This window comes from Corynebacterium kalidii (assembly GCF_022869005.1).
In the GTDB taxonomy this organism is placed as follows: domain Bacteria; phylum Actinomycetota; class Actinomycetes; order Mycobacteriales; family Mycobacteriaceae; genus Corynebacterium; species Corynebacterium kalidii.
The window spans coordinates 402109-457779 of sequence record NZ_JALIEA010000011.1 but is presented as its reverse complement, the minus strand read 5'-3'; the positions used below and the strand labels follow the sequence as shown (position 1 = coordinate 457779).

Annotated in this window: 55 protein-coding genes and 1 riboswitch (1 of these 56 only partly in view); of the genes, 17 read left to right on the top strand and 38 right to left on the bottom strand. The window is 69.3% G+C overall.

Annotation, left to right across the window (positions count from 1 at the left end):
- Window positions 1–1162: 1162 nt before the first annotated feature.
- The 3 genes from MUN33_RS05245 to MUN33_RS05235 are packed head-to-tail and all read left to right on the top strand — an operon-like array spanning window position 1163 to window position 4645.
- Window positions 1163–2125 (top strand): ATP-binding cassette domain-containing protein, encoded by a 963-nt coding sequence (locus MUN33_RS05245; protein ID WP_244803831.1) that lies wholly within the window; start codon window positions 1163–1165, stop codon window positions 2123–2125.
- Window positions 2122–2916, top strand: a complete 795-nt coding sequence (locus tag MUN33_RS05240; protein WP_244803830.1) for an ABC transporter permease — start codon at window positions 2122–2124, stop codon at window positions 2914–2916. The genes MUN33_RS05245 and MUN33_RS05240 overlap by 4 nt, the downstream gene beginning before the upstream one ends.
- A 49-nt stretch (window positions 2917–2965) precedes the next feature.
- Window positions 2966–4645, top strand: a complete 1680-nt coding sequence (locus MUN33_RS05235) for a peptide chain release factor 3 (RefSeq protein ID WP_244803829.1) — start codon at window positions 2966–2968, stop codon at window positions 4643–4645.
- Between the two features lie 8 nt (window positions 4646–4653).
- Here MUN33_RS05235 and MUN33_RS05230 read toward each other — a convergent pair whose 3' ends face one another.
- Window positions 4654–5325, bottom strand: coding sequence for a sulfite exporter TauE/SafE family protein (locus tag MUN33_RS05230; RefSeq protein ID WP_244803828.1), 672 nt, complete (start codon window positions 5323–5325; stop codon window positions 4654–4656).
- A 112-nt stretch (window positions 5326–5437) separates the two neighbouring features.
- Between MUN33_RS05230 and MUN33_RS05225 the strand changes: the two genes are divergently transcribed.
- Both MUN33_RS05225 and MUN33_RS05220 read left to right on the top strand, forming a co-directional pair.
- A complete protein-coding gene (locus MUN33_RS05225; protein WP_244803827.1) occupies window positions 5438–7810 on the top strand; it encodes an MMPL family transporter in 2373 nt (790 codons plus the stop codon).
- Window positions 7800–8450, top strand: coding sequence for a TetR/AcrR family transcriptional regulator (locus tag MUN33_RS05220; protein ID WP_244803826.1), 651 nt, complete (start codon window positions 7800–7802; stop codon window positions 8448–8450). Before MUN33_RS05225 ends, MUN33_RS05220 begins: the two co-directional genes overlap by 11 nt.
- Before the next feature lie 32 nt (window positions 8451–8482).
- Here the strand turns inward: MUN33_RS05220 and MUN33_RS05215 are convergent, their stop codons facing one another.
- The gene (locus MUN33_RS05215) at window positions 8483–9250 is read right to left on the bottom strand and encodes a DUF1648 domain-containing protein (protein ID WP_244803825.1); all 768 of its coding nucleotides are present in this window, start codon (window positions 9248–9250) and stop codon (window positions 8483–8485) included.
- A 75-nt stretch (window positions 9251–9325) separates the two neighbouring features.
- A riboswitch (FMN riboswitch) is annotated at window positions 9326–9458 on the top strand.
- Between the two features lie 9 nt (window positions 9459–9467).
- Here MUN33_RS05215 and MUN33_RS05210 point away from each other — a divergent pair.
- On the top strand, window positions 9468–10217 hold the full coding sequence (locus MUN33_RS05210; protein ID WP_244803824.1) for a nicotinamide mononucleotide transporter family protein: 750 nt from the start codon (window positions 9468–9470) through the stop codon (window positions 10215–10217).
- Here the strand turns inward: MUN33_RS05210 and MUN33_RS05205 are convergent.
- Window positions 10144–11235 carry a 3-hydroxyisobutyryl-CoA hydrolase gene (locus MUN33_RS05205; protein ID WP_244803823.1) on the bottom strand — a complete coding sequence of 364 codons (1092 nt, stop codon included), beginning with the start codon at window positions 11233–11235 and terminating at the stop codon, window positions 10144–10146. The genes MUN33_RS05210 and MUN33_RS05205 overlap by 74 nt on opposite strands.
- A 159-nt stretch (window positions 11236–11394) precedes the next feature.
- Between MUN33_RS05205 and MUN33_RS05200 the strand changes: the two genes are divergently transcribed.
- Window positions 11395–13257 (top strand): AMP-dependent synthetase/ligase, encoded by a 1863-nt coding sequence (locus tag MUN33_RS05200; protein WP_244803822.1) that lies wholly within the window; start codon window positions 11395–11397, stop codon window positions 13255–13257.
- Window positions 13258–13269: 12 nt separating this feature from the next.
- On the opposite strand, the gene ppk2 is transcribed toward MUN33_RS05200, so the two are convergent.
- From ppk2 to rsmI, 15 genes are all read right to left on the bottom strand, one after another.
- Complete coding sequence (gene ppk2, locus MUN33_RS05195; RefSeq protein ID WP_244803821.1) at window positions 13270–14169, bottom strand: polyphosphate kinase 2; 900 nt, start codon at window positions 14167–14169, stop codon at window positions 13270–13272.
- A gap of 126 nt (window positions 14170–14295) precedes the next feature.
- The gene (locus tag MUN33_RS05190; protein WP_244803820.1) at window positions 14296–14481 is read right to left on the bottom strand and encodes a hypothetical protein; all 186 of its coding nucleotides are present in this window, start codon (window positions 14479–14481) and stop codon (window positions 14296–14298) included.
- A 177-nt stretch (window positions 14482–14658) separates the two neighbouring features.
- Entirely contained in the window at window positions 14659–14982 is a 324-nt protein-coding gene (locus tag MUN33_RS05185; protein ID WP_244803819.1) for a putative quinol monooxygenase, read from the bottom strand.
- Window positions 14983–15392: 410 nt separating this feature from the next.
- Window positions 15393–15593, bottom strand: coding sequence for a hypothetical protein (locus tag MUN33_RS05180; RefSeq protein ID WP_244803818.1), 201 nt, complete (start codon window positions 15591–15593; stop codon window positions 15393–15395).
- Window positions 15593–16123, bottom strand: a complete 531-nt coding sequence (locus tag MUN33_RS05175; RefSeq protein ID WP_244803817.1) for a hypothetical protein — start codon at window positions 16121–16123, stop codon at window positions 15593–15595. The genes MUN33_RS05180 and MUN33_RS05175 overlap by 1 nt, the downstream gene beginning before the upstream one ends.
- A gap of 466 nt (window positions 16124–16589) precedes the next feature.
- Window positions 16590–18440: an alpha/beta hydrolase gene (locus tag MUN33_RS05170; RefSeq protein WP_244803816.1), complete on the bottom strand. Its 1851-nt coding sequence runs from the start codon at window positions 18438–18440 to the stop codon at window positions 16590–16592.
- 22 nt (window positions 18441–18462) lie between these two features.
- Window positions 18463–20301, bottom strand: coding sequence for an ABC-F family ATP-binding cassette domain-containing protein (locus tag MUN33_RS05165; protein ID WP_244803815.1), 1839 nt, complete (start codon window positions 20299–20301; stop codon window positions 18463–18465).
- 63 nt (window positions 20302–20364) lie between these two features.
- Window positions 20365–21414, bottom strand: a complete 1050-nt coding sequence (locus MUN33_RS05160; RefSeq protein ID WP_244803814.1) for a 4-(cytidine 5'-diphospho)-2-C-methyl-D-erythritol kinase — start codon at window positions 21412–21414, stop codon at window positions 20365–20367.
- Entirely contained in the window at window positions 21411–22328 is a 918-nt protein-coding gene (gene rsmA, locus MUN33_RS05155; protein ID WP_244803813.1) for a 16S rRNA (adenine(1518)-N(6)/adenine(1519)-N(6))-dimethyltransferase RsmA, read from the bottom strand. Before rsmA ends, MUN33_RS05160 begins: the two co-directional genes overlap by 4 nt.
- A 62-nt stretch (window positions 22329–22390) precedes the next feature.
- A complete protein-coding gene (locus MUN33_RS05150) occupies window positions 22391–23542 on the bottom strand; it encodes a resuscitation-promoting factor (RefSeq protein ID WP_244803812.1) in 1152 nt (383 codons plus the stop codon).
- A 177-nt stretch (window positions 23543–23719) separates the two neighbouring features.
- The gene (locus tag MUN33_RS05145; protein WP_244803811.1) at window positions 23720–24550 is read right to left on the bottom strand and encodes a TatD family hydrolase; all 831 of its coding nucleotides are present in this window, start codon (window positions 24548–24550) and stop codon (window positions 23720–23722) included.
- Window positions 24551–24560: 10 nt separating this feature from the next.
- Window positions 24561–25241, bottom strand: coding sequence for a TenA family protein (locus MUN33_RS05140; RefSeq protein ID WP_244803810.1), 681 nt, complete (start codon window positions 25239–25241; stop codon window positions 24561–24563).
- 7 nt (window positions 25242–25248) lie between these two features.
- Window positions 25249–27078: a methionine--tRNA ligase gene (gene metG / locus MUN33_RS05135; RefSeq protein WP_244803809.1), complete on the bottom strand. Its 1830-nt coding sequence runs from the start codon at window positions 27076–27078 to the stop codon at window positions 25249–25251.
- 88 nt (window positions 27079–27166) lie between these two features.
- A complete protein-coding gene (locus MUN33_RS05130; protein WP_244803961.1) occupies window positions 27167–28855 on the bottom strand; it encodes a BCCT family transporter in 1689 nt (562 codons plus the stop codon).
- Between the two features lie 200 nt (window positions 28856–29055).
- Window positions 29056–29976 (bottom strand): 16S rRNA (cytidine(1402)-2'-O)-methyltransferase, encoded by a 921-nt coding sequence (gene rsmI, locus MUN33_RS05125; protein WP_244803808.1) that lies wholly within the window; start codon window positions 29974–29976, stop codon window positions 29056–29058.
- 57 nt (window positions 29977–30033) lie between these two features.
- On the opposite strand from rsmI, the gene MUN33_RS05120 reads away from it, so the two are divergent.
- On the top strand, window positions 30034–31635 hold the full coding sequence (locus tag MUN33_RS05120) for a dolichyl-phosphate-mannose--protein mannosyltransferase (RefSeq protein WP_439647834.1): 1602 nt from the start codon (window positions 30034–30036) through the stop codon (window positions 31633–31635).
- A gap of 3 nt (window positions 31636–31638) precedes the next feature.
- Here the strand turns inward: MUN33_RS05120 and MUN33_RS05115 are convergent, their stop codons facing one another.
- The 6 genes from MUN33_RS05115 to MUN33_RS05090 form a co-directional block, all read right to left on the bottom strand.
- Window positions 31639–32502, bottom strand: coding sequence for a zf-HC2 domain-containing protein (locus tag MUN33_RS05115; protein ID WP_244803806.1), 864 nt, complete (start codon window positions 32500–32502; stop codon window positions 31639–31641).
- A complete protein-coding gene (locus MUN33_RS05110; protein ID WP_244803805.1) occupies window positions 32499–32909 on the bottom strand; it encodes a DoxX family protein in 411 nt (136 codons plus the stop codon). The genes MUN33_RS05115 and MUN33_RS05110 overlap by 4 nt, the downstream gene beginning before the upstream one ends.
- 40 nt (window positions 32910–32949) lie before the next feature.
- Complete coding sequence (sepX, locus tag MUN33_RS05105; protein ID WP_244803804.1) at window positions 32950–34128, bottom strand: divisome protein SepX/GlpR; 1179 nt, start codon at window positions 34126–34128, stop codon at window positions 32950–32952.
- A gap of 137 nt (window positions 34129–34265) precedes the next feature.
- Complete coding sequence (locus MUN33_RS05100; protein WP_255806512.1) at window positions 34266–34865, bottom strand: GNAT family N-acetyltransferase; 600 nt, start codon at window positions 34863–34865, stop codon at window positions 34266–34268.
- A 13-nt stretch (window positions 34866–34878) separates the two neighbouring features.
- The gene (gene glp / locus MUN33_RS05095) at window positions 34879–36129 is read right to left on the bottom strand and encodes a molybdotransferase-like divisome protein Glp (protein WP_244803802.1); all 1251 of its coding nucleotides are present in this window, start codon (window positions 36127–36129) and stop codon (window positions 34879–34881) included.
- Window positions 36130–36295: 166 nt separating this feature from the next.
- Complete coding sequence (locus MUN33_RS05090) at window positions 36296–37252, bottom strand: UTP--glucose-1-phosphate uridylyltransferase (RefSeq protein WP_244803801.1); 957 nt, start codon at window positions 37250–37252, stop codon at window positions 36296–36298.
- Window positions 37253–37378: 126 nt separating this feature from the next.
- Between MUN33_RS05090 and MUN33_RS05085 the strand changes: the two genes are divergently transcribed.
- Together MUN33_RS05085 and mscL are read left to right on the top strand one after the other, a co-directional pair.
- Complete coding sequence (locus MUN33_RS05085; RefSeq protein ID WP_244803800.1) at window positions 37379–38080, top strand: 5-formyltetrahydrofolate cyclo-ligase; 702 nt, start codon at window positions 37379–37381, stop codon at window positions 38078–38080.
- 44 nt (window positions 38081–38124) lie between these two features.
- A complete protein-coding gene (gene mscL / locus MUN33_RS05080) occupies window positions 38125–38598 on the top strand; it encodes a large conductance mechanosensitive channel protein MscL (RefSeq protein WP_244803799.1) in 474 nt (157 codons plus the stop codon).
- A gap of 26 nt (window positions 38599–38624) precedes the next feature.
- Here the strand turns inward: mscL and MUN33_RS05075 are convergent, their stop codons facing one another.
- From MUN33_RS05075 to MUN33_RS05050, 6 genes are all read right to left on the bottom strand, one after another.
- The gene (locus MUN33_RS05075; protein WP_244803798.1) at window positions 38625–38810 is read right to left on the bottom strand and encodes a hypothetical protein; all 186 of its coding nucleotides are present in this window, start codon (window positions 38808–38810) and stop codon (window positions 38625–38627) included.
- Window positions 38807–39535 carry a MogA/MoaB family molybdenum cofactor biosynthesis protein gene (locus MUN33_RS05070; RefSeq protein ID WP_244803797.1) on the bottom strand — a complete coding sequence of 243 codons (729 nt, stop codon included), beginning with the start codon at window positions 39533–39535 and terminating at the stop codon, window positions 38807–38809. Before MUN33_RS05070 ends, MUN33_RS05075 begins: the two co-directional genes overlap by 4 nt.
- 66 nt (window positions 39536–39601) lie before the next feature.
- The gene (locus MUN33_RS05065) at window positions 39602–40933 is read right to left on the bottom strand and encodes a trypsin-like peptidase domain-containing protein (RefSeq protein WP_244803796.1); all 1332 of its coding nucleotides are present in this window, start codon (window positions 40931–40933) and stop codon (window positions 39602–39604) included.
- Window positions 40934–41130: 197 nt separating this feature from the next.
- Entirely contained in the window at window positions 41131–41826 is a 696-nt protein-coding gene (locus MUN33_RS05060) for a response regulator transcription factor (protein WP_244803795.1), read from the bottom strand.
- A gap of 214 nt (window positions 41827–42040) precedes the next feature.
- Window positions 42041–42208 (bottom strand): 50S ribosomal protein L32, encoded by a 168-nt coding sequence (gene rpmF, locus MUN33_RS05055; protein ID WP_244803794.1) that lies wholly within the window; start codon window positions 42206–42208, stop codon window positions 42041–42043.
- 5 nt (window positions 42209–42213) lie between these two features.
- The gene (locus MUN33_RS05050; protein ID WP_038546832.1) at window positions 42214–42489 is read right to left on the bottom strand and encodes a type B 50S ribosomal protein L31; all 276 of its coding nucleotides are present in this window, start codon (window positions 42487–42489) and stop codon (window positions 42214–42216) included.
- Window positions 42490–42938: 449 nt separating this feature from the next.
- Here MUN33_RS05050 and rpmB point away from each other — a divergent pair, with 449 nt between their 5' ends.
- The 7 genes from rpmB (at window position 42939) to MUN33_RS05015 (ending at window position 46659) form a co-directional block, all read left to right on the top strand.
- Window positions 42939–43175, top strand: a complete 237-nt coding sequence (gene rpmB, locus MUN33_RS05045) for a 50S ribosomal protein L28 (protein ID WP_244803793.1) — start codon at window positions 42939–42941, stop codon at window positions 43173–43175.
- The gene (gene rpmG / locus MUN33_RS05040; RefSeq protein WP_010187624.1) at window positions 43175–43339 is read left to right on the top strand and encodes a 50S ribosomal protein L33; all 165 of its coding nucleotides are present in this window, start codon (window positions 43175–43177) and stop codon (window positions 43337–43339) included. The genes rpmB and rpmG overlap by 1 nt, the downstream gene beginning before the upstream one ends.
- Before the next feature lie 3 nt (window positions 43340–43342).
- Window positions 43343–43648: a 30S ribosomal protein S14 gene (gene rpsN, locus MUN33_RS05035; protein ID WP_145943467.1), complete on the top strand. Its 306-nt coding sequence runs from the start codon at window positions 43343–43345 to the stop codon at window positions 43646–43648.
- 14 nt (window positions 43649–43662) lie between these two features.
- Window positions 43663–43911 carry a 30S ribosomal protein S18 gene (rpsR, locus tag MUN33_RS05030; protein WP_038546820.1) on the top strand — a complete coding sequence of 83 codons (249 nt, stop codon included), beginning with the start codon at window positions 43663–43665 and terminating at the stop codon, window positions 43909–43911.
- Between the two features lie 144 nt (window positions 43912–44055).
- Window positions 44056–44724, top strand: a complete 669-nt coding sequence (locus MUN33_RS05025) for an RDD family protein (RefSeq protein ID WP_244803792.1) — start codon at window positions 44056–44058, stop codon at window positions 44722–44724.
- A gap of 57 nt (window positions 44725–44781) precedes the next feature.
- Window positions 44782–45744, top strand: coding sequence for an AEC family transporter (locus tag MUN33_RS05020; RefSeq protein ID WP_244803791.1), 963 nt, complete (start codon window positions 44782–44784; stop codon window positions 45742–45744).
- 87 nt (window positions 45745–45831) lie between these two features.
- Window positions 45832–46659, top strand: a complete 828-nt coding sequence (locus MUN33_RS05015) for a TIGR03084 family metal-binding protein (protein WP_244803790.1) — start codon at window positions 45832–45834, stop codon at window positions 46657–46659.
- Here the strand turns inward: MUN33_RS05015 and MUN33_RS05010 are convergent, their stop codons facing one another.
- The 8 genes in view from MUN33_RS05010 to MUN33_RS04975 are tightly spaced (at most 17 nt apart) and all read right to left on the bottom strand, a layout consistent with a single transcriptional unit that may run on beyond the window.
- Window positions 46660–47292, bottom strand: coding sequence for a 3-oxoacid CoA-transferase subunit B (locus MUN33_RS05010; RefSeq protein ID WP_244803789.1), 633 nt, complete (start codon window positions 47290–47292; stop codon window positions 46660–46662). It lies immediately after the preceding gene.
- Window positions 47289–48038 carry a CoA transferase subunit A gene (locus tag MUN33_RS05005; protein WP_244803788.1) on the bottom strand — a complete coding sequence of 250 codons (750 nt, stop codon included), beginning with the start codon at window positions 48036–48038 and terminating at the stop codon, window positions 47289–47291. The genes MUN33_RS05010 and MUN33_RS05005 overlap by 4 nt, the downstream gene beginning before the upstream one ends.
- Window positions 48035–49750: an AMP-binding protein gene (locus tag MUN33_RS05000; RefSeq protein WP_244803787.1), complete on the bottom strand. Its 1716-nt coding sequence runs from the start codon at window positions 49748–49750 to the stop codon at window positions 48035–48037. Before MUN33_RS05000 ends, MUN33_RS05005 begins: the two co-directional genes overlap by 4 nt.
- Before the next feature lie 6 nt (window positions 49751–49756).
- Window positions 49757–50656, bottom strand: a complete 900-nt coding sequence (locus MUN33_RS04995; RefSeq protein ID WP_244803786.1) for an HpcH/HpaI aldolase/citrate lyase family protein — start codon at window positions 50654–50656, stop codon at window positions 49757–49759.
- Entirely contained in the window at window positions 50653–51171 is a 519-nt protein-coding gene (locus tag MUN33_RS04990) for a MaoC family dehydratase (protein ID WP_244803785.1), read from the bottom strand. The genes MUN33_RS04995 and MUN33_RS04990 overlap by 4 nt, the downstream gene beginning before the upstream one ends.
- Window positions 51171–52355: an acyl-CoA dehydrogenase family protein gene (locus tag MUN33_RS04985; RefSeq protein ID WP_244803784.1), complete on the bottom strand. Its 1185-nt coding sequence runs from the start codon at window positions 52353–52355 to the stop codon at window positions 51171–51173. The genes MUN33_RS04990 and MUN33_RS04985 overlap by 1 nt, the downstream gene beginning before the upstream one ends.
- A 17-nt stretch (window positions 52356–52372) precedes the next feature.
- Window positions 52373–54466, bottom strand: coding sequence for an acetyl/propionyl/methylcrotonyl-CoA carboxylase subunit alpha (locus MUN33_RS04980; protein WP_244803783.1), 2094 nt, complete (start codon window positions 54464–54466; stop codon window positions 52373–52375).
- A gap of 14 nt (window positions 54467–54480) precedes the next feature.
- On the bottom strand, window positions 54481–55671 hold the 3' portion of the coding sequence (locus tag MUN33_RS04975) for a carboxyl transferase domain-containing protein (RefSeq protein ID WP_244803782.1). Its footprint extends 435 nt past the window's final position; the window shows 1191 of its 1626 coding nt (coding positions 436–1626); its start codon lies beyond the right edge, outside the window; the stop codon is at window positions 54481–54483.

The window sequence follows — 55671 nt, the reverse complement described above, 5'->3', positions numbered from 1 at the left end:
TGGCCACCGAGTACTCCACGGGCATCAACGCCGCCGAGCTGAAACTCGTCGACTTCCTCACCGGGATCCCCCACGACGCCCGCCTGTCCACGGCTCTGGTACTGCGTCGCCGTACCACCAGCGAAGCCCACCGCTACGCCCACGCCGCCGACCTCGCCGCGCGGATGCCCGACCTGTTCGACCATTTCCGCTCCGACGGTCGTTTCTCCGTGGACCACCTCGACGCGATCTGGTCGCGGATCAACCGTCACAACCGCGCCCTCCGCGCCGCCGGCGCCGAGGTGCCCGACCTCCTCGACACCGCTGTCGCACGCCTGCTGACCCAGTGGATCAGGAACACCGGCAACACCATCCACACGGCCCTGGCCGACGTCACCGACGAGATCCTGTGCACCCTCGCCCCACTGGTCGCCGAAGCCACCGAGACCGACGAGGCGGCGGCGGTGTCACTGACCCGGCGCGGCACCCGCCTGACCCTGGACTGCGGCAGCGAGGTCACCGCCGACGCACTCTGGCAGGCCATCGGCACAGCGGCGCTGACCACCCGGCGTGAGATGACCGACGACGACCGGCCCGCGCCACCGATGTCCCGGTGCCGCGGTCAGGTCGCCCTCGGCGCGCTCGGCGGGCGTCGCGACCAGCTCACCGTCACCGTCAACGCCTACCGGCCCCACGGCGACGCACCGGCCTACGTCCTGGGTACCGGGTGGGTCTGCCCCACCACGGCCGCCGAGCTCACCGCCCTGGCCGCCCGCATCCGCGAGCTGCCCGACGCCGCCGAGGTCCCGCCGACCCCGTCCTACCGTTTCACCACCCTGCAACGCGCACTGATCGAGGGGCGTGACGGCCACTGCCGCTTCCCCGGCTGCAGCGTCCCCGCCGACCGGTGCGACCACGACCACCTGGTCAGCTCGCCGCACACCGACCCGGACAGCGACGGGGACACCTGCGTCACCAACGGCATCAGCCTGTGCCGCACCCACCACACCCTGAAGACGGCGCGGATCTGGACACCGACCAGCCTGGACGACGCGGTCACCCTGCACTGGACCGGCCCCGGCGGCGTGGCGGTGAGCACCGTCGCCGCCGGCCCGCTGTCCCCCACACGGGATCCGTTCACGGCCCTGTCCAGCACGGCCCCGGTGCAGTACCATCCGAGAGCATGCCCCTCATCGAGCTGCATGACGTCCGGAAAACCTACCAGTCCTCCTCCGGAGAGGTCCGGGCTCTCGACGGCCTCGACCTCTCCGTCGACGAAGGCACCGTCCGGGGACTCCTCGGCCCCAACGGTGCGGGGAAAACCACCACGGTCAAGGTCCTGACCACCCTCATCCGGCCCACGTCCGGCACCGCCACCGTCGCGGGGCTCGACGTGGTACGCCAGCCTGCCCGCGTCCGGGAGATCATCGGCGCCTCCGGCCAGTACGCCACCATCGACGAGGACCTCTCCGCGCGGGAGAACCTCATGCTCATCGGTCGCCTCTTCCACCTCGGCGACCGGACGGCGAAGAAGCGTGCGGACGAACTCCTCGAGCTGTTCAACCTCACCGACGCCGCCGACCGTCCCGTCAAAGGCTTCTCCGGAGGCATGCGACGACGGGCCGACCTGGCGTCCTCGCTGGTGAACAACCCGAGGATCCTCTTCCTCGACGAACCGACCACCGGTCTCGACCCCGCTGCCCGCCTCAGCCTGTGGGACGTGATCCGCGAACGCGTCGCCGCCGGCACCACACTGCTGTTGACCACCCAGTACCTGGAGGAGGCCGACCAGCTCGCCGACGAGATCAGCGTGATCGACAACGGGACCGTCATCGCCGAAGGCACCGCCGACGTCCTCAAGACGCAGGTCGGCGGCCAGCGGGTCACCGTGACCCTGGCGGACCCCGCAGACGTCGACACCGCGACCCTGCTCCTGCAGCCCCTGGCCCTCGGTGGCGAGAACGTCGTCCGGCAGGAACGCACCCTCACCCTCGCCGTCGACGACGGACCCGCCGCACTGGAACGCGCACTGCACGACATCCGCGCCCACGGCCTCGGGATCCACGACATCGGCCTGGCCCGCCCCACCCTCGACGACGTCTTCCTCTCCCTCACCGGAGACGACACCGGGAAGGACGCATCATGACCACCGTCAGCAACTGGTTCACCGACGTCCGCGCAGTGACACTGCGCAACCTCATCCACTTCCGCCGGACGCCGGACGTCCTGATGTGGGGCATGATCCAGCCGATCATGTTCGTGCTGCTGTTCAGCCAGGTGTTCGGCGGCGCCATCCAGGTGCCCGGGCAGAACTACACCGACTTCCTCATGGCCGGGATCTTCGTGCAGACGGTGGTCTTCGGCTCGACGTTCTCCGGGATGTTCATGTCCGAGGACCGGAAGAAGGGCCTGATCGACCGGTTCAAGACCCTGCCGATGGCGCCGTCCGCCGTCCTGGTGGCCCGGACCCTGGCCGACCTCGTCCTCAATTCCCTGACGCTGGTGGTGATGGTGCTGTCCGGCGTGGCCGTCGGGTGGCGGTTCGAGGACGGCGTCGGACGCTTCCTCGCCGGTATGGGGCTGCTCCTGCTGTTCTCCTGGGCGTTCTCCTGGGTGATGGTGCTGCTCGGCCAGGTCGTCCGCAGCCCCGAGGTGATGAACTCGGCGACGTTCATGGTCCTGTTCCCGCTGACCTTCCTGTCCAACGCCTTCGTCCCCTCCGAGACGATGCCGACCGCACTGCGCGTCTTCGCCGAGTGGAACCCGGTCTCCGCGCTGGTGCAGGCCACCCGCGAGCTCTTCGGTAACACCGGCGACGCCCCGGCGCCGGACATCTGGACGATGCAGAACCCCGTGCTCGCCGTCTTCGGCGCGGCGATCCTGCTGGTGCTGGTCTTCGCTCCCCTGTCGGTGCTCAGGTTCCGGCGGGCGGAGTAGACGGCACCTCGTTTCCGGAGTACCCCGCACGCAGGTAAGGTGTCCAGACGTGTCAGACACCGCAGCAGCATCCCCAGCCAGCACCTCCACCGTCGCCTCCGAAGCCCACCGTCGGCGTACCTTCGCCGTCATTGCCCACCCCGACGCCGGTAAGTCCACGCTGACCGAGGCGCTGGCGCTGCACGCCCACGTGATCAACGAGGCCGGTGCCGTCCACGGCAAGGCCGGCCGCAAATCCACCGTCTCCGACTGGATGGAGATGGAGAAGGACCGCGGCATCTCCGTCGCCTCCTCCGCCCTGCAGTTCGAGTACGCCCCGGAAGGCCACACCGGCGAGCCGTACATGATCAACCTGGTCGACACCCCCGGCCACGCCGACTTCTCCGAGGACACCTACCGGGTGCTCACCGCCGTCGACGCCGCGGTGATGCTGGTCGACGGTGCGAAGGGCCTGGAGCCGCAGACCCTGAAGCTCTTCCGGGTGTGCAAGGCCCGCGGCCTGCCGATCATCACCGTCATCAACAAGTGGGACCGGCCGGGTAAGGAACCCCTGGAGCTCGTCGACGAGATCGTCACCGAGATCGGCCTGCAGCCGACCCCGCTGTTCTGGCCCGTCGGCCCGGCCGGTGACTTCCGCGGGCTCGCCCGTCTGGACGGCGAGGGCGAGGTGCAGGAGTACATCCACTTCCTGCGCACTGCCGGCGGTTCCACCATCGCCCCGGAAGAGCACTACTCCCCCGAGGAGGCGTCCGCGAAGGAGGACGGCGCCTGGGACACCGCCGCCGAAGAGGCCGAACTGCTCGCCGCCGACGGTGCGGTCCACGACCAGGAGCTGTTCCTCGACTGCACCACCTCCCCGCTGATCTTCGCCTCGGCGATGCTGAACTTCGGCGTGCACCAGATCCTGGACACCCTCTGCGCCCTGGCGCCGCAGCCGTCGTCCCGCGACTCCGACCCCGCCGTCCTCGAGGCCGCGGCGTCCTCCGCCGGTGCGGCGATCGACACGGTCCGCGACGTCACCGACAACTTCGCCGGCGTGGTGTTCAAGGTGCAGGCCGGGATGGACACCAACCACCGCGACAAGCTCGCCTTCATGCGGGTCGTCTCCGGTGAATTCACCCGTGGCATGCAGGTCACCCACGCACAGTCGGGCCGCAGCTTCTCCACGAAGTACGCCCTCACCGTCTTCGGCCGCGACCGCAACACCGTGGAGTCTGCCTACCCCGGCGATATCGTGGGTCTGGTCAACGCCGGCACCCTCGCCCCCGGCGACACGATCTACGCGGGGCGCAAGGTCCAGTTCCGCCCGATGCCCCAGTTCGCCCCCGAGAACTTCCGCACACTGCGCGCCAAGACGCTGGGCAAGTACAAGCAGTTCCGCAAGGCCCTGGAGCAGCTCGATTCCGAGGGGGTCGTCCAGATCCTGAAGAACGACGCCCGCGGCGACGCGAGCCCGGTGATGGCCGCCGTCGGCCCGATGCAGTTCGAGGTCATGCAGGCCCGGATGCTCGCCGAGTACAACGTGGAGACCGTGACCGAACCGGTGCCCTACTCCGTGGCCCGACGCACCGACGCCGCCAGTGCACCCGAGCTCGGACGCCAGCGCGGCGTGGAGATCTTCACCCGCTCCGACGGGGCGCTCATCGCCCTGTTCGGTGACAAGTGGAAGCTCGCCTTCGTGGAGAAGGAGCACCCCGAGCTCACGATGGAGCCGCTGGTGGCCGACTAGCCACCGCGTCACAACATGTGCACGACGCCGAGCAGGACCAGGAAGACCGCGACGATGTAGCCGCCGATCTGGGCGACTGTGGCCTGGTTCTGGCGCATCCACCCGAAGCCGCGGCCCACGGCGCTGTAGGGCCGCATCCTGATGTAGCCGATCACCAGGGCACACAGGAACGGCAGGCTCAACGCGACCGACGCGTAGGCGACCATGCCGGTGTAGCGGACGACGGTGTCGAAGTCGCCGGCGCTCATCACCGCGATGCCGGCGAAGAAGGGGATGGAGGTCACCGACTGGGCGAGCCCCAGGACGACGCCCGTGCCGACGGTCGCCATGGACGGCGTCCTGAGCGGCTTCATGATGCGCCGGACCAGCCCGGGCTCACCGTCCCCGGTGCCCCGCCACGCCAGCACCGCGCTGACGAGGCCGGTGAGGATCAGCAGGACGCCGAACACCGGCGACTCCACCAATGCCGTGATCTTCCCGCCCAGGCCGTCGAAGACGACCATGGTGAGCAGGGCGAGCACCAGCACACCGAGCCAGTCGCCGAACACCAGGCGCGCCGCCACCGCGCCGTACCGTCCCCCCTTGTCCTTGAGCGGCTGGGCCACGCCCACGGCGACCAGGACGCCGATCAGCAGGAAATTGACCGTGTCCATCAGGGCGAAGCTCAGCACGTACAACACCCGGCTGATCCTACACGCTGCCGGGGACGACCCACCTCCACGAGCGTGATGCTAAACATATAGTTGTGCACTGGCGCTGCAATTTTGCGTGGGCAGTGCAATAATGTGCCCCATGGCTAAACTCCTCTACCGGATCGGACGATCCGCATACCTCTACCGGTGGCGTTTCATCGCCGTCTGGCTCCTGGTGCTCATCGGCGCGGGCACCCTCGCCGGCACCATGGCGAAATCGACCTCCATGACCTTCACCATCCCCGGGCTCGAGTCCGTCGAGACCCAGGAGAAGATGGGCGAGTACTTCCCCGGCGGAGGTGACGAGATGGAGGCCGCCACCGGCACCGTCGTCGTCCGCGCCCCCGAGGGCGGCTCCCTCACCGACCCCGCGACCCACGCCGACCTGGAGAAGCTCATCACCGAGCTCAAGAGCCAGGACGCGCTGACCGACACCGACAGCATCGTCGACCCCGTCACCGCGGCCGCCGGCATGGAACAGCAGCTCACCGAGGCCAAGGCCGGACAGGGCCTGCCGGAGGAGCAGATCCAGGCCGACATCCAGGCGCTGTCGCCGGTGAGCGAGAACGGCCGGACCGGCACGTTCACCGTCGCCTTCGACGCCGACACCGCGATGGACATCGCCCCCGAAGACACCGAGGCCGTCACCGGCGTGCTGGACGACGCCTCCACCGACAACCTCGAGGTCTCCTACAACGGCAACGCCTTCCAGATGGCCGAGATCGGCGGCACCGCCGAACTCGTCGGCATCGTCATCGCCGCCCTCGTGCTGATCATCACCTTCGGTTCCTTCGTCGCCGCCGGGCTCCCGCTGATCACCGCGATCGTGGGCGTCGGCACCGGGATCATGCTGATCATGGCGGCCACGGCGCTGACCGACACCATCAACAGCATGACCCCCACCCTGGCGTCGATGATCGGCCTGGCCGTCGGCATCGACTACGCGCTGTTCATCGTCTCCCGGTTCCGCAACGAGCTGGTCGCCTTCGCCGGCGGCAACAACATGACGCCGAAGGAACTCGCCCAGGCGATCAAGGGGACCAGCCACCGGCAACGCGCCCACCTGGCCGGGCTCGCCGTCGGCAAGGCCGGCTCCGCGGTCTGCTTCGCCGGCCTGACGGTGATCATCGCCCTGGCGGCGCTGTCGATCATCAACATCCCCTTCCTCACCGCCATGGCACTGGCCGCGGCGTTCACCGTCCTGATCGCCGTGGTCGTGGCGGTCACGCTGCTGCCCGCGATCCTCGGTGCCTTCGGCACGAAGTCCTTCGCCGGACGTGCCCCGGTGGTCAAGGCCCCGGACCCCGAGGACGATAAGCCCACCATGGGCCTGAAGTGGGTCCGCCAGATCCGCAAGCGCCCCGTGGTGTTCTCCGTCAGCGCCGTGCTGCTGCTCGTCCTGCTGGCGATCCCGGTGGGCGGACTGCAGCTCGCCATGCCCACCGACGACTCCGCCAAGCTCGGCAGCCCGCAGCGCACCGCCGCCGAGTGGATCAACGAGGACTTCGGCCCCGGCCGCAACGCCCCGATGATCGCCCTGGTGACCTCCGATGACCCGGAGACCGCGCCGGCCGCCTACGGTGCCGCCGTGGAGACCATCGGCGGCCAGGACGGCGTGGCCAACGCGCAGATCACCCAGATGGCCGAGGACGGGTCCGCGGCCCAGGTGCTGATCACCCCGACCACCGGCGCCAACGCCGAGGCCACGAACGACACCCTGCAGGCCCTCCGCGACGCCGAGGCGTCCTTCCACGACGCCACCGGCGCGGAGTACGCCGTCACCGGCGTCACCCCGATCTTCGAGGACATCTCCGACCGCCTGTCGGAGGTCCTGGTGCCGTACGTCGCCATCGTCGTGGTGCTGGCGTTCGTCCTGCTGATGGTCGTCTTCCGGTCCCTGTGGGTCCCGCTGATCGCCGCACTGGGCTTCGCCCTGTCGGTCGCCGCGACCTTCGGCCTGACCGTCGGGATCTGGCAGTGGGGCTGGCTCGGTATCACCGACGACCCGCAGCCGATCATCTCCTTCCTGCCGATCATGCTCATCGGCATCGTCTTCGGCCTCGCCATGGACTACCAGGTCTTCCTGGTGACCCGCATGCGCGAGGGCTACGTCCACGGCAAGACCGCCGGCAACGCCGTCTCGAACGGCTTCAAGCACGGGGCCCGTGTGGTCACCGCCGCCGCGCTGATCATGATCTCGGTGTTCGCCGCCTTCATCCTGATGGACGAACCGTTCATCGCCGTGATGGGCTCCGCCCTGGCCATGGCCGTGCTGATCGACGCCTTCGTCGTGCGCATGACCATCGTGCCCGCCGTCCTCTTCCTGCTCGGCGACCGCGCCTGGAAGCTCCCGGCGTGGCTCGACAAGATCATCCCCACCGTCGACGTCGAGGGCGAGGGACTGGTCGGCCTCGAGGCACCGGAGCACACCACCAACCCGTTCGACAAGAGCCCGACGACAGATGGCCGCTAACGACACACCCTCCCTCCGGGAGCAGAAGAAGGAGGAGACCCGCCGGGCACTCGCCCGCGCGTCGGCGGAACTCCTGCTCAGCGAAGGTAGTGACGGGATGACCGTCGCCGCCGTCGCCGAGCGGGCCGGGGTGTCCACCCGCACGTTCCACAACTACTTCCCGCGGCGGGAGGACGCACTGCTGTTCTTCATCGAGGAGACCATCGACGAACTCCGGCAGGACGTCGAGGACGCCCCCGAGGACGAGCACCCTCTCGACATCATGCAACGGCTGGTGACCAGCCGGGTCGACGAGGACGGCACCGTCTCCGACGACCCCGGCACCCTGCTGAACCTCCGCTCGATCGCCGACCACCTGAGCTACATCACCGGTCCGGATGACAAGGAGCGGGTCATGCACATCGCCGACGGGCTGCTCGACGCGCTCCACCAGCGGGCACGCGGGACGATGAGCCGCCAGGCCAGTGCCCTGATGATGGTGTCCTGCCTGACGGCGGGCGCCATCGCCGTCGAGTCGAAGGCCGCGGAGGACGGACGTGACTGCATGGTCATGTTCCCCAGTTGGGCGTCGACCGACCGCTCCCCCACCGAGGTCCTCGACGAAGGGTTCGCGCTGCTGCGCACCGGGTTCGGGGGCTGAGGGCGGCACCGGACGGTGGCGTCGTCAACCCCTCAGAACAACGCCGTCACCGCCGTCGCCAGGAGCATCAGCCCCGCCGCCGCAAGCACCACCAGCAGCACCACCGCGCCGATCCGGCCTCCCCGGGTGGCGACGTTGAAGGTGAAGTTCGAGCCTGTGCCGGTATCGACCATCACCCGGTCACTGCCCGGGATCTCGACGAAGATCAGCCACCGGCGCCGACGCCCGTCCTCGAACGGGAAACGTTCGGCGACGGCCTCGCCGCGCCGTGCCGTCGTCACCAGCAGCCAGGCCGTGCTCGCGACGATCCCGAGCATCGCCACTGCCTCGAGCCATCCGGACATCCCCTGGAGCCACTCCCACGGGCCGTTGAGCCCCAGCATCAGAAGGGTCAGCGACGTCGAGAGCAGCACGCAGTACACGCCCACCACCGGCTGCATCATCCGGAGCTCATGCCAGGTGCGCCGGGCGTCCGCCGGGGACCTCGCCCCGCCACGCTCGAACAGGGAGGCGGACAGGGTACGCATCATAAAGCCGGCGAAAGCCATGGCCAGCACACAGATCACCGGTCCGAGGAGCATCCCGAACAGCAGGGTGGACATCGACTTCGGGGCCCAGGCGTCCGGTTCCCCGGAGAAACCCCAGTGCGTCGGCATCGGATCCGGGACCGCGTCGTAGGACGCGACCACCGCCACCGCCGACGCCAGCGGCGGCACCAGCGCCAGCAGGTAGAGGTAGCCCGGCATCGTCACCGGCGGGTGGTTCTCGCTACGGGGTTCCGCATCCGGGTGCACCGTCATATTCCCCGACAGTAGCAGCCGGGCGGGACGAAACAGCCCCCTCCACCGGATGGCCGGTGTACCCTGACCATCTGTAAGCATTCTCAGGGCGGGGTGGAATTCCCCACCGGCGGTGAAAGCCCGCGAGCGCCACCTCCACCAGGTGGGTCAAGCAGATCCGGTGAGATTCCGGAGCCGACGGTCACAGTCCGGACGGGAGAGAAAGGCTGGACACCTCATGTCCGGAATCCTGGCGTCGGTAGGCGACGCCCTCACGACATTCCTCAACGCGCAGTGGTCGATCGGCGACTCGGCGATCCTCTGGCGGGAGGTCATCGGCAACGGCTTCGGCATCGCCTCGGCCGTCGGCGGCATGCGGCGGGTCGTGTGGGCCTGGCCGGTGGGGATCGTCGGAAACGTCCTGCTGTTCACCGTGTTCCTCGGCGGCGTGTTCCACACCCCGCAGGACCTCGACCTCTACGGCCAGGCAGGACGCCAGGTGATGTTCTTCACCGTCAGCCTCTACGGCTGGTGGCAGTGGCACCGGGCCCGGACCGCGGGCATGCGGGAACCGGTCGACACCGACCCGTCGCGGTCCATCCTCTCCGAACCGGCGGACACCTACGAGGCGGTGCAACCCCGCTGGGCGACCCCGCGTGAGCGGCTCTTCATGCTCGCCGTCGCGGTGGTCGGGACCTGCGGTTTCGCCTGGGTCTTCAGCGCCCTGGGCTCGTGGGGTCCCTGGGCGGACGCCTGGATCTTCACCGGGTCCCTCCTGGCGACCTTCGGCATGGCCAAGGGGTGGACGGAGTTCTGGCTGATTTGGATCGCCGTGGACGTCGTGGGCGTCCCGCTGCTCTTCACGGCGGGCTACTACCCCAGCGCGGCCCTCTACCTCGTCTACGGCGCGTTCGTCACCTGGGGTTTCGTGGTGTGGCTGCGGGTCCAGCGACGGTCCGCCGGATCTCCTCACGCTGCTCCGGCGTGACCTCCGCGACGGTCGCCGGGGAGAACGTCGCCTGCCGGTCCTTGTCCACCAGGACCGCACGGACACCCTCGGGGAAGTTCGGCTGCCTGCGGAGCAGGCACCCCAGGGCGAACTCCGCGTCCAGGGCACGGCGCAGCGAGACGTGGGCGGAGTAGTTCAGCAGCTCCGTGGCACCCACCAGCGACAGCGGGTTCGCCGGGGCGAGCATCGCCCGGACCTCGTCGGCGAAGTCCCCCTCGGCCGCGTCGACCCGTCGCTGAATCTCCGACCAGTCGTCGCCGTCGAAGGTGGCGGTGATCCAGTCCAGGTTACGGGCCAGCGTCGACTCACCGGCGGCGTCGCGGCCCACGGTCCGCGCCAACGCCGCATCCAACCCGTCCGACACCAGGGCCTCCCGGAACGCGGCGGTGTCCCCGTCCTGCAGCAGGTGCGTCGCCAGTCCACTCCACAGCAGGTCGTCGACGGTCAGCCGGTAGGCGGTGGTCGCCAGGAACACCCCGAGCGCGACACGCGAGTTCTCCGGGACGTGCGGCAGGTGGGTGAACACGTGGGAGATGCCGACGTCGGTGATGAAGCCGATCGCCATCTCCGGCATCGACTGCCACGTCCTCCCGGTGACGACGCGGACGCCGGCGTGGGCGGAGACACCGAGGCCGCCGCCCATGGCGATGCCGTCGACGAGCGCCACCGTCGGCGTCGGGAACGTCGCCAGCGCGTGGTTCATGTCGTACTCGTCGCGGAAGAGGTCGTCGCCCGGGGTGTAGTCCCCGGTGAGGTCGGAGTCACGCACCGACCGGACGTCGCCGCCGGCGCAGTAGGCCTTCTCCCCCGCCGAGCACAGCAGGACCCGGTCCACCGCGTCGTCGTCGCGGAAACTGTCGAGTGCGGCGGCGATGGCGTTGATCATCCCGTGGTCCAACGCATTCAGCGCCTTCGGGCGGTCGAGTGTGATCACGCCGGCGCCGTCGAGTTTCTCGACGCGGACATCGGCTGACTGGGAGGTGGGTGTGGTGTTCATGACTGCCATGGTGGCACGAAACCACCGGCGGCGGCACGGGGGCACCTCTATGAGCCAGGTGAATACCATGAACCTGTGACCTGAGACACGCATCATTGCTATCGTGACAGAAAGAATGGTCGCTCAGACGACACATCACCGTCCGGATGGAGAGAAGACATGACAACCGCCGTTCCGATCGACCCCGCCATCCAGTCCGTGGGCCACATGCTGCGCAACCGGATCAGGCAGACCCCCGACCGCAGGGCGTACAGTTACCCGGTCGTCGCAGGCGACGGGACGGAGACCTGGACCGCCGTGACCTGGTCGGAACTGGGCACACAGGCCGCGGAGGTCGCCGGGGGACTGATGTCGATGGGCATCGAGGCCGAGGAACGCGTCGCCATCGCCAGCTCCACCCGCTACGAGTGGGCGCTGGCCAACTACGGCATCATGTACGCCTCCGCGGCGACGGTGACGGTCTACCCCACCACCGTCGCCGACGACGTCTCGTTCATCCTCGCCGACTCAGGGTCCCGCGTGGTCTTCGCCGAGGACCGCGAGCAGGTGGACAAGCTCCTCGCACTCCGGGACGAGATCCCCGACGTGCAGTCGGTCGTCCTGTTCAGCGGGGACGTCCCCGAGGAGCTCGACACCGAGGCACCGGGGTGGGTGGTCACCCTGGACGACCTGCGCGAGCGTGGACGGGCCTACCTGGCCGACAACCCCACGGCCGTCGACGACCGTATCGACGCGACCCGTCTCGAGCACCTGTCCACCCTGATCTACACCTCGGGCACCACCGGCCGCCCCAAGGGCGTCCGGCTGCCCCACCGGGTGTGGGTGTTCGAGGCGCACTCGGCCGAGGCCACGGCCAGGTCCGGCCCCGAGGAGTTCCTCACCATCGACGACAAGCAGTTCCTCTGGCTGCCGTTGGCCCACGTGATGGGCAAGCTGCTGCTCGTGCTGCCCGTCCACATCGGGTTCGAGACCGCGATCGACGGTCGTATCGACAAGATCATCGGCAACCTCGCCGTCGTCAAACCCACCTTCATGGGGTCCGCGCCGCGTATCTTCGAGAAGGCCTACAACGGCGTGGCCACGATGATGGCCTCGGAGGGCGGAGTGAAGGAGAAGCTCTTCCACTGGGCCAGCCGGACCGGTGTCCAGGTCTTCGACGCCGACCACGGGGTCGGTTCCGCCAGCGCGTGGGTCCGGCTGCAGGCGAAGATCGGCGACCGCCTCGTGATGTCGAAGATCCGCGAACGCTTCGGGGGCAACGTCAACTACTTCATCTCCGGTTCCGCCGCACTGAACACCGACATCGCCCGCTGGTTCGGCGCCGCCGGCATGCCCATCCTGGAAGGGTACGGCCTCACCGAGACCAGTGCCGCGACCTGCCTCACCCGCCCGCACATCTACCGTGCCGGGTACGTGGGCCGGCCGATGGAGGGCATCGAGGCACGTATCGCCGAGGACGGCGAGGTCCTGATCAAGGGCCCGGGCGTGATGGACGGCTACCACAACAATCCCGAAGCCACCGCCGAGGTCCTCGACGCCGACGGGTGGTTCCACACCGGCGACATCGGCGAGATGGACAACGAGGGCCGGGTGAAGATCACCGACCGCAAGAAGGAGCTGTTCAAGACCTCCAACGGCAAGTACGTTGCCCCCGCGCAGATCGAGGCTAAGTTCAAGGGCCTGTGCCCGGTCGCCAGCCAGCTGGTCGTCATCGGCAACGACAGGCCCTACGTGTCCGCACTCGTCACACTGGACGAGGACGCCGTGACCGCTTGGGCGGAACGTTCGGGTGTCTCCGGCACCTACCGCGAGATCGTCGCCGCCCCCGTCACCCGGGAGATGGTGCAGGGCTACATCGACGAGCTCAACAGCCACCTGAACCGGTGGGAGCAGATCAAGAAGTTCACCGTCCTGCACCGTGACCTCGGCGTGGAGTACCAGGAGATCACCCCGTCACTGAAACTGCGGCGCAAGGTGATCCACGAGCACTTCGACAACGAGATCGCCGCTCACTACGAGTGAGCGGGGAGGCACCTAGCCCCGCTTCCCCTTCTTCCTCTTCTGCTTCTTCTGGGCCCCCTGCTCCAGGTCGGCCGCCCGGTCGGGGACGTAGCGGAACTCCGTCCGGGGAGGCCGCTCGTAGTCCGACGCGACCTCCGGGCGCTCCGGGATACGCGGCGGAGTGTGCTCGACCTTCTCCCACGGCACCGACGCCAGGATGTGGTTGATCACGTTGATCCTGGAGCGCTTCTTGTCCTCGCTCTCCACGGTGTACCACGGGGCGGTGGGGGTGTCGGTGTGCGCGAACATCTCGTCCTTCGCCCGAGAGTAGTCCTCCCACCGGGTGATGGACTGCAGGTCCATCGGCGAGAGTTTCCACTGCCGCAGGGGATCGTTGCGGCGTGAGGTGAACCTGGCGACCTGCTCTTCGTCGGAGACGGAGAACCAGTACTTGCGCAGCATGATCCCGTCCTCCACGAGCAGGCGCTCGAAGATCGGCGCCTGGTGCAGGAACCGGCGGTACTCGGACGCCGAGCAGAACCCCATCACCCGCTCCACCCCGGCACGGTTGTACCAGGACCGGTCGAAGATCACGATCTCACCGGCGGTGGGGAGCTTCTCCACGTACCGCTGGAAGTACCACTGCCCCTGTTCACGGGAGGTGGGCGCCGGCAGCGCCTCCACCCGGCAGAACCGTGGGTTGAGGTACTGGGTGATCCGCTTGATCGCCGACCCCTTCCCGGCGGCGTCGCGGCCCTCCATGATGATCACCACGCGCGACCCGGTCTCCCGGACCCACTGCTGCATGTCGACGAGGTCCGCCTGGAGTTTCTTGAGCTCCTTCTCGTAGGCCTTCTTGTCCAACTTCGGCGGACGGGTCCGCGTCGGGTTCTCCGCGGGGGCCTCCGGCCCCGGTCCATGCTGTGGTGACATAAGGGGAATCCTACCGGGCGGGGCGCCCCACCGGAGTCATCCTCGCGGTCCCACCCCACCCCCGGACATGCGGCAGGCCCCCGGGCCGGAGCCTGGGGGCCTGTCGGGCAGTCACCGGGGAGTGAGCTACTCCTGGTTCCCGCCGTTGTCGGTGCCCGGGGTGATGTCGTCGCCCGGGGTGTTGCCGTCGCCAGCACCTGCACCGTCGCCACCCTCGGAACCCAGGATTCCGTCGGAGCCCGAGATGCTGTCGAAGAGGGACTTGATGGCCTCGACGATGTCGCCGAAGAGGCTCTGCAGGAAGTCGATCATGATGATCTGCCTTTCAGTTAAGGTACACGGGTATAAACAGCCCGTGTGCACGGGCTACCGGACGAACTGTACAGACATCGGGGCAGATCACCTCAGCGCAGGATGAATTCAACCCCGTACGGGGTGATATTCTCCTGTGAGGATCTAGTTATATACACAACATTCGTGTGGGGCAGGTCACTCCACGGAGAACTCCGCCATGCGGTCCCACTCGGTCTTGCCGGGGATGGAGGTGTTGATGATCTGCGGGGTCTCCGAGAGCACCGTCGGGAAGAGCTCACATGCCGCGGCGAAGTGGTCGCTGTTGACGTGGGGGCCGTCCGCACCGTCGGCGAAGGCCTCGACCAGGAAGTACTCGGAGGGGTCGTCAGTGCCACGGAACCAGTCGAACCACAGGTTGCCTTCCTCGGCACGGGTGGCCTCGGTGAACTCCGCGACGACCTCGCGGAAGTTCTCGACGTATTCGGGAAGCGGGCGGAAACGCACGTTGATCAAGATCATGGAATCCAGGTTACGCTACCTGCGGGCACTGTGTTACCGCAGGTCACCGGGCTTCACGTGTTGTACACCGTTCACGCGTTTCACAGTCTGGACACGCCCCGGCGGGCAAACGATGGGCCAAATACCCCTGGACCGCAGCCGGCGGTTCGTGCGGACCATCCTCCTGCGCGATGCGAGATGGTCGCACCCTCTCCTCACAGACCCTGTGCGGCGCCTCGTGGGCACGCCCGGATCGCAGACCGGGCCGTCCGACGAGCTCCCCGCACTGGGGGCTCAGACCTTCGCGAGGCGGATGCGCCGGAAGCCCCACCGTCGGCGGGACAGTGAAGGCTGGTGGGGAGGGGCCTGCAGAAGTCTTCGATCCTCCGGCTACGTGGATGATTCGGATATCCTCCCGAAGAGTCGAGAAGCTACTCGTCCTCGACGAGTTCGTCCTTATCCTTCCTGCGCACCTTCGACCCGAAACCCGTGAGGTAGTCGACAATAGCAGCCACAATTGAGAAGAAGACCAGAAAGCCGTACTGCGGCTCCCAGTCAGCAATCCACGCAACCACGAAGAATACGACAAGACCAACGATAACGCTGGCAGAAATCGCTCGTACTGCAGCCATTAGCAGTACCGATCCCAGTTGATGTTTTCGCCGGCGCCGGAAGCCCCAATTACACAGGCAGTCCCGACCACTGGCCCGGTGGCTCCACACGCGGCACCGGTAACCATGGTGTATGCTCCAATTCCTACCCAACTCTTCCAGCACTTAGCTTTAGTCGAGACCCGAGTTGAGTCACCACCACCTCGCTCCTGATACCCCGAATCCAGACTGTCGACGAATTCGCGAATGCCCTCGTCGGATCCGATCGCAGCAAGACGTTGCTTCTCGCCTGCCGGGTCTACCGAGTTGTTGTCCAGGAACTCATCGAGACGGTCGCTCTCATTGAGCGCCCTCATGTTCTTGTCGAACAGCTGCGGGTCCTGAGCTCGCGCAGCGTCGATATCCATGTTGATGTAGTCATCCATCGCCGCAGGGCTGATTTCTGTTCCAGACTCGACAGCGCCCGGACCTTGCGCAGCAACTGGTGAGACGGGAGCCCCACCTAGTGCGAGCGCTGCAGCTACGGCTACGGCGGTCTTCCTGAATTTCATGGGTCTCCTCGCGAGTGTCAGTCAGCATAAGTGCTTTTGCACTGTGGCGAGCGGGAAGTTAGTTCTTACATCTTTTCCTCGAACGCCTAACTCACAGTTGCATGATCACAGAGTCTCCGCAGTCGACAACGTGACATTACCCTTTCCAGGGGGATCACGGCATATGCTCCTTTTATCGGTTTCGTCTCTTTGTATAGATCCCCGGACTTCCTCACGGCGCTCAACCCGGCGCGGGTCCAAGGGTCCTACGGGCGGTGGGTCTACAGGTCGTGGCGGATCTCGGCAGGGACATCGGCAGAGCAGTACGCGGATGACATGCAGCGCGGCGCTCGTCAGTCCAGACCTGCATCTGGTCGATGACCTTCTGGTGGTACTCCACCGGACCGCTGCCCGAGGTTGGCCGCTGGTCGGGGCGGCTGGTGAGGATGAGGACGATCATGGAGCCCAGGTCACCTGACGACCTCCCTCACCCGTTGTCGACCCCGACCTCCTTCTCCGGCCCCTGGTCCTCCATCGCGATCTCCAGCTGGCCGCGCAGCCGTTCGACGTCCTCCACGGTGAAACGGTCCTCCCCCGCCACCGCGACCAGCCCGTCCAGCACCGAGGTCCCGTAGTTGTGGCCGTGCCCGTTGGGCACGTTGCCCGCCCGGGGAAGGTCGAGGGTGACCTGCCAGAAGGTCACCACCGGCATCCACCGCATCGTCGGCGAGCGGTCGAACCCGGGCGCTTCCTTCAGCCAGTCCGGCTCGCGGAAGAGCAGGCTCGGCGACCACCACACCACCGGGTCCGAGGGATGCTGGACGTAGAGCACGCGGCTACCGCCCCAGTCGGTCCCGTCCGCCGCGGGTTCCCGGATCCACTTCTGGATCTCCTCCGAGTTCTCCGCGAACCGCACCATCATGCCGCCGGAGTACTCCGGGGCGACCTCCCGGGTGCCCGGGTCACGGCGGGACACGAAGTCACGCCACAGCTCGTTGCTGTTCGGCGGCCCCAACCACAGCACCCCGTCCACTGTGGAGGCGATGTCCCGGATCCCCGAGAAGCCGCCCTCGCCGGCCGTGGTCCCCAGCGACTCGCCGTACACGTAGAGACGCGGACGGTTGTCCTCCGGCAGCCGGCGCCACCACTCCGAGACGGCGTCGATCAACTCCTTGCCGGCCTCACGCACACGGTTGCGGTCGGTGATGAACTGGATGGCGCTGGGCAGGTAGGAGTACTGGTCTGCGGCGATGGCGGTGTCGCCGCCGAACATCAGCTCGAACGCCTGGGCCGCCGTGGGGTTCACCCAGCCGGTCCCGGTCGTCGGGGCGATCATCAACGCCTCGCGGTCCTGCGCATTCGTGCGTTCGAGTTCGTCGACCACGTTGAGCGCACGCTCCCTGTCCGTGTCGCCGCTGTGCAGCCCGGCGTAGACCCGGATCGGTTCCTCCGCGGGACGCCCGGTGAGTTCCTCGAGCTCGTCCTTGTACAGCCCCAACGCAGTGAACCGGGTGCCGTAGGCCCCCAGGTCCTCCCACTCGTTCAACGACCCGGGCCCGCCGCTGCGCTCGCTGACGTGGGGACGGACCAGATCCTCACGGATCTCCTGGTCACGGACCGAGAACACCTGCTCGCTCACCCGCAACAGGGTTCCCGGCAGCACCTGGTCGGCCAGGAAGACGGTCACCAGGCCCACGACACTCCACGACAGGAGCAGCTTCAGCCCGTAACGGGTGTGCTGGCCGGGGACGGCCCGCGCCAGCAGCACCGTCACCCGGACCACCGTCTTGCCCGCCAGGTAGAAACCGACCCACAACAACAGGCCGACGGGGAGCACCTTGAGGAACTCACCGGCGGAGTAGGCCTCGTCGCCCATCAGGTCCGCGATCTCCCGCTGCCAGCGGACGGCGAAGAGGATCCACACCAGCAGCGCGACGACGATCGTCACGATCAGCGCGATCTGGAGCCTGGGGCGCCACCGTTCCGGCACCGACCGGCCCCGGGTGAGCAGCAGGACCAGCGGCGACACCAGGTCGTGGATCCACAGCACCCACACCCACTGCAGCAGGACACCGATGAAGTGCCCGGTCGCGGCAGACAGCCCGGCCGCCACGCCCTGGAACAACCAGTCACGGGTCAGCAGCGACGGGGTCAGGGAGAGGGCGAACATCAGGGCGCCCACCACCAGGCCCCACGGACTGGGCTCCATCAGACGCCGGAGGAACCCCGTGTGGGCGGGCTCGTCCGTCGCCGTCGAGGTGGCCCCGTGGTTCTTCCGGACGATCACGCCGGGGAAATCGTCGTCCGCCACGTCTGCCTCTCCCGTACTCTGCGTCATCTCCGGGGTGAGTCTAGCAGTGTCACGCCCCGCCGGTCTCCCGCCGCTCAGCGACCTCCAGCCAGGTCATCTCGAGCTCGTCGTGTTCGTCCTTCGCCGCGGTCAGCCGGGCGTCGAGGTCCGCGAGCAAGGCGGTGTCGATGTTCCCGTCCTGCGGGGCCGCCGCCTCGGCGAGCTGGCGGTTCAGGTCGTCGACGGTGCCCTGGAGCTTCGACATCCGACGCTCCAGGGCGTTGAGTTCCTTGGTCAGGGCACGGTCCTCCTGCGCGGACAGGCCCTGTGTCTGCCGGGGAGCCTCCGCCCCACCGAGCGCCATGTTGCCGGTGTGCCGGTTCTCCGCCGCCGCCTGTCCGGCACGTCGCTCCAGGTACTGGGTGATCCCGCCGGGAAGGTTGGTCAGGTCGCCGTCGCCGAACAACGCCCAGGTGGAGTCGCAGATGCGCTCGATGAGGTAGCGGTCGTGGGAGATGACCACCAGGGTCCCCGCCCAGCCGTCGAGCAGGCTCTCGAGCTCCTGCAGGGTGTCGATGTCGAGGTCGTTGGTGGGCTCGTCGAGCAGCAGCACGTTCGGCTCCGCCATGAGCACCCGGGTGAGCTGGAGACGACGACGCTCGCCGCCGGAGAGGTCGCCGACCGGGGTGCGCTGACGTTTCGCGGAGAAGCCGAGACGCTCGGCCATCTGCGACGCGGTGAGCTCCTTGTCCCCGATCTGCACCCGGGTGGCGACGTCCTCCACGGCGTCCAGGAGGCGCCGGGTGGGGTCGAGGTCGTCGAGCTCCTGGCGCAGCCAGCCGATCTTCACCGTCCGGCCCTCGACACGACGCCCCGCCGCCAGCGGGTACTCGCCGGCGAGGGTGCGCAGCAGTGTGGTCTTCCCCGAGCCGTTCACACCGACCAGGCCGATACGCTCACCGGGGTTGAGCCGCCAGGTGAGGTCCTCGACCAGGGGCCGGCCGTCCGGGGTGGCGATGGTGGCGTCCTCGAGCTCGATGACCTTCTTACCCAGGCGGCGGGTCGCGAAGCTCATCAGCTCCACCGAGTCGCGGGGGGCCGGGACGTCACGGATCAACGCCTCCGCCGCCTCGATCCGGTAGCGCGGTTTCGAGGTCCGGGCCGGCGCTCCGCGGCGCAGCCAGGCGAGTTCCTTGCGGGCCAGGTTGGCCCGGCGCTGTTCCGCGGCGTCCGCCTGGCGGGCACGCTCGGCGCGGGCGAAGGTCCAGTCGTTGTAGCCGCCGTCGTACACGTCGACCACGCCGTCGTGCACCTCCCAGGTGTGGTTGGCGACGGTGTCGAGGAACCACCGGTCGTGGGTGACGACGACCAGGGCGCAGCGACGGGACAGCAGGTGGGACGCCAACCACTGCACACCCTCGACGTCGAGGTGGTTGGTCGGCTCGTCCAGGATCAGCAGGTCGAGGTCACGCACCAGTGCCGCCGCGAGGCCGACGCGGCGCCGTTCACCACCGGAGAGCCCCTCGACCGGGGTGTCCAGCCCCCGGTCACCGAGGTCGGCGACACCCAGGCCGTGGAGCACCTCCCGGACCCGCGGGTCCGAGGCCCACTCGTAGGTCTGCAGGCCCAACGGCTCCAGGACGGAGGCCCCCACGGTGGCGCCCACCAGCTGGACGTCCTGCGAGACCCGTGCCATGCGTAGGTCGTTGTTGTGCGACACCCGTCCGGCGTCCACGGTGTCGGCGCCGGAGAGGATCCGCAACAGCGTGGACTTCCCCCCGCCGTTCAACCCGACGACACCGATCCGGTCGCCGGAGTTGACCCCCAGGCTGACCTTGTCGAGCAGGGTCTTCAGCCCGTAGGACTTCTCGACGTTCTCCAGGTTGATCAGGTTCGCCGGTATTGCCATGGTGGTTCGGTGGATCCTCTCGGTCGGTGACAGGTGATGACGGTTGATGCCGGTGAATACCGGTCAGGCGGGGGCCACGATACGCGCACCGTGCCGGCTGGATGCCGCGGTGGTGGTGGGGACGGCCCGGCCGCCGACCCCCTCCGAAGACAGTGCGGTCGCGACGTCCACGGCATGCCCACGGTCCCGGCACAGCATCGCGACGGTCGGACCGGACCCGGACACCAGGCAGGCCAGGGCGCCGGCGTCCATGCCGGCCGCCAGCGTACGCCGCAGGTCGGGGCTCAGGCTGATGGCCGGGGCCTGCAGGTCGTTGGCCACCGAGCCGTTCAGGTAGGCGGCGAGGACGTCGACGTCCCCGCTGAGCAGGGCCCGCTGTGCGTCCGCGGGGCCGCCGGCCCGCTGGTCCGGACGTTCACCGCGGGCTGCCGCGGCGCGCTGGTCGTCCAGACGGGCGAAGACCTCGGCGGTGGACAGTCCGCGCGGGTCCATCGCCAACGCCCAGTGGTAGGTGCCGCGGGTGAGGACCGGGGCAAGGACGTCCCCCCTGCCGTGGCCGAGGGCGGTGCCGCCGGTGAGGCAGAAGGGGACGTCCGCGCCGAGACGTCCCGCCAGCTCCGCCAGGATGGCGTCGTCGGGGCGCGGGGTGCGGTCGAAGCCGTCGTCCACGGCCGCCGGACCGTGCAGGATCTCGCGGGTGGCGACCATCGCGGCCGCGGCGTCCGCCGAGCCGCCCGCCATCCCGCCTGCCACCGGGACGCCCTTGTCCACGAGGATGTCCAGGACCGGGAAGGTCGCCGAGGGCACCCCGGCCAGGTCGTCGCGGTAGCGTTCCAGCACCGAGAGCACCCCGCGGACGGCGAGGTTGTCGGCCAGGTCGTCGCCGGCCGGGACCTTGGACGCGTCACGGCCGGTGACCGTGACCGTGCCGACCAGGTCCGTCATCTCCGCGGGGACGCCCTGGTGGACGTCAGCGACGGTGAGGGTCACGGTCTCGGTGAGGTCGAGGGCCTGGAAGACGGTGGTCAGCTCGTGGTACCCGTCGTCGCGGGCGTCGCCCACGGACAGGTGCAGGTTCACCTTCCCCTGCGCCGTCGCGGTCACCGACGTCATACGTCACGCCCCACGGTCAGGGAGGCCACCGCCAGGTCCACGAAAGCCGCCGTGTCGAGCTTCTCCCCGCGCTCGCGTGGGTCGATCCCGGCGGCGGTGAGCACCTTCTCCGCCGCGGGGCCGGACCCGAAGTAGCCGGACAGCGCGGCACGCAGGGTCTTGCGCCGTTGCAGGAAGGCGGCGTCGGTGATCGCGAAGACCTCCCGGCGCAGCACGTCCTCCCCCAGCTCGTCCACCGTGGCCTGCCACGGGCGGTCGTCGTCGGTCCAGCGGTCGATGCGGACGAGGCCGGAGTCGATCTTCGGGGCCGGCCAGAAGACGTTCTTGCCGATGACGCCCGCCCGGCGGACGCGGCCGTGGAAACCGGCCTTCACGCTGGGGACGCCGAACACCTTGCTGCCCGGGTCGGCCGCCAGGCGGTCGGCGACCTCCAGCTGCACCATCACCAGCACCCGACGGATGCCGGGGAACACCTCCAGCAGGTGCAGCAGCACCGGCACGGAGACGTTGTAGGGCAGGTTGGCCACCAGGGCCGTCGGCTCCGCGTCGAGGTCACCGGCCTGGATGGCCAGGGCGTCGGCGGTCACCACGGTGAGGTCACCGGCGCGCTCCGGCGCGTAGTCGGCGACGGTGCGCTCCAGGCGCCCCGCCAGCCGCGGGTCGACCTCCACGGCCGTGACCCCGCCGACGGACTCGAGCAACGCCAGGGTCAGCGACCCGAGCCCTGGGCCGACCTCGATGACATGGTCGTCCGGGCCGACGTCCGCGGCGCTGACGATCCGGCGGACCGTGTTGGGGTCGATGACGAAGTTCTGGCCGAGCCGCTTCGTCGGGGTGACGTCGAGCTCCGCCGCCAACTCCCGGATCTCGCCGGGGCCGAGCAGACGGACGCCGGTGCTGTTCTCTGGTTCCACGGTTCACCAGCCTAGTCGCCGACGGCCGGTCCCCCGAACCGGACGTGCTGGACGGGGAACCGTCAGCGCAGCCCCATCTTCGAGGTGCAGGCCGGCCATGCGCCCCAGCCCTGCGCGGCCTGGACCTTCTCGGCCACGGCGATCTGCTCCTCGCGGGAGGCCATGTGCGCCTCCGGGGCGTACTCCGTGCCGCCGTACGCCGCCCAGGTGGACGGGGTGAACTGCAGGCCGCCGGAGAAACCGTTGCCGGTGTTGGCCGACCAGTCGCCGGTGGCCTCGCACTGCACCAGCTCGTCCCACACGGTGCCACCGGGCACGGCGGCGGCGCTGGAGGTGCGCTTGGTGCCGCGCACCACGACGCGCTCCGTCGCCGGCTCCAGCTCGGTCCGCTTGACGACCTCGCGGTCGGTCTCCTCGCCGTTGGTGGTGGTGATCCTGAAGGTGACCTTCTCCCGGCCGGCGGAACCCTCCTCGAGGACCTCCTCCTCGCCCTCGGGCTTCTCCGGGTCCTCCTTGACCGTGACCGGCGGGTCGAAGGGACGCTCTTCGGTGACCTCGTCGGTGCTGACGCGGTGGACCTCGACGTGGGTGCCCGGGGTCAGCGGGGTGTCGGCGGCCGGGGTGACGACGTCGTCCTTGCCGAGCGGGGTGCCGCGCATCTCCAGGGCCTCGCCCACCGTCGCCGCGGCGAGGGACAGACGGGCCGGTTCCTCACCGGGGGTGCCGTCGTTCAGGGTGAAGTCCCGCGGGGTGGTGATGTTGAGTTCCATCCCCTCGACGGGGATCTGGGCGCCGCCACCCTCGGAGAGCGCGGCGGCGTTGCCCTCGTAACCGAGCTCGGAGAGCAGGTCGGCGACGGTGAGCGAGGTGGTGTCGACGGACTTGGGCTGCCCGTCGACGGTCAGTGCGACCTGGCGGGCCGAGCGGACCGTGACGGTCCCGTTGTTCTCCACCGACTCGTCGAGCCCCGGGGTGACCATGGCCCGGTCGTCGACGTCGATGTTGTTGTCCTCGAGCAGGCCCCGGACATCGCCGGACAGCGCGCTGGCCTGGATGATCTCACCGTTGACGTCGAGGGTGACGTCCTTGTGGTTGGTCGCCACGACGGTGCCGCCGACAACCAGCACCGCCAGCATGCCGCCGGTCGCCGCGCGCAGCGGGACCGAGCTGGTGCTGTTGATACGGTGCAGGGTGGACTTCTTCTTGGGGGACACGCGCTCTTCTACCTCCGGTGGCGTCGTACCTGTGTGTCAGCGAGACAGACGGGGACGACGGTTCAGGACAACCGACATAACGTTGATCACGATACGGTAACGATTGGGTCACGATCAAGCGATCCGCCGATCCGGGCGCGTCAGTGTCACCAGGATCACCCCTGTTCGTCACACAGGTCACTCCGGTAACCCGTAGAGCCTCCTGGCGTTCGCCGACACCGTGGCGGCGAACTCGTCGGCGTCGACACCGCGCACCTCGGCGAGCAGCCGGGCCGTGTACCCCACGAACGCCGGTTCGTTGCGTGCCCCCCGGAACGGTTCGGGAGTCATGTACGGCGCGTCGGTCTCCACCAGGATCCGGTCCGCCGGCACCCGTGCCGCCGCCTGCCGCAGTTCCTCGTTGCGCCTGAACGTGACGTTGCCGCAGAAGCTCAGGTAGTAGCCCCGCTCCACCGCCTCGACCGCGAGGTCCAGCGGCGACGAGAAACAGTGCAGCATCACCGTGAGGTCCGACGGTGCGTCCGCGAGCACCCGCATGAGGTCGTCGTCGGCCTCCCGGTTGTGGATCATCAGCGGCTTGCCGACCTCCGCGGCCAGGTCCATGTGCCACCGCAACGCCTCCTCCTGGACGTCCAGGGGTGCGGTACGGCCGGGGTCGTGGGTGATCCAGTAGGTGTCCAGCCCCGTCTCCCCCACCGCCACGCAGCGGGGGTCGGCGACCAGGGCGCGCAGACGCTCGCGTACCCCGTCGGTGAGTTCCTGCGCCTTCGTCGGGTGGACGGCGCACGCGGCGACGACGCGGTCGTCCTCCTGCGCCAACGCCAGCGCCTGTTCCGCCTCCTCGATCCCGTCGCCGACGGTGCACACACCGCGGACCCCCACCGCCGCGGCGCGGTCCATCAACGCCCGGGCGGGGTCCGCGCAGGACGTCAGGTGGGTGTGTGCGTCGAACAGCTCCCCCAGCGGTTCGGGCGGGACGGGGACAGGACGTGGCTTCCTACGTGACATGGTCCCCAGGCTAGCGTGCCGGCGGCAGGGTCTCGTCGAAGAACGCCAGCTCGAGCTCCACGGTGCGCCGGAAGTACTCCCGGGCCATCGCCCCGTCCCCGGGTGAGCGCGTCGCGGCGCGGTCGACCTCGTCACGCAGGAACGCGACGAGGTCGTGGAATCCCGGGTAGTCGTGCAGCCGGACCCACTCGGCGTGGACGTGGCGCAGCGGGTAGCCGCCGTTGCCCGCCGGGGCCGCCGCCCGGTTCGACTCCCGGGTGGCCCAGTCCAGGTAGAGCCACTCACACACCACCAGCACCGACACGATCGCCGCGTAGTTGCCGGTCCCCGCCGCCTCGGCGAAGAGCGTCCGGAAACCGGCGGTGGAGGACGTGTCGGGGATGTCCCCGGCGTCCCCGGCGCCGAGCTCCTCCATCGCCTCGACGAAGTAGGTGTCCTCGTCACCGGCGACCTCGCCGATGAACTGCGCCAGCCGGTGCCGGGAGGGGTAGTTGTCCGCCGTGGCGACGGCGGCGCCGAGCAGGGCCATGAACCCGTCGACGAAGCGGTAGTCCTGCACCAGGTAGGACGCCATCACCTCGTCCGGCAGGGTGCCGGCGAAGAGCTCCCGGATGAACCGGTGGGTCACCGCGGCGTCCCAGGTGTCGCGGTGCTCGGCGAGCAACCGGTCGGTGACGCGTCCGTCGTCCATGGCCGTCCTACTCCACCGGGGCCCAGGACGGGCCCGTCTCCGCGAGCTCGGGGTCCAGCTTCGTGAACAGCGGCGAAGGCTTGGACAGCGGGGTGCCCGGGGTCAACGGGGTGCGTCGCCAGACCGCCTGCTGGGAGTCGTAGTCGCCCATGATGACCGGGTAGCTACGTCCCTCGGCCGGCAGCCCCACGCCCACCGGCGTGCGCGGCGAATCGTCGGTGACCTCGACCACCGTCGGCTGGGCCGCCCACACCCCGGTGCCGCCCAGGGTCTCGAAGACCTGCTGCGCGGAGAAGGGGAGGTACGGGGTCAGCAGCGTATTGGCGTCCGAGACGACCTGCAGCGCGGTGTGCAGGACCGTGGCGAGGCGCTCGCGCAGGGCGTCGTCCTTCGCCAGCTTCCACGGCTCCTGCGCCGCGATGTACTGGTTCGCGCGGTCCACGATGCGCATCGCCTCGGCCAGGCCCGCCTTGAAGCGGGAGTTCTCCAGGCAGTCGGCGACGGTGTCGAACGCCGCGGCGGCGTCGTCCAGCAGGTCGGTGTCCTCGGCGGTGAACTCGCCGGCGGCCGGGATCTCGCCGAAGTTCTTGTGTGCCATGGACACGGTCCGGTTGACCAGGTTGCCCCAGCCGTTGGCGAGTTCGGTGTTGATCCGGCGCACGAACTCGTCCCAGGTGAAGTCGGTGTCCATGTTCTCGGGACCGGCGACGGAGATGAAGTAGCGCAGCGCGTCCGGACCGAACTCCTCCAGGAAGTCGCGCACGTAGATCACCACGCCCTTCGACGAGGAGAACTTCGACCCGGACATCGTCAGGAACTCCGACGAGACGACCTCGGTCGGCAGGTTCAGCTCGCCGAACTCCCCGGCCTCGCCGCCGTGGGCGCCCTTGCCCGCGTAGCCCAGCAGCTCGCCCGGCCAGATCTGGGAGTGGAAGGTGATGTTGTCCTTGCCCATGAAGTAGTAGGACAGGGCCTCGGGGTCGGACCACCAGTCACGCCAGGCCTCGGGCTTGCCGGAACGCCAGGCCCACTCGATCGAGGCGGAAAGGTAGCCGATGACCGCGTCGAACCAGACGTAGAGCTTCTTGGCGTTGTTGTCCTGCCACCCCTCGATCGGGATCGGCACGCCCCAGTCGATGTCGCGGCTCATCGCCCGCGGACGCATGTCCTTGAGCAGGTTGAGGGAGAACTTCAGGACGTTGGGACGCCAGCCGTCGCGGCTGGTCAGCCATGTCTCCAGGGCCTCCGCCACCGCCGGGAGGTCGAGCATGAAGTGCTCGGTCTCGACGAAGTCGGGGGTCTCCCCGTTGATCTTCGACCGCGGGTCGATCAGGTCGGCCGGATCCAGCTGGTTACCGCAGTTGTCACACTGGTCACCGCGGGCGTCCGTGGCACCGCAGAGCGGGCACGTCCCCTCGATGAAGCGGTCGGGCAGGGTCCGCCCGGTCGACGGACTGATCGCACCGGTGGTGGTCTGACGCACCATGTAGCCGTTGTCGTTGAGCCCACGGAAGAGCTCCTGCACCACCGCGTAGTGGTTACGCGTGGTCGTCCGGGTGAACAGGTCGTAGGACAGGCCGAGCCCGGCGAGGTCCTCGACGATGACCCGGTTGTACCGGTCGGCGAGCTCCTGGACGCCCACGCCCTCCTTCTCCGCCTGCACCAGCAGCGGGGTACCGTGCTCGTCGGTGCCCGACACCATCAGGACCTTGTTCCCCGACATTCGCTGGAACCGGGCGAAGACATCCGACGGGACGCCGAATCCGGCGACATGTCCGATGTGACGGGGTCCATTTGCGTAGGGCCAGGCAACGGCGGTGAGCACGTGTTTCGACATGCGACCAGATTAAGGCATGACACAGAGGAAGCGCGCACCAGGGGCAGAATTCCTCTGGTGCGCGCTCGTCGGCCGGGCGGGTCGGCGACTAGTCGGAACCGGCCTGGTTCCCCTTCTTCTTGGCGGGCCGCTTGGGCTTGGGCACCAGCGCGCCTCCGCGTTCGCGGCGGCGACGCAGACGCTCCGCGCGTGCCTCCTCGGTCTCCTGGTGGCGGCGCTCACGCGCCAGCCGCAGGGAGAAGGCCCGCTTCTGCTTCTCGTCGAGGAACAGGGGGTCCTGGGACAGACCCTTGTAGATCGCCAGGCACAGGAAGCAGATGAGCACCACGAACGGGCTGGCCGCGATAATCGTCACCGACTGGAGACTGTTGAGGGCGTCGTCCCCGCCGGACACCAGCAGCACCACGGCGATCAGTGCGGTGAGCAGCCCCCACAGCACGGTGATCTTCCGGTCGGCGATGAGCTTGCCGTTCTGGCTCATCGTGCCCATCACGGTGGACGCGGAGTCCGCCGAGGTGATGAAGAACGTGGCCAGCAGGACCATCGCGATCACCGAGGACAGGGTGCCCAGCGGAAGCTCGTGCAACAGGTTGAACAGCATGTACTCGGAGGTGCCGTCGCCGAAGACGTCGGTCCCCGACTCCTCCAGGTGGATCGCACTGCCGCCGAAGATGGCGAACCAGACCACCGACACCGCGGTGGGGACCAGCATGACCACCAGGATGAACTCGCGGACCGTGCGTCCACGGGAGATCCGGGCGATGAAGGTGCCGACGAAGGGCGACCAGGAGATCCACCACGCCCAGTAGAACAGGGTGTTGCCGGCGAGCCACTCGTCCATCCCCGGGGCGGAGTCCGCGGTGCGGGCGGCCATGCCGAAGAACTCCTGGATGTAGTTGCCGAACGCGGTCGGCACGGTGTTCGCGATGACGACGGTGGGGCCGACGACCAGGACGAACAGTGCCAGCACCGCGGCAGCGACCATGTTGAAGTTCGACACGTACTGGACGCCCTTGCTGACCCCGGAGAACGCCGAGATCAGGAAGCAGACGCCGAGCACACCGATGATCAGCAGCAGCCAGCCGATACCGGGGCTGTGGACCATACCGGTGGCGTCGAGCCCGGACGCGATCTGCAGCGCACCCAGGCCCAGCGACGCCGCCGTGCCGAAGACCGTGGCGAAGATCGACAGCACGTCGATCAGCTTGCCCAGCCAGCCCTCGGCACGACGCACCCCGATCAGCGGGATGAACGCCGAGCTCAGCAGCTGCTTGCGGCCCAAGCGGAAGGTGCCGTAGGCGATCGCGAGACCGACGATGGCGTAGATGGCCCACGGGTGCAGCGTCCAGTGGAACAACGTCGTCGAGAAGGAGACCGGGATGCTCTCCGTGGCCTCACCGGGCACGCCGCTGCGGTAGAAGTTCAACGGTTCGGCGACACCGTAGAACATCAGGCCGATGCCCATACCGGCGGCGAACATCATCGCGATCCAGCTCGCGGCGTTGAACTCCGGACGTTCATTGTCCTGTCCGAGACGGACGTTACCGAACTTGCTCAGGGCGACCCACAGGATGAAGAAGACGAACACCGACCCCGCGATGATGTAGACCCAACCGAAGTCGGTCACCACGAAGTCGAGGGCGCTCGCGGCGAAGCCGGCGAAGTTGTCCGGGGCGATCAGGCCCCAGGCGACCACGGCGAGGACGATCAGCGCGGCGAAGAACACCACTGCCTTGTCGATCTTCGCGTTCTCATCCTCGGCCGGCGGCGGCAGCATGTCCTCCGTGGCAACCGGGGAGATCTTCTCCAGATTGAGGCCCGGATCGGTGAAAGGCGCACCGTCGGAGCCGGTGCCATGGGGGCCGGGATCGTCGGATTGTGAGTTCTCTTCTGAAACGGACATGGAGACCACTCTGCCATACTGCCCGCGTACGGACCCGGGAGACCCTGAATCCGGCCGCGCGCCCCTGCCGCGGGTCAGCTGTCGCGGGCGGTGAGGACAGCCTCGTAGAGCTCCCGGCGCGACACCCCGTGCACAGCGGAAACGTCGCGGGTCGCGTCCTTCATCCGCTGGCCGGCGGCAACCTTCTGCTCGACCTCCCCGACCAGTTCCTCCGGCGTGCGTCCGCCGTCGCCGGAGGACGCGGAGATCACCACGGTGATCTCCCCGCGGACACCGTCGGCGGCCCACCGGGCGAGCTCACCCAACGGTCCCCGGACGACCTCCTCGTAGGTCTTGGTCAGTTCGCGGCACACCGCCGCCTCGCGGTCCGGGCCGCACACCTCCGCCGCCGTGGCCAGCGTCGCCGCCAACCGGTGGGGCGACTCGAAGAAGCTCACCGCCCGTCCGGAGTCCCGTACGGACTCCAGCCACTGGCGTCGGGCGCCGTCCTTGCGGGGGGCGAAGCCGTCGAAGGCGAAGTGGCCGACCCCCACCCCGGACAGGGCGAGCGCGGTGGGTACCGCCGAGGGGCCCGGCAGGCAGGTCACCGGGACCCCGGCGTCCTGCGCGGCCTGGACCAGGGGGAACCCGGGGTCCGAGACCGAGGGCATGCCGGCGTCGGTGACCACGAGTACCCGCGCCCCGGCCGCCGCCTGCGCGACCAGCCCGGCTGCCCGGTCGTTCTCGTTGTGGTCGAAGTTGGAGACGATCTTCCCGGTAACCTCCACGCCGAGCGCGTCAGCGAGGGCACGGGTCCGACGGGTGTCCTCGGCAGCCACGATGTCGGCGCTGCCGAGTGCGTCGATCAGCCGGATCGAGGCGTCCAGGGGGTTGCCCAGCGGCGTCGCCGCGAGGATCACCCCGCCCGCGGGGAGAGGACGGTCGGCCTGGGCGCGGTCCACCGCGCGTCCGACGGCGCTGTGCACGGTGTTGTCTTCCGGGGTGTTGTCCTGCATGGTCACCAGAGCTTACCCGCCAGGGACCTCGGGACCCCTCGCCACCACCACGCGGGTATAGGATGTGCCACTGTGACGGAGACTCCAGCCACGGCAGACACAGCGCCCCACCCCGCACACAGGCGGGCCCAGCCGCGCCGCTGGCTGTCCATCCTCGCCGCACTGGGTCTCCTGGGGCTGGTCAGCCGACTGCTCTGGCTCCCGCACCCCACCGACGCGGGCACCCCCGTCTTCGACGAGAAACACTACGTCCCCCAGTCCTGGCAGGTCCTGCGCGGCACCGACGGCGGCGGCGGACTCCTCGTCGGCGGGATCGAGGACAACCCCGGCTACGGGCTGGTCGTGCACCCACCGCTGGCCAAACACCTCGAGGCCCTCGGCATGGCGGTCTTCGGGAACACCCCGTGGGGCTGGCGCATCGTCGTGGCCCTGCTGGCCGTGGGGGTCGTCCTGCTCATCGCGGCGACCGCCCGCCGGCTCAGCGGTTCCGACTGGGTCGGGCTGACCGCCGGGATCCTGGCACTGTGCGACGGGATCCTGTTCGTCACCGGACGCTCGGCGATGCTCGACCACTTCCAGGCGTTCTTCGTGGTCCTGGCGGTCTACCTGCTGCTGCGCGACCACGAACAGATGGAGCGGCTGTTCCGTCGGATCGCCGACGAGGGGCGCGTCACCGACTCCGCCCTCGGGCCTCGCGTGGGGTACCGCTGGTGGCGTTTCGCCGCCGGTGCCGCCCTCGGTGGGGCCGTCGCCGTGAAGTGGTCGGGCCTCTACTACATGGCGTTCTTCGGGGTCGCCGTCGTCGCCGTCGACTGGTGGCGCCGACGCCGACACGGCGTCGCCCGCCCGTTCACCGGGACACTGCTCCGCGACTGCGTCCCGGCGTTCGCCTCGGTGGTCCTGGTCCCGGTGGGCGTGTACCTGCTGTCGTGGCGGTCCTGGTTCGCCTCGGAGACCGGGGTGTTCCGTCACGAGGCGTCCGCCGGCAGTGACCGGATCAGCTCGTGGGGGCTGGACTTCCTGCCCGACACCTGGCTCAGCTTCCTCTACTACCACGTCTCGGTGCTCGGCTTCCACGGCGAACTGACCAACTCCAACGGCCACCACCACCCGTGGGAGTCCAAGCCGTGGGACTGGCTGGCCTCCACCCGCGCCCTGCTCTACCACTCCGCCAGCGACGACAGCGGCCGCCGGGAGGTGGTGCTGCTGATCGGTACCCCGGCGATCTGGTGGCTGGGTGTCCCGGTGCTGCTGTGGGGTCTGTGGCGCATCATCGGACGACGCGACATGCGGTGGCTGGTCCCCCTCGTCGGTTACGCCGCCGGGTTCCTCCCCTGGCTGCTCAACGTCGACCGGCAGATGTACCTCTTCTACGCCACCAACCTCGCGCCGTTCCTCATCCTCGGGCTGGCTCTCGTCCTGGGCCAGGTCTCCGGGTGGGCGGTCCGTCCCGACGGGCCGCCACCGCCCGCACGCCCCCTGCGCCCCGTCGTCGCCGAGGCCCGGCACCTCGTCCTGACGAAGACCGGGATGCTCGTCGCGGTCGCCTACCTGGTGCTGGTGGTGTGGATGTTCCTGTTCTTCCTGCCCGTCTTCACCGGGATGCCGCTCACCGACGACCAGTGGCAGCTGCGGATGTGGCTGCCCGGCTGGACCTGACCGTCACCGTCTCCAGGGTCCGTTCCCAGGTCCGTACCCAGGCCCGTCCCCGCGCCGCCACGACGAGTTGGCCTCCACGTCCTCCGGGCTGTACCGCACCGGCCGCGCCGACAGCCCCCGCAGGGACTGCCGCACCGGTGCCACGGCGTGGTTCCGGGACAACCACACCCCCACCAGCGCCGCGCAGGCCGCCAGGTGCAGCAGGAGCCCGGCGATGAGTGTGTAGTCCATCGCCCCGCCGAGCACCCCCAGGACGATGTCGCGGGTCGCGAAGCCGGCGCCGAAGCCCCACAACGCCAGGAACACCGGGAACAACCCCGGTGCCGAACGGGGCCGCACCGCCCCCCACAGCAGACCGGCCGCCAGCGCCATCCGCACCGCCGCGGCGTCGACCGCCAGGGACGCCACGTCCGGGTCGTCGGCGTTGGCCACCGCCCCACCGGGCCCCGTCCCGTCGACGGCCCCGGCGCCACCACCGGTGGCCCCGGTGAGCAGCAGCAGGGCCCAGACGACGTAACACACGGCCACCGCCACCAGGGCCACCCGGCTGAGCACCAACGGCAGCGACCGGTTGCGCAGACGGTGGGACAGGCGCGGGGTCTCGTCGGCCAGCCGCACCATCGACTCCGCCAGCGCCCGGGCGTCCCCGCCCGCACCGCCGTCGGGGGCGACCGACATCCGCAACCGGCGGTTCAGGTCACTCGCCGCGGCGAACCACTCGCGGCAGTCCACGCAGGCGGACAGGTGGGTGTCAATCAGGTCGTCGTCGACGTCCGACGGCACGTTCTCGCCGTCGAGCCGCGCCGACAAGGCGGCGCGGACCACCGCATGGATGTCACGGTGCGGAGCATCCTCCACCGCGATCACCCGAACCGGGAGAGTGCTTTGTCGAGGCTCGCCCGCCCGGCACCGAACACCACGAGCACGAGACACGCGGCGAACAGGACGACGACCAGCTCGCCGCCGCCCTCCGCCACGAAGAGCCCGTTGCCCATGTGCACGAAGTAGAACGCCGCGACCATGTCGAGGGCCAGCACACCCGCGGCGGCCGGTGTCAGGAACCCAAGCACCAGGAGCGCGCCGCCGAGCATCTCGATCACGGAGACGACCCAGACCGACAGCGTCGGCTGCGGGATGTGCATCGAGGCCCACTGGGCGGCTGTCTCGTCCGCCCCCACGTGGAACACCTTGTCCCACCCGTGGGCGATGAAGACGACGCCGAGAGCGACGCGCAGGATCAGCAGGGCGGCGTCGCGGAAAGCAGGATTGTTCATGATGAGGTCATCTTATCCCCGGTCGCCACACGACGCGGCACTACACCGCCCGGATGTGCGTACCGGTGTAGTCGTCGTGGTCACCGTAGTCACCGTAATCGGCGTGGTCGGTGTAACCGACGTGGTCGGCGTAATCCAGGTCCGCGAACTCCGGGTCCGCGTCATCACTCTCCAGCATCACGGCACCGGGCCGGAGCAGACGGTCGGGCACACCGAGCTCCCGGTCGTCGGTGTTGCGCACACCGAGGCGGGCACGCCGCATCCGGGCGATACGCCGACGACGCAGCTTCGTCTCCTCGACCACCTGCCGCCGCAGGTAGTACAGGTACACCGCGGACAGGGCGACAGTCACCACCACCCCGGACCAGACGGCACCGCCCAGGAGCACCGCGGCGACGACGGAGACCACGCACAGCAACGCCAGCACCGACAGCACCCGCTTACGGCGCTGCTGGCGGCGTTCCGCCAGCCGCTGGGACGTCTCAGGGTCATAGAAACCACGGCCACGGCGGGCGGCGGCGTAGTCGAGTTCCTCCTCGGTCAGCTCACCGTCGCCGTACTCGTCGACGGAGAAGTCGGCGCCGGCGACCTCCTCGTCCACCGGGGCGGAGTCGTCCCACGGCTCGTCGGTCCCCACGCTGACGTCGATGTCACCGCCACGGAGGTAGGCCACCGGGATGTCGGTGAACCGCCGGTCGTCCTCACGGACCGCATCCACCGGTCGTTCCGGCGCGTCCTGGACAGCCTCGGCGTCGGTGTCGTCCTCCGTGTCGGTGTCCTTGGCGTCGTCGGTGTCGTCGGATTCCTCGACGTCGTCGAACGCCGCGTCCTCGCCGGTCTCCACGGCAGGGTCGGCGTCCACGAGCGGATCCACCGGGGCGAACTCGCCGGTGTCCTCCTCGTCGAGGGGACGGTAGCCCACGACCTCACCGTCGATGATCCCCGGCACGTCCCGCGCGGTGTCGTCGATGATCACCTGCTCGGGCTCTGCCTCGACCAGCTCGATGTCGTCGTCGACATCCGCGTGGTACAACGAATCCGCAGGCAGCGGACGTTTCCGCGGGCGGGAGATCTCCGCGCCGCCCTCATGCAGCACGCGGGTCTCCGACAACGCCTTCGACGTGCGCCGGACCGGTGACTGCTTACGGAGGAACAACGGCGCGAGGAGAAGAAGCCAGACGACCGCGATCAGGATCAGAGAGCTGAGGGAGCCGGACACTAGCGGCCTTTCCTTTCACCGACGACAATCAGGACGCATCACGATAGAACAATGTCCCCGACGATACGTGCCGGTGCGGCAACGGCGCCGCAGGCGCGCCGCGCCGGATGGAGGATCGACGGAGGATCGACGGAGGATCACTGCCTCGGCGGACGTTCCTCGGCGGTCAGGCCGACGAGGAGATGGTCCCGCCACTGACCGTTGATGTGCAGGTTGCGCTGCAGCAACCCCTCCTCACGGAAGCCGATACGCTCCAGGATCCGGCGGGACGCCACATTCGACTCCAGCACCGTGGCCTCCACCCGGTGCATACCCACCTGCGTCATGGCATGGTCCACCCCGAGGGTCACGGCGGTCCGCCCCACTCCCCTGCCACTGAAACCCGAGTACACCCAGTAGCCGATCCAGCAGCTGCAGACCACACCGTGCTGCACGTTGCCCAGGGTCAGCTGACCCGCGAACTCCCCGTCCACCTCGATGGCGAACGGCAGCAACACGCCCTGCGTGGCCAGGGACATCAGGCCGGCGTAGTTGCGGCGCCACATCGCCCGGGTGTGCGCCTCCCACCACTCGCCGGGAACCGTGGGCTCCACCGGACGCAGCAGGTGTTCGTCGGCGTTGCGGTACTCCGCCCAGCGGCGGCCGTCCCGCCGGGCCAACGGACGCAGCCGCACCCGTCCGGCGTCGGTGTCCGCCACGGGGGTCTTCGCCGGCCACCCGGGGTGCCGGTTCGTCAGGAGCACCGGGGACTCACACCCGGTTCGTCAGGAACATCACGTCGACGACCTCGCCGGGCTCGACGCGGGTCCGGTCGCCGGGCACCACGATCAGGCCGTTGGCCTGCCCGTGGCTGCCGAGCAGGTGCGTGGGCTCGCCGCCGGCGACCGCGCCGAGCGGGTCGACGAGGAACTCACTGGTCTCCCGGTCCCGCATCAGCTGCGCCCGGATGAACCCGCGACGGTGCGGCGCCGACTCCAGTCCGGCGATCGTCCGTGCCTTGACCATACGACGCATCGACTGACGCTGGCCACGCAGGATCTGGACCAGCGGGCGCACCAGGACCTCGAAGGCCACCAGCGCCGCACTCGGGTTCGAGGGCAGCAGGAAGGTCGGCACCCGGTCGGCGCCGAGGATCCCGAACCCCTGCACCGAGCCGGGGTGCATCGCCACCCGGGACACGTCCAGGTCCCCGAGTTCGGCCAGGATCTCCCGGAGCCGGTCACTCGACGAGCCGCCCACCCCACCGGCGATCACCAGGATCTCGGAGCGGATGAGCTGGCCCTCGATGATGTCGCGCAGGCGGCGGTCCTCACCACCGACGATCCCGAGCCGGTTGACGTCCGCCCCCGCCTCGCGCCCGGCGGCGGCGAGGGAGTAGGAGTTGACGTCGTGGACCTGGCCCAGGCCCGGGTCACGGTCGATGTCGACGAGTTCGGGGCCGAAGGACAGCACCGCCATCCGCGGGCGCGGGTACACCAGCACCTTCGACCGGCCCACCGCGGCGAGCAGGCCCACCTGGGCGGCGCCGATCACCGACCCCTGTTCGACGACGACGTCACCGGGCTGCACGTCGGATCCTGCGCGGTGGATGAACTGCCCGGCGGCGACCGGACGCAGCGCCTCGGTGCGCCGTCCGTCGTCCTCGGCCCAGTCCAGGGGGACGACGGCGTCGGCGAGGGTGGGGATCGGCGCCCCGGCCTGCACCCGCACGGCCTGCCGCGGCTGCAGCCGCACCGGCCGGTGCGATCCCACACCCACGTCACCGACGACGGGGAGCTTCGCCGAGGGCACACCCGGGTCGACGCTGCCGGCGTGGCGGACGTCGACAGAGCGCACCGCGTAGCCGTCCACGGCGGCCTGGTCGAACCCGGGGACCGACGCCTCCGCCTCGACCTGCTCGGCACAGCGCAGACCCAGGGCCTCTGAAATCGCGGTGCGCACCGGTTCCGGTGTTACTGCCGCGGCGCTGACCGTGGCCAGCTGCTCCTCAACAGTTCTCACGTAGCCGTCCTCACGGGTTCTCGGGATAGGTCAGGGTGACGTGCAGGTGGTACGGGTGCAGACTCTACCGTCTCGGAACCCCGAAACCGCCGAAGGCGGGTCCGATGTCGGGCACCGCCTCCCTGCCGTCGGTTACCGTGTCACTTCTCCGGGTAACTTCTCCGGGTCACTTCTCCAGGCGGTGGGCCAGCCACCGCTCCAGCGAGGGCCCGTAGGACGGGTCGTCCAGGGCGAAGTCCACGCACGCGCGGATGAAGCCGCCCGGGTTGCCCAGGTCGTGACGGTTGCCGCGGTGGACGTAGACGTGCACCGGGTGGCCCTCGTCGATGAGCCTGGCGATGGCGTCGGTGACCTGGATCTCCCCGCCCTTGCCCGGGGTGGTCTTCCGCAACGCGTCGAAGATGGACCGGTCCAGCAGGTAACGACCGGTGGCCACGATGTTCGACGGGGCGTCGGCGACGTCCGGCTTCTCGACCATGCCCGTCACCCGGCGCACCTGGCTGTCGGCGTTGTCAGCGCCCTCGACGTCGGTGATCTCGAAGACGCCGTAGTTCGAGACCTCGTCCTCCGGGACCTCGAAACCGCACAGGACGGTGCCGCCGTAACGCTGGCGGACCCTGATCATCTCGTTCATCACGCCGAACGGCAGGACGAGGTCGTCGGGCAGCAGGACGGCGAAGGCGTCCTCGTCGTCGTCGAGGGAGTCCTCGGCGCATCCGATGGCGTGCCCCAGGCCCAGCGGGCGGTCCTGGTTGACCGACACGGCGGTGATCATCTCGTTGACCGCACGAACCTTGTTGAGCTGCTCGGTCTTGCCACGGGCCTCGAGCGTGTCCTCCAAAAGCTCGTCACGGTCGAAGAACGCCATGATGCCCTGCTTACGGGGCGAGGTGACCACGGCGAGCCGGGAGGCACCGGCCTCGGAGGCCTCTTTGGCGATGAGCTCGATCCCGGGCGTATCCACAACGGGCAGGAGCTCCTTGGGCACGGTCTTGGTGGCCGGCAGGAAACGGGTGCCCAGGCCGGCGGCAGGAACCACGACGGTTCGGATCCCGCCGGTGGAGACGCCGTCGGTGACGCCGCCCGGAGAGCCGGAGGGAACGGATGAGTTGGTAGTTGCCATACGGAGGATCCTACAGGGACCACCCCCGTCTGACCCGACGGGAACACACCGACACCCGGAAAACGGACAACCGGGGCGGCGTGACGTCACCACCGGCACCCCCGTACACCTCTATGATCGGCTGGTATGGACCAGGGACAGAACACGGCTCACGACGCGACCGGGGATACGCCGGACGCGGTGCAGGAGGCGAAGCAGGCGGTGCGCCGACGGCTCCGCGCCGCCCGGCGTGCCGTCACGCAGGACGAACGCGCCCGTCGTGACGCCGCCATCATCGACCATCTGCTCACCCTGCTGACCGACGGCGGGGACGGTTACGGGGGCCCGGGCGCGGTCGCCGCCTTCGTCGGTCTGCCCGGCGAGCCCGGGGGGCCGGGTCTGCCGGAGGCTCTCAGGCAGGCCGGGTTCGAGGTGTGGCTCCCGGTGGTCCCGGGGCCGTCGCAACCGTTGACCTGGCTTCCCTACCGGGGGTCGGGCTCCCTCCGGCCGGGGGCCTTCGGGATTCCCGAGCCCACGGAGATACCGGAAACGCCCGGGCCCCGGTCGCCGATATCGTGCGTGGAACTGTCCGGGAAAGTCACCACCCTGGTCGTCCCCGCTCTCGCCGTCGACCGGGACGGTACCCGGCTCGGCCAAGGTGGCGGCTACTACGACCGGACCGCCGCCGTGCTGTCCGGGCGTGACGAACCTGGCAGACTGGTAGCGCTCGTGGACCACGACGAGTTCGGGGTCGACGTACCCAGGACCCGTCTCGACGTCCGTGTCCGGGACGTCGTCACCGAGGCGGGCGTCTTCCCGACTTCCCCCGGCCGCCGGAGTACCCGGTAGCCGGACATCCCCTCTCTGATCTACACCAGCACAAGGAGTGCACCATGCTCAAGGGTTTCAAAGACTTCATCACCCGCGGAAACGTGATGGAACTGGCGATCGCCGTCATCATCGGCTCCGCCTTCACCGCCATCGTCACCGCCATCTCGGACTCGCTGATCCAGCCGCTGATCAACAGCTTCGGCGGCACCGAGGTCGACGGGCTGAAGTTCCAGATCCGTGACGGGATGGAGAGCACCCAGATCGACCTGGGTGCGATCATCACCGCGGTGATCAACTTCCTCATCATCGCCGCAGTGGTCTACTTCCTGCTGGTCGCCCCGATGAACAAGCTCAACGAGCTCCACGCCCGCCGGAAGGGCATCGACCCCGAGGAGACCGTCGCCTCGGAGGTCGACCTGCTCATCGAGATCCGTGACCTGATCGCCACCCAGAGCGGCGTCAGCTCCGCCAACAACGGCCTCGCCGGGGAGATCGACGACTCCACCGACACCGGTGGACGCCACTCCGCCAACTGAATCCTCCCCCGCGCCCGTCCCCTGTGTCACCAGTGGGGCGGGCGCTGCCCCTCCCAGAAGTCCTCCCCGAAGCCGGCGTGCTGCGTGGTCGTGCCGTCCCCGTCCTGCCGGGGTTCCCCGGGGCGCTCCCTGGGCAGCTCCGTGGGCAGCTCCAGGTCCCGGTCCGGGGCGTGGGCCTTGCCCACCACCCCTGTCTTCCGGCGGGGCCTCATGCCCTGCTGATGTCCGCGATCACGTGTCGGACCAGGGGGAACAGGGTGGCCATCCCGTCGCGGATCGCCGCGCGCGAGGCCGCCAGGTTCACCACGACGGTCGAACCGGACACCCCGGCCACACCCCGGGACAGTCCGCCGTCCACGGCGTTACAGGCCAGCGCGGACGCACGCAGTGCCTGGGAGAGGCCCTGGATGCGCTTGTCCAGGACCGCCTTGGTGGCCTCGGGGGTCTTGTCACGGGGGCTCACCCCGGTCCCGCCGACGGTGATCACCAGGTCGGCGCCGCCGACCACGGCGGTCTCCAGTGCCTGGCGTACGGAGGACTTCCGGGTGTCCACGGTCAACACCGCGTCCACCATGTAGTCCTCCTCCGCCAGCAGTTCCGCGACGAGTTCCCCGGACTGGTCGGCGGCGTCGGGGTGGTCGGTGACGATGACGACCAGGGCGTGCAGCAGCGAGTGCCTGGGGTTGCCGTCCTCGCGGCCGTTCTCCTGGATGTCCAGGGAGCGGAACACGTCGTCACCGGGTTCGGTGATCTCGGCGTCGAGCCGCTCGATGGACTCCTTCTCGACCCGGGCGAAGTCATCGATTCCCGGCACGGTGATCAGACCGGACGGATCCTGGATGTCGCCGGCGGTCGGGTCGGTGTCGACGTTGGGATCGTGGGACATGGTGGTGAACTCCTCGGGGACTTCGGCGCCCGTCGCGGTGTGCAGGGTCACGTCAACGGTAACCGGCGGACACGTCTGCTGTATAGGTCAGGGGTGGCATCACGGTGCCGGTGCGGGTCAGCCTGCGTCGGACTCCGAGAGCGTCACCCCGACCTCGCGCTCGTTGCCGCCGTTGCCGTCGGTCACGGTCAACGTGACCTCGTCGCCGACGTTGTGCGAGCGGATCGCGGCGATGAGACTGACGCCGCTGTCGACGATCCGGTCGCCGACCTTGGTCACCACGTCCCCGTCCCGGATGCCGGCGTCCGCCGCCGGTCCCCCGTCGGACACACTGACGATCTCCGCACCGCGGACCCGCGACTCGGCGCCGGTGTTGACCCGTGCACCGATGACCGGGTGGGTCGCCCGCCCGTTGTCGATGAGCTGCTGTGCGGTGTCCTCCGCCTGGTTCGACGGGATCGCGAAGCCGAGCCCGATGGAGCCGGACTCCCCGCCCATCTGCCCGCCCAGGGTGGCGATCACCGACGGGATCCCGACGAGTTCGCCGCGGAGGTTCACCAGTGCCCCGCCGGAGTTGCCCGGGTTGATCGCGGCGTCGGTCTGGATCGCGTCGATCAGGGACGCCTCGCCACCACCTTCACCGCCGGCCTGCACCGGGCGGTTCATCGCCGAGACGATACCGGTGGTCACCGTCGACGACAGGCCCAGCGGGGAACCGACGGCGATCACCGTCTCACCGACCCGGAGGCCGTCGGAGTCACCGATCGCGATGGGCTGCAGGTCGTCGGCGCCAGACGCCTTGACCACGGCGAGGTCGGTCTGGGGGTCGGTCGCCACGACCTCTGCCTCGAGCTGACGCCCGTCGTTGGTGGTCACGCTCATCTGCGCGTTCCCGCCCTCAGCGCCGGCGACGACGTGGTTGTTGGTGAGGATCAGACCGTCCTGGCTGATGATCGACCCCGACCCCTCGGCCCCGCCCTCGCGGGTGGCGACCTGGATGGACACCACACTGGGGAGGACGTTCTGTGCGACCGACTCCACCGTCCCCGGATCCGGGGCAGAGACCGGGGTGTTCCCCCGGTCGCTGCTGCTGGACTGGTTGAGGGAGGTGACCGGGGTGGAGTCGTCGCCGGTCTGGTTGATGACACCGGCGGTCACCGCGGAGGCCGCCACACCGACCGCGAGGACGAGCGCCGCCACCGCAGGGGTCGAGAACCGACGTTGCGGTTCCCTGCTCGCCGCACCGGCGGCCTGCGGGGGCAGTTCAGGGCCGGACACCGGGGGCGGCACGGAGCCGTCATTGCTGGGATACTGACTGGAGAGGCTCTCCCAGTGGCGTTGCTGTGCGGCCGGATCGGTGAACCCGGCGGGCCCGGGGCCCTGCCCGTCGCCCGTCCCCGGGCTCCGGCCCCATCCGTCGTCACTGCCGTTACGGTCTTCCCCGGACATCTGACTCTCCTTCGCCGGTGCGATCACCGGCTCACTCAAACTCGCTCAACTGTCTCCGACACACTCCATCGTGGTCGACCAGGGTTGGCGGTCCGTCCGCACAACCTGACAGTGTCCTCCGAATAGTGGAGCACTGTACTCGGCAAGCGCGGAGTTCGCACTCAGCAACCTTCCAGGAAGGACGTTGCGGCCTCCCGTCAGGGAGCGTCGTCGCGCAGGACGTAGCCCACACCGCGCACGGTGTGGATCACCCGGGACTCGCCGCCCTCCTCCGTCTTACGGCGGAGGTAGCCGATGTAGACCTCCAGGGCGTTGCCGGAGGTCGGGAAGTCGTACCCCCACACCTCCTCGAGGATCTTCGTCCTACTGAGCACTTTGCGCTGGTTCTTCATCAGCAGCTGCAGCAGAGCGAACTCGGTGCGGGTGAGGCTGATCCGGCGCTCGCCACGGCTGACCTCACGGGTCTCCGGGTTCAGCGACAGGTCCTCGAAGGCGAGGGGCTTCACCTCGACGTTCTGCGCCACCGCCGTGCGCACGGACCGCCGGTGCAGGGAGCGCACGCGCGCGAGCACCTCCTCGAGGGCGTACGGCTTCGACATGAAGTCGTCCGCACCGGCGTCCAGGCCGGCGACGCGGTCCGCGACGTCGGCACTGTCCGACAGCATGAGGATGAGGACGTCATTTCCGGCACTCCGGAGGTCACGGCACACGGTGAGCCCGTCGACCCCGGGAAGCTCGACATCGAGGATCACCAGGTCCGGCGCCTCCTGACGAACGAGGCGGAGGGCGTCGTCGCCGTCTCCCGCCGCGGCCACCTCGTAGCCGTTGAACGTGAGAGAGCGCCGGAGAGAGTCCCTTACCGTCTGATCATCGTCGACAACAAGAATCTTCATTCGGCCATTCTGCACCAGCGTAGAGGCGCTACGACACCCCAAAACGCATCCCACAGATAACTGACAGGAAACCTGCACCAGACCCGAACACGGCCGTAATCTGGCTGTAAAAAACGGCGGAACCCCCGGCTCCGCCGACTCTCCGCCGCCTCTCCCCACACAGAGAAAACCCCCGTCGACGAATGTCGACGGGGGTCACCTCAGCGGTACGGCACTAGTCGAGGTCGACCAGGCCCAGCTTCGCGGCCTTGACCAGACGACGAGGGATCTGGACCTCGCGACCGTCAACCTTGACGCTCTGCAGCGCCACGTTGTCGGACTTCCAGTTGGAACGACGGTGGTGGGTGTTGGCGCGGGAAAGACGGCGCTTCGGAACAGCCATTGTTCTTAGCCCTCCTCGTTCTTCTTGGTACGGCGAACACGGTTGCCGTAACGACGCTGGAACTTCTCGACGCGGCCGGCGGTGTCCATGACACGCTGTGCACCCGTCCAGAAGGGGTGGGACTCGCTGGTGACGTCGACGACGATCAACGGGTACTCGTTACCGTCCTCCCACTCCACGGAGCGGTCGGAGGTTGCGGTGGAACGCGTCAGGAACTGGTGGCCAGTGCTGGCGTCCTTGAAGACCACCGGGTGGTAGTCGGGGTGAATATCGTTCTTCATTCTCAATCCCTCAGGAGTTGTGCGCCAGGTCGGTCCCCCTCGTCCTGTCCACCGCTGTCGGCGACCGGGACGGCGAGTCGTGCCTGGGTCGGGTTTGGAGTGCGGGCGCTCCCGGCCCGTCCGCGCGGCACGCGGACGATCAGGTCGCAACACGATCGACCAGTCTATCCCCTGGCGCCCCCACGGGGAAATCCGGGCGAGGCAGCCCCGTCAGGGACAGTCACCGATACCGGGACCACTCTACCCGCACACGGGGATTAGGTGGAGGGCACGACATGAGGTAGTGTCGTGCAACGCTGTTGTCTTAGTAAACGTCATCGCACGCGCGATCGGCCCCAGACAGTGCCCCGGCCCCGCATCCCGTCTAGATGCGGGTTTTCGCAGTGGTGTCTCCCACTGCCTGCGCGGCACGAGGGACCGGCTACGCGGGCGGAAGGAGAAAGATACCCATGTCGGCACATTGCCAGGTCACGGGTCGGAAGCCGAGCTTCGGCAAAACCGTCTCGCACTCGCACCGCCGCACGAACCGTCGCTGGAACCCGAACATCCAGCGTCGTTCGTTCTACCTGCCCTCCGAGGGTCGTTCCATCACGCTGAACGTCTCCACCAAGGGCCTGAAGACCATCGACCGAGACGGCATTGAGTCCGTCGTCGCCAAGATCCGCGCACGTGGGGAGAAGATCTAGTGGCACGTAACGATATCCGCCCCATCATCAAGCTGAAGTCCACCGCGGGCACCGGTTACACCTACGTGACCCGCAAGAACAAGCGGAACAACCCGGACCGGATCACCCTGAAGAAGTTTGACCCGATCGTCCGGAAGCACGTCGAGTTCCGCGAGGAGCGTTAATCTATGGCCAAGAAGTCCAAGATCGCGAAGAACGAGCAGCGTAAGGAAATCGTCGCCCGTTTCGCTGAGCGCCGTGCCGAGCTCAAGGCGATCATCAAGAACCCGAACTCCACCGACGACGAGCGTGCCGAGGCACAGTTCGAGCTGAACCGTCAGCCGCGCGACGCTGCCCCCGTCCGCATCCGTAACCGCGACGCCGCCGATGGCCGCCCCCGCGGCTACCTCCGCAAGTTCGGTCTGTCCCGTGTCCGCGTCCGCGAGATGGCTCACCGCGGTGAGCTGCCCGGCGTTCGCAAGTCCAGCTGGTAAAAGGGAGCACACGCATGAAGCGCACCAACCACAAGAAGGCGCGGCTCGAGCAGTCCCGCCGCCCGAAGAAGAACCCGCTCAAGGCCGAGGGCATCGAGACCGTCGACTACAAGGACTACGCACTGCTGCGTAAGTTCATCTCGGACCGCGGCAAGATCCGTGGCCGTCGCGTCACCGGTCTGACCCCGCGTCAGCAGCGTGAGGTCGCCACCGCGATCAAGAACGCACGTGAAATGGCTCTCCTGCCGTTCCACAGCCGCTGATCCTGCACGAACTCCACGTTGCAGCAGCGCGCGTTTAACTAAGACCTTCTGAACCCCGTCACCGGTCCCCCGGCGGCGGGGTTCAGTCGTACCCGGGGACCGGATGCTAGCCTGAGACGTCCCCCAATCCCCGTGAAAGGCGCCATGACGAACCCGTTCGACCAGAACAACCCCTCCAGGGACGTGCCCGAGAACAACGGCGGCCTGCCCTCCTACGGCGACTACGTCGGGGGCGGTGCCTCCGGCTACGACCCGAACTTCGGGTACGGCCAGCAGCCGGCCGGCTACGTCGGCCCGGGCCCCGCGCAGTCGTACCCGGGTGCCGGCCGTCGCCTCGGCGCGTTCCTCATCGACGGGCTGCTCTTCTTCATCGTGATGGCCGCCATCATGGCGGTCTTCCTCCTGCCGGGGGTCCTGAACTGGCTCGACGACTACAACGCGTGGGTCGACGCCGGCCAGTTCGGCGCTGAACCGGAGCTGGAGATGGGCAACCTCTACCTCGTCAGCCTCCTGTCGGTCGTCCTGTGGTTCGCCTACCGCGTGCTCATGGAGGTCACCATGGGCCGGACCGTGGGCAAGATGGCGGTCGGCGTCAAGGTCGTCGACGCCGACGGCGGGAGGATCTCGGCGAAGGACTCCTTCATCCGCAACTCCTGGTACCTGGCGAGCATCGTCCTGGGCTGGGTCCCGCTGGTCGGGAACTTCGCCAGCCTGGCGATCTACGCCGCCCTCGGTGTGCTCATCGCCCGCGACCCGCACCGCCAGCACATCTGCGACTCCTGGGCGAAGGCCTACGTCGTCTACGGACGCTGACCGCGGACACCTCCCCACCTCCGGGGCGACGGTGCCCGCCCTGGTCTAATAGAGCACATGCTTAACGTTCTGAGTGGGTTCGCGGTGGTGGTCGTCATCATCGCGCTGGGATACGCGGTGGGCCGACGCGGGCTCCTCGGCCCGAACGCCGTCTACCCGCTGAACATGTTCGTGTTCTACCTCGCCACGCCGGCCCTGCTCATCAACTTCCTGCGCGACGCCGACCTCGCCACCGTCTTCGGCGAGAACCTCGCCATGGTCGTCGTGAGCACCCTGCTCGCCGGCGCCGTCGGCTTCCTGGGCTACCGCTACCTCGCCCGCCGTCGCGTGTCCGACAGCCTGGTCACGATGCTGGCCTGCTCCTACTGCAACGGGTCGAACCTCGGCATCCCGGTCACCACCCACGTCCTCGACGACCCCACCGCGTCCCTGCCGGTGATCATCTTCCAGGTTGCCCTGTACGGGCCGGTCACCGTGCTGCTGCTCGACGTCACCTCCCGACGCACACCCCACGGCACCGGGCGGACGCTGGGCCCCCTGGTCCGTGAACTCTTCCTCGGGATCGTCCGCAACCCCCTCATCCTCGCCGCCGTGACCGGGATCGTCCTGTCCCTGGTGCACTCGCGCACCGGCCGGGAACTGCCGGACCTGGCCACCGAACCCCTCTCCCTGCTGGCCGCGGGCGCCGTCCCCGCCGCCCTGGTGGCGTTCGGCCTCTCCATGGCCGACGTGACCGTCCTCGACCGCGACACCAGCCCCCGACGCAGTGTGTGGCTGGCCTCGCTGATGAAGACGGTCGGACACCCGTTGCTCGCCTACGCCACCGCCCGCCTCCTGTTCGACGCCTCCGGCGCCGTGCTGCTGGCGGTGGTCGTCGTCGCCGCGCTGCCGACCGCCCAGAACGTGTTCACCTACGCCCAACGTTTCGGGGTCAACACCGTCCTGGCACGCGACTCCGCGGTGGTCAGCACCATGCTGTCCATCCCGTCCATAGCGGTGATCACCGTCCTCCTCGGGTAACCGGGACGGTCCACCGCATTCGGCTGACCCTGGGCGCCACGGTGTGTGACAATGCGTTCCACACCACCCTGACCCTCCGGAGGCCCCATGCCGCACCACGCCCCGTCGCCCGACCCCACCACGGCCACCCTGGACGCCCTGACCGCCGAAGGCGACGTCCTCGAGCGCCTCGTCCGGGGCCTGGACGAGGAGGCGTGGGCCTCCCCCACCCCGGCCGCCGGGTGGACCGTGGCCCACCAGATCGCCCACCTCGCCTGGACCGACGAGGCCGCCTCGGCCTCCCTTGCCACACCCCCGGAGACCGGGGACGGCCCCTTCACCGACTACCGGCGACGGTTCGACGCCGACCCGTCCGGGCACGTGGACACCACCGCCGCCGACGGGGCGGCCGCGCCACCGGCGGAACTGCTGGAGCGGTGGTGCACCTCCCGGGCGCGGCTCGACCGCGACCTGCGTGCCGCCGCGGCCGGGACGCCCGGGACGTTCCTCTGGTTCGGGCCACCCATGGGTCTGCGGTCGATGGCGACCGCGCGGCTGATGGAGACCTGGGCCCACGGGCAGGATGTCGCCGACACCCTCGGTGTGCGGCGTCCGACGTCCCCCGGGCTGAGGGACATCTGCCACCTGGGGGTGGTCACCAGGGACTTCGCCTACCGGAACAACAGTCTGACCCCGCCCACCGGACAGTTCCGGGTGGACCTGCACTCCCCCGACGGCCTCCGGTGGACCTGGGGACCCGACGACGATGCCGTGGGGACCGTGCGCGGTCCGGCCCTGGACTTCTGCCTCCTGGTCACCCAGCGCCGGGAGGTCGGGGCCCTCGACCTGGAGTTCGTCGGCGACGAGGCCCGGCGGTGGGCGGGGATCGCCCAGGCGTTCGCCGGACCACCGAAGGCCGTCATGCGCGGCAGGTGATCACAGACCGCGGACCGGCGCGGCGGTCGCCGCACGGACCTCCTCGGCCGTCACCCCGGGGGCGAGCTCCACGAGGACCAGCCCGTCGGCGTCCCGGTCCAGGATGCACAGGTCGGTGATGATCCGGTCGACCACCCCGACCCCGGTCAGCGGCAGGCTGATGTCCTCCACGATCTTCGGATCGCCGCCGCGGGTGCGGTGCTCCATGAGAACCTCGACCCGGCGCGCGCCGACCACCAGGTCCATCGCCCCGCCCATCCCCTTGACCATCGCCCCGGGGACCATCCAGTTGGCCAGGTCACCGCGGTCGTTGACCTGCATCCCGCCGAGGATCGCCAGGTCGATCCGCCCGCCCCGGATCATCCCGAAGCTGGTGGCCGAGTCGAAGGTCGCCGATCCGGGCAGGGCCGTGACCGTCTCCTTCCCGGCGTTGATCAGGTCGGGGTCCAGCTGCTCCCGGGTCGGGGACGGTCCGATGCCGAGCAGGCCGTTCTCGCTCTGCAGCACGACGTGGACGTCGTCGGGCACATGGTCCGGGATCAGGGTGGGCAGTCCGATCCCCAGGTTCACATACTGGCCGTCCTGCAGGTCACGGGCGGCGCGGGCCGCCATCTCCTGTCTGCTCCAGCTCATCGCAGCCTCTCCTTCTCCACGGGTTTGTCGGCGGCCTGTGCGGCGGTGAGTTCCACGATCCGGTGGACGTATATCCCCGGCAGGTGGATGTCGTCGGGGGCCAGCGCGCCTTTCTCCACGACCTCCTCCACCTCGGCGATGCAGATCCGGCCGGCCATCGCCGCGAGCGGGTTGAGGTTGCGGGCGGTGAGGTTGAACCGCAGGTTGCCGGCGGTGTCGGCCACCGCGGCGCGCACGATGGCGACGTCGGCGGTGATGGCGGTCTCCAGGACGCACTCCCGGCCGTTGACGACCCGGGTCTCCTTCGGCGGGGAGACGGTGAGCACCTCCCCGTCCGGCCCGTACTTCCACGGCATGCCGCCGTCGGCGACGACGGTGCCGACCCCGGTCGGGGTGTAGAAGCCCTCGATGCCGCAGCCTCCGGCCCGCATCCGTTCGGCGAGGGTCCCCTGTGGGGTGAGTTCGACCTCGAGCTCGCCCTCCAGGTACTGGCGGGCGAACTCCCGGTTGTCGCCGACGTAGCTGGCGACCATCCGGCGGATCTGGCCGGAGTCCAGCAACAGACCGAGTCCGACGCCGTCGAGTCCGGCGTTGTTGGACACCACCTCGAAGTTGCCGACGTCCCGGCGGGACAGGGCGGCGAGGGTGACCTGGGGGATGCCGCAGAGCCCGAATCCGCCGACGGTGAGGGTCGCGCCGTCCGGGATGTCGGCGACCGCCTCGTCCGCGGTCATCAGGGCGGTCATGCGCGGGCCTCTTTACTGTCGCTACTGTCGTTACGGTCGTAGAGGCCGAGGATGCCGATGGCCTTCTCGCGCATCTCGACCTTGCGGACCTTGCCCGACAGCGTCATCGGGAAGGCGTCGGTGACGTGGACGTACTTCGGCACCTTGAACCGGGCGAGGTGGCCGTCGCAGAACGCGGCGACGTCCGCGGCGGTGAGCGGGTCCGCCCCATCGTGCATGATGACCCACGCCATGAGTTCCTCGCCGTAGCGGTCGTCCGGCACGCCGATCACCTGGACGTCGGCGATGCCGGGGTGTTCGTAGAGGAACTCCTCGACCTCCCGCGGGTAGATGTTCTCCCCGCCGCGGATGACCATGTCCTTGATGCGTCCGGTCACGCACACGTAGCCGTGGGCGTCCATGACCCCCAGGTCGCCGGAGTGCATCCAGCCGTCGGCGTCGACGGCCTCGGCGGTCTTGTCCGGCATGTCCCAGTAGCCCTGCATCACCGCGTAGCCGCGGACCAGCAGCTCGCCCTGGACGTCCCGGGGCACGGTGCGGCCGTCGAGGTCGACGACCCTGACCTCGAGGTGCGGTCCGACCCGTCCCACGGTCTCGACGCGTTTGACCACCGGGTCGTCCGGGAGTGTCTGGTGGTTGACCGGGGAGGTCTCGGTCATGCCGTAGGCGATGCCGACCTCGGTGACGCCCATGATGTCGATGACCTCGCGCATGGTCTTGGTGGGGCAGGACGTTCCGGCCATGACCCCGGTGCGCAGGCGGGACAGGTCAGGGTTCTTGCCCTGGTCCCGCCACTGCTCGAGCAGCTGGAGCTCGGCCATGAACATCGTCGGCACGCCGAGCAGGCTGGTGGCCTGTCCGTGGTGGACGGCCTCCAGGGTGCTCTCCGGGGAGAACACCGGCCCCGGGATGATCATCGCCGCCCCGCGGGTGACCGCGCCGAGGACGCCGATCACCATGCCGAAGCAGTGGAAGAAGGGCACCGGGATGACCACCCGGTCGGCGCTGCTGTAGTTCAGCCGCTCGCCCAGCAGGTAGCCGTTGTTGAGGATGTTGTGGTGGGTCAGCGTGGCGCCCTTGGCCATGCCGGTGGTGCCCGAGGTGTACTGGATGTTGATCGGGTCGTGGGGGTCGAGGGTCTCGCGCACGGGGTCCAGGTCGACGATCGGGTGGGCGGCCAGTTCCTCCCACCGCTCCGAGCCGAAGAAGACGGTCTCCTGGTAGGGGCGGTCGAAGGTGTGCTCCACGGTGCCGACCATGGCCCGGTAGTTGGAGTCCTTGAACCGTCCGGCGGAGAACAGTGCCTTGACCCCCGCCTGGTTCACCGCGTAGGTCAGTTCACGGGTGCGGTAGGTGGGGTTGATGCACACGAGGATCGCACCGATCTCGGCGGTGGCGAACTGCAGGACGGTCCATTCCCACCGGTTGGGCGACCACACCCCGATCCGGTCGCCGCGGCGGTAGCCGGCGGCGTGCAGGCCCGAGGCCAGTCGCAGGACCTTGCGGTGGAACTCCTGGTAGCTGAGGTGGATGTCGCCGTAGAAGTCGATGAGGGCGTCGTTGTCGGGGAAGGCGGCGACGGTCCTCGCCAGGTTCCGGCCGATCGTCTCGTCCAGCAGGGCGGTGTCGGTGGGGCCCACCAGGTGGGACAGGGCCGGGTCGAGGGTGTCGGGGTCGGACAGGGTGACGGTGCGGTGTACGGGTGTGGTCATGGTGGGTCAGCTCCTGGGGGTGCGGCGGAGGATGGATTCGGCCTGGTGACGCAGTGGGGCGTCGATCATGCGGCCGTCGAGGGCGAAGGCGCCGGAGTCGGCCGCCGCCCCCTCGGCGACGCGGCGGGCCCACGCCACCTGCTCCGGGCTGGGGCGGTAGGCCTCCCGGATGGCCGGGACCAGGGCGGGGTGGATGGCGAGCGTGGCGGCGAACCCGCTGGCGGCGGCGTCAACCGCCTCAGCGGCGGCGCCGGCGGTGTCGGTGGTGTCGGCGTGGATGGAGTCGACGGCGAGGACGCCGGCGGCCGCGGCGTGCAGCAGCACCGACGATCGGACGAACCGGGGTACCTCGCGGTATCCGCCGGCGTGGCCGGAGGGCCCGCCCCCGGCGGTGTGGTGTTCGTCCGCCCCGTAGCGCGACGAGGTCCCGCCCAGCGCCGCGGTGAGGTCCTCGGCACCCCAGCACAGTGCGTCGACCTGCGGGTGCCCGGCGATCTGCGGCAGGGACAGGACGCCACGGGGGGTCTCCACCAGGGCGATGACCCGCCAGGTCGCCGCCTGCGGCACGACCGCGGCGAGGGCGTCCACCGCCCCGGGGCCCTCGACCTTCGGCACCATCACCGTGGTGAAGGGGCTGTCGGCGACCGTCCGGACGTCCTCGGCGAAGTCACCGGTCCCCGGTGCGTTCACCCGCACGACGGTCCGGGTGGGGTCGGCGGTGCCGTCGCGTCCGGCGGCGCGGACGTTCTCCCGGGCCTGCGGACGGTTCCCGTCGCGGCAGCCGTCCTCCAGGTCGAGGATGACCACGTCGGAGCGTTGTGCGGCGGTGGTGAAACGCTCCGGCCGGTCCGCCGGGGCGAAGAGCAGCGCCGGTCCCGCCGGCGTCCACGGTGCGGGCCCGGTCATGACGCGCCCCCGTCCGTCGGCCGGCACGCCACCAGTGTGGAGCGCACCGCGGTGCACACCACCTCGCCGTGCTGGTTGCGTCCGGTGTGCCGCAGCTCCACGATCCCCTGGTTCGGGCGCGACGCCGAACGCCGGGTCGACAGGCAGGTCGTCTCGGCGTACAGGGTGTCGCCGTGGAACATCGGCGCGGGGAAGGTCACCTCGGAGAAGCCGAGGTTGGCCACGATGGTGCCGAGGGTCAGCTGGCTGACCGACAGCCCCACCACCGTGGACAGGGTGAACATCGAGTTGACCAGGCGTTCACCCCGGAAGCCGTCCTGGGTGGCCGCCCAGGCGGCGTCGAGGTGCAGCGGCTGGGTGTTCATGGTCTGCGTGGTGAACAGGGTGTTGTCGGCCTCGGTCACGGTGCGGCCGGGACGGTGCAGGTAGGTCGTCCCCTCGGTGAACTCCTCGAGGTAGAGGCCCCGCTGCTCGACGGTCTGGACCGGTTTCTGGGCCGGTTTCCGGTCGTCCATCAGCGGTCCTCCAGTCCCAGCGACCGGGCGATGAGCATCAGCTGGACCTCGGTGGTGCCCTCCCCGATCTCCAGGATCTTGGAGTCGCGGTAGTGGCGTGCCACCCGGGTCTCGTTCATGTAGCCGGCGCCGCCGAAGACCTGGGTGGCGTCGCGGGCGTTGTCCATCGCCGCCTCCGAGGCGACCATCTTGGCGATCGACGCCTCCCGGCCGAAGTCCGCGCCGGAGAGCATCTTCGCCGCGGCCGCACGCCAGGCCTGCCGCGCCGACCAGGCACGCGCCTCCATCCGCGCGATCTTGAAGGACACCGCCTGGTACTCGGAGATCGGACGGCCGAAGGACGTCCGCTGGCGGGCGTAGGCCACGGCCTCGTCCACACACCCCTGGGCCACACCGGTGGACAGTGCGGCCAGGGCCACCCGCCCCTCGGCGAGGATGGAGAGGAACTGGGCGAACCCGCGGCCCCGGGTGCCCAGCAGGTTCTCCTCGGGCACCCGGACGTCGTCGTAGCTCAGCGGGTGGGTGTCGGAGCTGTTCCACCCGACCTTGTCGTAGGCGGGTTCGGCGGTGAACCCCGGGGTGTCGGTGGGCACGATGATCGCCGAGATCTCCTTGCGCCCGTCCTCCCGGTGACCGGTCACCGCGGTCGTGGTCACGACCGAGGTGATGTCCGTACCGGAGTTGGTGATGAACTGCTTGGAGCCGTTGAGCACCCAGTGCCCGTCCTCGAGGGAGGCGGTCGTCTTGGTGCCTCCGGCGTCCGAGCCGGCCTCCGGTTCGGTGAGGCCGAATCCGGCGATCGCCCGGCCGGTGAGCAGGTCCGGCAGCCACCGCTGCTTCTGCTCCCCGGAACCGAAACGGTAGATCGGCATGGCGCCGAGCGAACAGCCGGCCTCGAGGGTGATGGCCACGGACTGGTCCACCCGGGCCAGCTCCTCCAGCGCGACGCCGAGGGCGAGGTAGTCGCCGCCCATGCCGCCGTACTCCTCGGAGAACGGCAGGCCGAACAGCCCGAGGTCGCCCATCCCGGCGACGATGTCGTAGTCGAAGGTGTGGTTACGGTAGTTCTCCGCCGCCTTCGGGTCGACGACCTCGTTGGCGAACTCCTCGACGCTGCGACGCAGTTCGACCAGCTCGGGGGACAGTCCGTCGTTCGCCGGGGAACCGGTGGTGTGGGTGCTCATGGTGTGTCTTCCTCTCATCAGTTGGTGACGGTGGCCAGCACGGTGCCGGCCCCGACTTTGTCGCCGACGGCGCAACGGACCTCGACGGTCCCGTCGTGCAGGGCGGTCAGGGAATGCTCCATCTTCATCGCCTCCACCACGACCAGGGGCTGACCTGTGGTGACGGTGTCGCCGTCGCGGACGCGTACGTCCACGACCGCGCCGGGCATCGGGCTGAGGACGTCGTCCTCCCCTGCCGCGGCGTCCGCCGCGTCACAGGCCAGGGACAGGTGGTGGACCACCCAGGTCCCGGCTGTGCCGGAGACGGCGACGCCGGGCCCGTCGGGGGTGGACACCGGTCTGCTCGTCCAGCGGCGGGACCCGGCGGGCCGGCCACCGGGGACGATCGTCCAGGTGGTGTCCGGACCGGCGCCGGCACCGGGCCCGGCGTCGAGGACGGTGACGGGGACGGGGTCGTCCTGTCCGGCCGGTGCGTCCCCGTCAACCGGGGTCCTGGTGAGGACCGTCCCGTCGGGGCCGGTGGACAGTGCGACGTCGGTCGGTCCGTGCCCCGGCACGGCGAGCCGGACCCGGAACGGTGCCGGCGGCCCGCCGGCGCGCCACCCGTCGGCGGCGGCCCACACCCCGGCGTGGCCGGCGGCCTGCGCCGTCGCCTGCGCCGCGGCACGCAGCGCCAGGGCAGCCACCAGCACGGCCTCGGCGGGTGCCGGCGGCGTGGTGTAGTCGTCGACGATGCGGTCGAGCAGTCCGGTGTCGAGGTCACCGGCCCGCACCGCGGTGTCGGCGAGCAGGAAGCGGTTGAAGTCGGTGTTCGTGCCGACGCCGGCGACCAGTGTCGTCGCCAGTGCCGTGTCCAGACGGTCGAGTGCCCGGTCACGGTCGGCGCCGTGGGCGATGACCTTGGCGAGCATCGGGTCGTAGTCCGAGGTGACCTCCTGGCCCTCGACGACCCCGGCGTCCACCCGCACCCCCGGCCCCTCCGGCCAGCGCAGGGCGGTGATCCGGCCGCCGGTGGGCAGGAACCCGGTCGACGGGTCCTCGGCGTACACCCGGGCCTCGACGGCGTGGCCGGTAAGCGTGACCTCCTCCTGGGTGACCGGCAACGGCCGGCCCTGGGCCACCAGGATCTGGAGTTCCACCAGGTCCAGCCCGGTCACCATCTCGGTGACGGGGTGTTCGACCTGGAGGCGGGTGTTCATCTCCATGAAGTAGAAGGTGTCGGGGTTCTTCGCCGGGACGATGAACTCCACCGTCCCGGCTCCGCGGTAGCCGCAGGCCCGGGCCGCGTCGCAGGCGGACTCCCCGATACGCGCCCGCGTGGCGGCGTCGAGCAACGCCGACGGCGCCTCCTCGATGACCTTCTGGTGGCGGCGCTGCAGGGAGCACTCCCGTTCGCCGAGGTGGATGACGTTGCCGTGGGCGTCCGCCATGACCTGCACCTCGATATGGCGGGGTGTGTCGACGAAATGCTCGATGAACAGGGTGTCGTCGCCGAAGGTCGACGCCGCCTCCCGGCGCGCCGCGGCCAGGACGTCCGCCAGGTCGGCGGGGTCCTCGACGACGTGCATGCCCTTGCCACCGCCACCGGCGGACGGTTTCACCAGGACCGGGAACCCCACCCCCGGCCCGCCGTCGGTACCGGTGACCCCGGCGACGAGTTCCTCGTCGGTGAGCCCGGGACGCGACAGGCCGGGCACGGTGGGCACGCCGCGGTGCTCGACGGTGGCCCGCGCGGTGATCTTGTCGCCCATCCCGGCGATGGCCTCGGCCGGTGGGCCGATGAAGACGATGCCGGCGTCCTCGCAGGCGCGGGCGAAGCCGGCGTTCTCCGAGAGGAAGCCGTAGCCGGGGTGGATCGCACCCGCCCCGGTGGCGACGGCGGCGGCGATCACCCGGTCGATGTCGAGGTAGGACTCCGCCGCGGGCGCCGGCCCGAGCCGGACAGCGGTGTGCGCGGCCGCCACGTGCGGTGCCCCCGCGTCGGCGTCGGAGTACACCGCCACGGCGCGCAAGCCGGCCCGGTGCACCGACCGGATGACACGGCAGGCGATCTCGCCGCGGTTGGCGACGAGGACGGTGTCGAAGGTGGTGTCAGGTTCTGGGACTGTCATGTGTGGTTCCTCTCTCACATCCGGAAGACGCCGAAGCCGTCGCCGGCGCGGTCGTCACGGGGCACCCGGGTGCAGACGCCCAGTGCCATGGCCAGGATCCGCCGGGTGTCGGCCGGGTCGATGACCCCGTCGTCCCAGAGCCGCGCGGTGCCGTACCAGCAGCTGGACTTCTCCTCGAAGAGCTGCCTGATCGGCGCCTCGAACTCCTCGCGCTGCCTGTCGCCCCACTCCCCTCCCTCCCGGGTGACCCGCGCCTCCCGCACCGTCGACAGGGTCATCGCCGCCTGGGGCCCGCCCATGACGGCGACCCGGGCGTTCGGCCAGGTCCACAGGAACCGCGGCGAGTAGGCACGCCCGCACATGGCGTAGTTGCCGGCACCGAACCCGCCGCCGGTGATCACCGTGAGCTTCGGGACGCTCGCCGTGGCCACGGCGGTGACCATCTTGGCGCCGTTCTTGGCGATGCCACCCTGCTCGTACTCCTTGCCGACCATGAACCCCGTGGTGTTCTGGAGGAACAGCAGCGGGGTCCCGCGCTGCTCACACAGTTCGATGAAGTGGGCGGCCTTCACGGCACCGTCGCCGAAGATCACGCCGTTGTTGGCGACGACGCCCACCCGGTGGCCCTCGATCCGGGCGAAACAGGTCACCACCGAGTCGTCGTACTCCGCCTTGAACTCGTGCACCGAGCCCCGGTCGGTGAGGATGTCGATGACCTCGCGGGCGTCGTACGGGGTCTTCACGTCGGTCGGGACCACGTCGTAGAGGTCGGTCTGCGGACGGGCCTCCGGCGGCCCGGACGCGGTCGCCGCAACCGTCGCGGCTGGCTCGTCCGGCGGCAACGTGGCGACGATGTCACGGATGCGTTGCACGGCGTCGGCGTCGTCGGCGGCGAGATGGTCGGTCACCCCCGACACCCGCGAATGCATCGCCCCGCCGCCGAGCTCGTCGGCGGTGACGTCCTCGCCCGTCGCCGCCTTCACCAGCGGCGGGCCGGCGAGGAAGATCGTGCCCTGCCCCTCGACGATGACGGTCTCGTCGGAGATCGCCGGGACGTAGGCGCCCCCGGCGGTGCAGGAACCCATCACCGCCGACAGCTGGGGGATGCCGCTGGCCGACATCCGTGCCTGGTTGTAGAAGATCCGGCCGAAGTGGTCGCGGTCGGGGAACACCTGGTCCTGCTCCAGCAGCATCGCGCCACCGGA

What these genes read in the sequence shown, in the direction of transcription:
- MUN33_RS05245 (WP_244803831.1), top strand. Translation starts at nt 1,163, where the DNA reads ATGCCCCTCATCGAGCTGCATGACGTCCGGAAAACCTACCAGTCCTCC.
- MUN33_RS05240 (WP_244803830.1), top strand. Translation starts at nt 2,122, where the DNA reads ATGACCACCGTCAGCAACTGGTTCACCGACGTCCGCGCAGTGACACTG.
- MUN33_RS05225 (WP_244803827.1), top strand. Translation starts at nt 5,438, where the DNA reads ATGGCTAAACTCCTCTACCGGATCGGACGATCCGCATACCTCTACCGG.
- MUN33_RS05220 (WP_244803826.1), top strand. Translation starts at nt 7,800, where the DNA reads ATGGCCGCTAACGACACACCCTCCCTCCGGGAGCAGAAGAAGGAGGAG.
- MUN33_RS05215 (WP_244803825.1), bottom strand. Translation starts at nt 9,250, where the DNA reads ATGACGGTGCACCCGGATGCGGAACCCCGTAGCGAGAACCACCCGCCG.
- MUN33_RS05210 (WP_244803824.1), top strand. Translation starts at nt 9,468, where the DNA reads ATGTCCGGAATCCTGGCGTCGGTAGGCGACGCCCTCACGACATTCCTC.
- MUN33_RS05205 (WP_244803823.1), bottom strand. Translation starts at nt 11,235, where the DNA reads ATGAACACCACACCCACCTCCCAGTCAGCCGATGTCCGCGTCGAGAAA.
- MUN33_RS05200 (WP_244803822.1), top strand. Translation starts at nt 11,395, where the DNA reads ATGACAACCGCCGTTCCGATCGACCCCGCCATCCAGTCCGTGGGCCAC.
- ppk2 (WP_244803821.1), bottom strand. Translation starts at nt 14,169, where the DNA reads ATGTCACCACAGCATGGACCGGGGCCGGAGGCCCCCGCGGAGAACCCG.
- MUN33_RS05190 (WP_244803820.1), bottom strand. Translation starts at nt 14,481, where the DNA reads ATGATCGACTTCCTGCAGAGCCTCTTCGGCGACATCGTCGAGGCCATC.
- MUN33_RS05185 (WP_244803819.1), bottom strand. Translation starts at nt 14,982, where the DNA reads ATGATCTTGATCAACGTGCGTTTCCGCCCGCTTCCCGAATACGTCGAG.
- MUN33_RS05180 (WP_244803818.1), bottom strand. Translation starts at nt 15,593, where the DNA reads ATGGCTGCAGTACGAGCGATTTCTGCCAGCGTTATCGTTGGTCTTGTC.
- MUN33_RS05175 (WP_244803817.1), bottom strand. Translation starts at nt 16,123, where the DNA reads ATGAAATTCAGGAAGACCGCCGTAGCCGTAGCTGCAGCGCTCGCACTA.
- MUN33_RS05170 (WP_244803816.1), bottom strand. Translation starts at nt 18,440, where the DNA reads ATGACGCAGAGTACGGGAGAGGCAGACGTGGCGGACGACGATTTCCCC.
- MUN33_RS05165 (WP_244803815.1), bottom strand. Translation starts at nt 20,301, where the DNA reads ATGGCAATACCGGCGAACCTGATCAACCTGGAGAACGTCGAGAAGTCC.
- MUN33_RS05160 (WP_244803814.1), bottom strand. Translation starts at nt 21,414, where the DNA reads ATGACGTCGGTGACCGCGACGGCGCAGGGGAAGGTGAACCTGCACCTG.
- MUN33_RS05145 (WP_244803811.1), bottom strand. Translation starts at nt 24,550, where the DNA reads ATGTCACGTAGGAAGCCACGTCCTGTCCCCGTCCCGCCCGAACCGCTG.
- MUN33_RS05140 (WP_244803810.1), bottom strand. Translation starts at nt 25,241, where the DNA reads ATGGACGACGGACGCGTCACCGACCGGTTGCTCGCCGAGCACCGCGAC.
- metG (WP_244803809.1), bottom strand. Translation starts at nt 27,078, where the DNA reads ATGTCGAAACACGTGCTCACCGCCGTTGCCTGGCCCTACGCAAATGGA.
- MUN33_RS05130 (WP_244803961.1), bottom strand. Translation starts at nt 28,855, where the DNA reads ATGCTGCCGCCGCCGGCCGAGGATGAGAACGCGAAGATCGACAAGGCA.
- rsmI (WP_244803808.1), bottom strand. Translation starts at nt 29,976, where the DNA reads ATGCAGGACAACACCCCGGAAGACAACACCGTGCACAGCGCCGTCGGA.
- MUN33_RS05110 (WP_244803805.1), bottom strand. Translation starts at nt 32,909, where the DNA reads ATGAACAATCCTGCTTTCCGCGACGCCGCCCTGCTGATCCTGCGCGTC.
- MUN33_RS05090 (WP_244803801.1), bottom strand. Translation starts at nt 37,252, where the DNA reads ATGGCAACTACCAACTCATCCGTTCCCTCCGGCTCTCCGGGCGGCGTC.
- MUN33_RS05085 (WP_244803800.1), top strand. Translation starts at nt 37,379, where the DNA reads ATGGACCAGGGACAGAACACGGCTCACGACGCGACCGGGGATACGCCG.
- mscL (WP_244803799.1), top strand. Translation starts at nt 38,125, where the DNA reads ATGCTCAAGGGTTTCAAAGACTTCATCACCCGCGGAAACGTGATGGAA.
- MUN33_RS05075 (WP_244803798.1), bottom strand. Translation starts at nt 38,810, where the DNA reads ATGAGGCCCCGCCGGAAGACAGGGGTGGTGGGCAAGGCCCACGCCCCG.
- MUN33_RS05065 (WP_244803796.1), bottom strand. Translation starts at nt 40,933, where the DNA reads ATGTCCGGGGAAGACCGTAACGGCAGTGACGACGGATGGGGCCGGAGC.
- MUN33_RS05060 (WP_244803795.1), bottom strand. Translation starts at nt 41,826, where the DNA reads ATGAAGATTCTTGTTGTCGACGATGATCAGACGGTAAGGGACTCTCTC.
- rpmF (WP_244803794.1), bottom strand. Translation starts at nt 42,208, where the DNA reads ATGGCTGTTCCGAAGCGCCGTCTTTCCCGCGCCAACACCCACCACCGT.
- MUN33_RS05050 (WP_038546832.1), bottom strand. Translation starts at nt 42,489, where the DNA reads ATGAAGAACGATATTCACCCCGACTACCACCCGGTGGTCTTCAAGGAC.
- rpmB (WP_244803793.1), top strand. Translation starts at nt 42,939, where the DNA reads ATGTCGGCACATTGCCAGGTCACGGGTCGGAAGCCGAGCTTCGGCAAA.
- rpsN (WP_145943467.1), top strand. Translation starts at nt 43,343, where the DNA reads ATGGCCAAGAAGTCCAAGATCGCGAAGAACGAGCAGCGTAAGGAAATC.
- rpsR (WP_038546820.1), top strand. Translation starts at nt 43,663, where the DNA reads ATGAAGCGCACCAACCACAAGAAGGCGCGGCTCGAGCAGTCCCGCCGC.
- MUN33_RS05025 (WP_244803792.1), top strand. Translation starts at nt 44,056, where the DNA reads ATGACGAACCCGTTCGACCAGAACAACCCCTCCAGGGACGTGCCCGAG.
- MUN33_RS05020 (WP_244803791.1), top strand. Translation starts at nt 44,782, where the DNA reads ATGCTTAACGTTCTGAGTGGGTTCGCGGTGGTGGTCGTCATCATCGCG.
- MUN33_RS05015 (WP_244803790.1), top strand. Translation starts at nt 45,832, where the DNA reads ATGCCGCACCACGCCCCGTCGCCCGACCCCACCACGGCCACCCTGGAC.
- MUN33_RS05010 (WP_244803789.1), bottom strand. Translation starts at nt 47,292, where the DNA reads ATGAGCTGGAGCAGACAGGAGATGGCGGCCCGCGCCGCCCGTGACCTG.
- MUN33_RS05005 (WP_244803788.1), bottom strand. Translation starts at nt 48,038, where the DNA reads ATGACCGCCCTGATGACCGCGGACGAGGCGGTCGCCGACATCCCGGAC.
- MUN33_RS05000 (WP_244803787.1), bottom strand. Translation starts at nt 49,750, where the DNA reads ATGACCACACCCGTACACCGCACCGTCACCCTGTCCGACCCCGACACC.
- MUN33_RS04995 (WP_244803786.1), bottom strand. Translation starts at nt 50,656, where the DNA reads ATGACCGGGCCCGCACCGTGGACGCCGGCGGGACCGGCGCTGCTCTTC.
- MUN33_RS04990 (WP_244803785.1), bottom strand. Translation starts at nt 51,171, where the DNA reads ATGGACGACCGGAAACCGGCCCAGAAACCGGTCCAGACCGTCGAGCAG.
- MUN33_RS04985 (WP_244803784.1), bottom strand. Translation starts at nt 52,355, where the DNA reads ATGAGCACCCACACCACCGGTTCCCCGGCGAACGACGGACTGTCCCCC.
- MUN33_RS04980 (WP_244803783.1), bottom strand. Translation starts at nt 54,466, where the DNA reads ATGACAGTCCCAGAACCTGACACCACCTTCGACACCGTCCTCGTCGCC.